Source organism: Mesorhizobium sp. M0761, assembly GCF_040320205.1.
Taxonomy (GTDB): Bacteria; Pseudomonadota; Alphaproteobacteria; order Rhizobiales; family Rhizobiaceae; genus Mesorhizobium.
The window spans coordinates 55,885-110,776 of the sequence record NZ_JAMYPF010000019.1 but is presented as its reverse complement, the minus strand read 5'-3'; the positions used below and the strand labels follow the sequence as shown (position 1 = coordinate 110,776).

56 protein-coding genes, 1 pseudogene and 1 riboswitch (2 of these 58 running past the window's edge) are annotated in these 54,892 nt (G+C 63.9%); of the genes and pseudogenes, 27 read left to right on the top strand and 30 right to left on the bottom strand.

Going from position 1 to position 54,892, the window contains the following annotated elements:
* Positions 1-461, top strand: the final stretch of a protein-coding gene (locus NKI32_RS25490; protein ID WP_353004150.1) for an esterase-like activity of phytase family protein. It extends 565 nt beyond the left edge of the window; the window shows 461 of its 1,026 coding nt (coding positions 566-1,026); its start codon lies beyond the left edge, outside the window; its stop codon occupies positions 459-461.
* 5 nt (positions 462-466) lie between these two features.
* Here the strand turns inward: NKI32_RS25490 and NKI32_RS25485 are convergent, their stop codons facing one another.
* From NKI32_RS25485 to rpmB, 3 genes are all read right to left on the bottom strand, one after another.
* Complete coding sequence (locus NKI32_RS25485; protein WP_023714983.1) at positions 467-1,138, bottom strand: polyamine aminopropyltransferase; 672 nt, start codon at positions 1,136-1,138, stop codon at positions 467-469.
* A gap of 3 nt (positions 1,139-1,141) precedes the next feature.
* A complete protein-coding gene (locus NKI32_RS25480; RefSeq protein WP_023714982.1) occupies positions 1,142-1,822 on the bottom strand; it encodes a queuosine precursor transporter in 681 nt (226 codons plus the stop codon).
* A gap of 162 nt (positions 1,823-1,984) precedes the next feature.
* Complete coding sequence (rpmB, locus tag NKI32_RS25475) at positions 1,985-2,281, bottom strand: 50S ribosomal protein L28 (protein ID WP_023670682.1); 297 nt, start codon at positions 2,279-2,281, stop codon at positions 1,985-1,987.
* Positions 2,282-2,540: 259 nt separating this feature from the next.
* Between rpmB and NKI32_RS25470 the strand changes: the two genes are divergently transcribed.
* Genes NKI32_RS25470 through NKI32_RS25460 form a run of 3 tightly spaced genes read left to right on the top strand, consistent with a single transcriptional unit; the run spans position 2,541 to position 4,945 of the window.
* The gene (locus tag NKI32_RS25470) at positions 2,541-3,341 is read left to right on the top strand and encodes a DUF3108 domain-containing protein (protein ID WP_023711708.1); all 801 of its coding nucleotides are present in this window, start codon (positions 2,541-2,543) and stop codon (positions 3,339-3,341) included.
* A gap of 45 nt (positions 3,342-3,386) precedes the next feature.
* Positions 3,387-4,274, top strand: coding sequence for an aromatic amino acid exporter YddG (gene yddG, locus NKI32_RS25465; RefSeq protein ID WP_023670684.1), 888 nt, complete (start codon positions 3,387-3,389; stop codon positions 4,272-4,274).
* Positions 4,271-4,945 carry a lysoplasmalogenase family protein gene (locus NKI32_RS25460; protein WP_023742898.1) on the top strand — a complete coding sequence of 225 codons (675 nt, stop codon included), beginning with the start codon at positions 4,271-4,273 and terminating at the stop codon, positions 4,943-4,945. Before yddG ends, NKI32_RS25460 begins: the two co-directional genes overlap by 4 nt.
* Here NKI32_RS25460 and NKI32_RS25455 read toward each other — a convergent pair.
* A complete protein-coding gene (locus tag NKI32_RS25455; protein ID WP_023706325.1) occupies positions 4,942-5,367 on the bottom strand; it encodes a cupin domain-containing protein in 426 nt (141 codons plus the stop codon). The genes NKI32_RS25460 and NKI32_RS25455 overlap by 4 nt on opposite strands.
* A 20-nt stretch (positions 5,368-5,387) precedes the next feature.
* A complete protein-coding gene (gene gloB / locus NKI32_RS25450; protein WP_023706326.1) occupies positions 5,388-6,155 on the bottom strand; it encodes a hydroxyacylglutathione hydrolase in 768 nt (255 codons plus the stop codon).
* Between the two features lie 117 nt (positions 6,156-6,272).
* Between gloB and NKI32_RS25445 the strand changes: the two genes are divergently transcribed.
* The 3 genes from NKI32_RS25445 to NKI32_RS25435 all read left to right on the top strand — a co-directional run bounded on the left by NKI32_RS25445 (position 6,273) and on the right by NKI32_RS25435 (position 9,865).
* Entirely contained in the window at positions 6,273-7,055 is a 783-nt protein-coding gene (locus NKI32_RS25445; RefSeq protein ID WP_023670688.1) for a class I SAM-dependent methyltransferase, read from the top strand.
* A 137-nt stretch (positions 7,056-7,192) separates the two neighbouring features.
* Positions 7,193-9,013, top strand: coding sequence for an ABC transporter ATP-binding protein/permease (locus NKI32_RS25440; RefSeq protein WP_352674259.1), 1,821 nt, complete (start codon positions 7,193-7,195; stop codon positions 9,011-9,013).
* A 63-nt stretch (positions 9,014-9,076) separates the two neighbouring features.
* Complete coding sequence (locus NKI32_RS25435) at positions 9,077-9,865, top strand: DUF1194 domain-containing protein (protein ID WP_353004147.1); 789 nt, start codon at positions 9,077-9,079, stop codon at positions 9,863-9,865.
* Between the two features lie 51 nt (positions 9,866-9,916).
* Here the strand turns inward: NKI32_RS25435 and NKI32_RS25430 are convergent, their stop codons facing one another.
* A complete protein-coding gene (locus tag NKI32_RS25430) occupies positions 9,917-10,852 on the bottom strand; it encodes a glycosyltransferase family 2 protein (RefSeq protein ID WP_023673297.1) in 936 nt (311 codons plus the stop codon).
* Positions 10,853-11,100: 248 nt separating this feature from the next.
* Between NKI32_RS25430 and NKI32_RS25425 the strand changes: the two genes are divergently transcribed.
* Positions 11,101-11,421, top strand: coding sequence for a DUF1330 domain-containing protein (locus NKI32_RS25425; RefSeq protein WP_023673298.1), 321 nt, complete (start codon positions 11,101-11,103; stop codon positions 11,419-11,421).
* A gap of 7 nt (positions 11,422-11,428) precedes the next feature.
* On the opposite strand, the gene metW is transcribed toward NKI32_RS25425, so the two are convergent.
* Together metW and metX are read right to left on the bottom strand one after the other, a co-directional pair.
* Positions 11,429-12,043 (bottom strand): methionine biosynthesis protein MetW, encoded by a 615-nt coding sequence (gene metW / locus NKI32_RS25420; protein WP_023673299.1) that lies wholly within the window; start codon positions 12,041-12,043, stop codon positions 11,429-11,431.
* Positions 12,040-13,209, bottom strand: a complete 1,170-nt coding sequence (gene metX, locus NKI32_RS25415) for a homoserine O-acetyltransferase MetX (protein ID WP_023685352.1) — start codon at positions 13,207-13,209, stop codon at positions 12,040-12,042. Before metX ends, metW begins: the two co-directional genes overlap by 4 nt.
* Before the next feature lie 60 nt (positions 13,210-13,269).
* Positions 13,270-13,347, bottom strand: a riboswitch (SAM riboswitch).
* A gap of 126 nt (positions 13,348-13,473) precedes the next feature.
* Here metX and hisC point away from each other — a divergent pair.
* Together hisC and NKI32_RS25405 are read left to right on the top strand one after the other, a co-directional pair.
* Positions 13,474-14,583 (top strand): histidinol-phosphate transaminase, encoded by a 1,110-nt coding sequence (hisC, locus tag NKI32_RS25410; RefSeq protein WP_023704330.1) that lies wholly within the window; start codon positions 13,474-13,476, stop codon positions 14,581-14,583.
* A gap of 4 nt (positions 14,584-14,587) precedes the next feature.
* Complete coding sequence (locus tag NKI32_RS25405; RefSeq protein WP_023686715.1) at positions 14,588-15,523, top strand: prephenate/arogenate dehydrogenase family protein; 936 nt, start codon at positions 14,588-14,590, stop codon at positions 15,521-15,523.
* Between the two features lie 6 nt (positions 15,524-15,529).
* Here the strand turns inward: NKI32_RS25405 and NKI32_RS25400 are convergent.
* Positions 15,530-16,452 (bottom strand): annotated as a pseudogene (locus NKI32_RS25400) (sugar kinase).
* 124 nt (positions 16,453-16,576) lie between these two features.
* A complete protein-coding gene (locus NKI32_RS25395) occupies positions 16,577-17,575 on the bottom strand; it encodes a DUF2125 domain-containing protein (RefSeq protein ID WP_353004145.1) in 999 nt (332 codons plus the stop codon).
* A gap of 122 nt (positions 17,576-17,697) precedes the next feature.
* Here NKI32_RS25395 and NKI32_RS25390 point away from each other — a divergent pair, with 122 nt between their 5' ends.
* The 3 genes from NKI32_RS25390 to NKI32_RS25380 all read left to right on the top strand — a co-directional run bounded on the left by NKI32_RS25390 (position 17,698) and on the right by NKI32_RS25380 (position 20,052).
* The gene (locus NKI32_RS25390) at positions 17,698-18,231 is read left to right on the top strand and encodes a gamma-glutamylcyclotransferase (protein ID WP_353004143.1); all 534 of its coding nucleotides are present in this window, start codon (positions 17,698-17,700) and stop codon (positions 18,229-18,231) included.
* 164 nt (positions 18,232-18,395) lie between these two features.
* Positions 18,396-19,343, top strand: coding sequence for an aldo/keto reductase (locus tag NKI32_RS25385; protein ID WP_023711717.1), 948 nt, complete (start codon positions 18,396-18,398; stop codon positions 19,341-19,343).
* An 82-nt stretch (positions 19,344-19,425) separates the two neighbouring features.
* Positions 19,426-20,052, top strand: a complete 627-nt coding sequence (locus NKI32_RS25380; protein ID WP_023698717.1) for a LysE family translocator — start codon at positions 19,426-19,428, stop codon at positions 20,050-20,052.
* A gap of 69 nt (positions 20,053-20,121) precedes the next feature.
* Here the strand turns inward: NKI32_RS25380 and NKI32_RS25375 are convergent, their stop codons facing one another.
* Together NKI32_RS25375 and NKI32_RS25370 are read right to left on the bottom strand one after the other, a co-directional pair.
* Positions 20,122-20,931, bottom strand: a complete 810-nt coding sequence (locus NKI32_RS25375; RefSeq protein WP_023673308.1) for a lysophospholipid acyltransferase family protein — start codon at positions 20,929-20,931, stop codon at positions 20,122-20,124.
* 115 nt (positions 20,932-21,046) lie between these two features.
* Entirely contained in the window at positions 21,047-21,952 is a 906-nt protein-coding gene (locus NKI32_RS25370; protein WP_023826251.1) for a LysR family transcriptional regulator, read from the bottom strand.
* 114 nt (positions 21,953-22,066) lie between these two features.
* Here NKI32_RS25370 and NKI32_RS25365 point away from each other — a divergent pair, with 114 nt between their 5' ends.
* On the top strand, positions 22,067-22,699 hold the full coding sequence (locus tag NKI32_RS25365; RefSeq protein WP_023826252.1) for a pyridoxamine 5'-phosphate oxidase family protein: 633 nt from the start codon (positions 22,067-22,069) through the stop codon (positions 22,697-22,699).
* A 98-nt stretch (positions 22,700-22,797) separates the two neighbouring features.
* Here NKI32_RS25365 and NKI32_RS25360 read toward each other — a convergent pair whose 3' ends face one another.
* The 3 genes from NKI32_RS25360 to ftsE all read right to left on the bottom strand — a co-directional run bounded on the left by NKI32_RS25360 (position 22,798) and on the right by ftsE (position 25,292).
* On the bottom strand, positions 22,798-23,517 hold the full coding sequence (locus NKI32_RS25360) for a YdcF family protein (RefSeq protein ID WP_023673311.1): 720 nt from the start codon (positions 23,515-23,517) through the stop codon (positions 22,798-22,800).
* Between the two features lie 133 nt (positions 23,518-23,650).
* Positions 23,651-24,640, bottom strand: coding sequence for a cell division protein FtsX (locus tag NKI32_RS25355; protein ID WP_353004140.1), 990 nt, complete (start codon positions 24,638-24,640; stop codon positions 23,651-23,653).
* Complete coding sequence (gene ftsE / locus NKI32_RS25350; RefSeq protein ID WP_023685344.1) at positions 24,633-25,292, bottom strand: cell division ATP-binding protein FtsE; 660 nt, start codon at positions 25,290-25,292, stop codon at positions 24,633-24,635. The genes NKI32_RS25355 and ftsE overlap by 8 nt, the downstream gene beginning before the upstream one ends.
* Positions 25,293-25,472: 180 nt before the next feature.
* Between ftsE and NKI32_RS25345 the strand changes: the two genes are divergently transcribed.
* From NKI32_RS25345 to NKI32_RS25335, 3 genes are all read left to right on the top strand, one after another.
* The gene (locus NKI32_RS25345; protein WP_023711720.1) at positions 25,473-26,108 is read left to right on the top strand and encodes a hypothetical protein; all 636 of its coding nucleotides are present in this window, start codon (positions 25,473-25,475) and stop codon (positions 26,106-26,108) included.
* Positions 26,109-26,131: 23 nt separating this feature from the next.
* Positions 26,132-26,674 carry a hypoxanthine phosphoribosyltransferase gene (hpt, locus tag NKI32_RS25340; RefSeq protein WP_023673315.1) on the top strand — a complete coding sequence of 181 codons (543 nt, stop codon included), beginning with the start codon at positions 26,132-26,134 and terminating at the stop codon, positions 26,672-26,674.
* A gap of 64 nt (positions 26,675-26,738) precedes the next feature.
* Complete coding sequence (locus NKI32_RS25335; protein ID WP_023673316.1) at positions 26,739-27,110, top strand: response regulator; 372 nt, start codon at positions 26,739-26,741, stop codon at positions 27,108-27,110.
* Between the two features lie 6 nt (positions 27,111-27,116).
* Here the strand turns inward: NKI32_RS25335 and NKI32_RS25330 are convergent, their stop codons facing one another.
* The gene (locus NKI32_RS25330) at positions 27,117-28,067 is read right to left on the bottom strand and encodes a DMT family transporter (protein WP_023694029.1); all 951 of its coding nucleotides are present in this window, start codon (positions 28,065-28,067) and stop codon (positions 27,117-27,119) included.
* Positions 28,068-28,293: 226 nt separating this feature from the next.
* Between NKI32_RS25330 and NKI32_RS25325 the strand changes: the two genes are divergently transcribed.
* Positions 28,294-29,157, top strand: coding sequence for a LysR family transcriptional regulator (locus NKI32_RS25325; protein ID WP_023698713.1), 864 nt, complete (start codon positions 28,294-28,296; stop codon positions 29,155-29,157).
* Here the strand turns inward: NKI32_RS25325 and NKI32_RS25320 are convergent.
* The 3 genes from NKI32_RS25320 to NKI32_RS25310 form a co-directional block, all read right to left on the bottom strand.
* Positions 29,154-29,525, bottom strand: coding sequence for a glyoxalase superfamily protein (locus NKI32_RS25320; RefSeq protein WP_023685340.1), 372 nt, complete (start codon positions 29,523-29,525; stop codon positions 29,154-29,156). The genes NKI32_RS25325 and NKI32_RS25320 overlap by 4 nt on opposite strands.
* Before the next feature lie 41 nt (positions 29,526-29,566).
* On the bottom strand, positions 29,567-32,173 hold the full coding sequence (locus NKI32_RS25315) for a TIGR02302 family protein (protein ID WP_353004137.1): 2,607 nt from the start codon (positions 32,171-32,173) through the stop codon (positions 29,567-29,569).
* Positions 32,174-32,311: 138 nt separating this feature from the next.
* A complete protein-coding gene (locus NKI32_RS25310; RefSeq protein WP_353004135.1) occupies positions 32,312-33,253 on the bottom strand; it encodes a threonine/serine dehydratase in 942 nt (313 codons plus the stop codon).
* 50 nt (positions 33,254-33,303) lie between these two features.
* On the opposite strand from NKI32_RS25310, the gene NKI32_RS25305 reads away from it, so the two are divergent.
* Positions 33,304-33,606: an ArsR/SmtB family transcription factor gene (locus tag NKI32_RS25305; RefSeq protein ID WP_023694025.1), complete on the top strand. Its 303-nt coding sequence runs from the start codon at positions 33,304-33,306 to the stop codon at positions 33,604-33,606.
* 20 nt (positions 33,607-33,626) lie between these two features.
* Here the strand turns inward: NKI32_RS25305 and lysA are convergent, their stop codons facing one another.
* From lysA to argH, 3 genes are all read right to left on the bottom strand, one after another.
* Positions 33,627-34,895, bottom strand: a complete 1,269-nt coding sequence (gene lysA / locus NKI32_RS25300) for a diaminopimelate decarboxylase (RefSeq protein WP_353004133.1) — start codon at positions 34,893-34,895, stop codon at positions 33,627-33,629.
* Positions 34,896-34,975: 80 nt separating this feature from the next.
* Entirely contained in the window at positions 34,976-35,182 is a 207-nt protein-coding gene (locus tag NKI32_RS25295; RefSeq protein WP_023673325.1) for a hypothetical protein, read from the bottom strand.
* Between the two features lie 68 nt (positions 35,183-35,250).
* Positions 35,251-36,651: an argininosuccinate lyase gene (gene argH / locus NKI32_RS25290; protein WP_353004130.1), complete on the bottom strand. Its 1,401-nt coding sequence runs from the start codon at positions 36,649-36,651 to the stop codon at positions 35,251-35,253.
* 34 nt (positions 36,652-36,685) lie between these two features.
* Between argH and tlpA the strand changes: the two genes are divergently transcribed.
* Positions 36,686-37,378: a thiol:disulfide interchange protein TlpA gene (gene tlpA, locus NKI32_RS25285; RefSeq protein WP_353004128.1), complete on the top strand. Its 693-nt coding sequence runs from the start codon at positions 36,686-36,688 to the stop codon at positions 37,376-37,378.
* Positions 37,379-37,392: 14 nt separating this feature from the next.
* Here tlpA and NKI32_RS25280 read toward each other — a convergent pair whose 3' ends face one another.
* A complete protein-coding gene (locus tag NKI32_RS25280; protein ID WP_353004125.1) occupies positions 37,393-39,840 on the bottom strand; it encodes a bifunctional diguanylate cyclase/phosphodiesterase in 2,448 nt (815 codons plus the stop codon).
* 479 nt (positions 39,841-40,319) lie between these two features.
* Between NKI32_RS25280 and ugpB the strand changes: the two genes are divergently transcribed.
* The 4 genes from ugpB (at position 40,320) to NKI32_RS25260 (ending at position 44,513) form a co-directional block, all read left to right on the top strand.
* The gene (ugpB, locus tag NKI32_RS25275) at positions 40,320-41,630 is read left to right on the top strand and encodes a sn-glycerol-3-phosphate ABC transporter substrate-binding protein UgpB (RefSeq protein WP_023685331.1); all 1,311 of its coding nucleotides are present in this window, start codon (positions 40,320-40,322) and stop codon (positions 41,628-41,630) included.
* 71 nt (positions 41,631-41,701) lie between these two features.
* The gene (ugpA, locus tag NKI32_RS25270; protein ID WP_353004168.1) at positions 41,702-42,586 is read left to right on the top strand and encodes a sn-glycerol-3-phosphate ABC transporter permease UgpA; all 885 of its coding nucleotides are present in this window, start codon (positions 41,702-41,704) and stop codon (positions 42,584-42,586) included.
* Positions 42,587-42,595: 9 nt separating this feature from the next.
* Complete coding sequence (gene ugpE, locus NKI32_RS25265) at positions 42,596-43,444, top strand: sn-glycerol-3-phosphate ABC transporter permease UgpE (RefSeq protein ID WP_023737453.1); 849 nt, start codon at positions 42,596-42,598, stop codon at positions 43,442-43,444.
* A 7-nt stretch (positions 43,445-43,451) separates the two neighbouring features.
* Entirely contained in the window at positions 43,452-44,513 is a 1,062-nt protein-coding gene (locus NKI32_RS25260) for a sn-glycerol-3-phosphate import ATP-binding protein UgpC (RefSeq protein ID WP_353004123.1), read from the top strand.
* A 35-nt stretch (positions 44,514-44,548) separates the two neighbouring features.
* Here NKI32_RS25260 and NKI32_RS25255 read toward each other — a convergent pair whose 3' ends face one another.
* The 3 genes from NKI32_RS25255 to NKI32_RS25245 form a co-directional block, all read right to left on the bottom strand.
* Positions 44,549-45,631 carry an ABC transporter ATP-binding protein gene (locus NKI32_RS25255; RefSeq protein ID WP_352910763.1) on the bottom strand — a complete coding sequence of 361 codons (1,083 nt, stop codon included), beginning with the start codon at positions 45,629-45,631 and terminating at the stop codon, positions 44,549-44,551.
* Positions 45,628-47,199: an ABC transporter permease gene (locus NKI32_RS25250; protein WP_353004120.1), complete on the bottom strand. Its 1,572-nt coding sequence runs from the start codon at positions 47,197-47,199 to the stop codon at positions 45,628-45,630. Before NKI32_RS25250 ends, NKI32_RS25255 begins: the two co-directional genes overlap by 4 nt.
* A gap of 154 nt (positions 47,200-47,353) precedes the next feature.
* A complete protein-coding gene (locus tag NKI32_RS25245; RefSeq protein WP_352443944.1) occupies positions 47,354-48,361 on the bottom strand; it encodes an iron ABC transporter substrate-binding protein in 1,008 nt (335 codons plus the stop codon).
* A gap of 203 nt (positions 48,362-48,564) precedes the next feature.
* Here NKI32_RS25245 and NKI32_RS25240 point away from each other — a divergent pair, with 203 nt between their 5' ends.
* The 3 genes from NKI32_RS25240 to NKI32_RS25230 all read left to right on the top strand — a co-directional run bounded on the left by NKI32_RS25240 (position 48,565) and on the right by NKI32_RS25230 (position 51,893).
* Positions 48,565-49,116, top strand: a complete 552-nt coding sequence (locus NKI32_RS25240; protein WP_023671665.1) for a sigma-70 family RNA polymerase sigma factor — start codon at positions 48,565-48,567, stop codon at positions 49,114-49,116.
* A 1-nt stretch (position 49,117) separates the two neighbouring features.
* On the top strand, positions 49,118-49,756 hold the full coding sequence (locus NKI32_RS25235; RefSeq protein WP_352650896.1) for an NrsF family protein: 639 nt from the start codon (positions 49,118-49,120) through the stop codon (positions 49,754-49,756).
* A 202-nt stretch (positions 49,757-49,958) separates the two neighbouring features.
* A complete protein-coding gene (locus NKI32_RS25230) occupies positions 49,959-51,893 on the top strand; it encodes a PAS domain S-box protein (RefSeq protein ID WP_353004117.1) in 1,935 nt (644 codons plus the stop codon).
* 27 nt (positions 51,894-51,920) lie between these two features.
* Here NKI32_RS25230 and NKI32_RS25225 read toward each other — a convergent pair whose 3' ends face one another.
* From NKI32_RS25225 to NKI32_RS25210, 4 genes are all read right to left on the bottom strand, one after another.
* Positions 51,921-52,799: a 3-hydroxybutyryl-CoA dehydrogenase gene (locus tag NKI32_RS25225; RefSeq protein WP_023671668.1), complete on the bottom strand. Its 879-nt coding sequence runs from the start codon at positions 52,797-52,799 to the stop codon at positions 51,921-51,923.
* A gap of 120 nt (positions 52,800-52,919) precedes the next feature.
* Complete coding sequence (locus NKI32_RS25220; RefSeq protein WP_353004113.1) at positions 52,920-53,849, bottom strand: electron transfer flavoprotein subunit alpha/FixB family protein; 930 nt, start codon at positions 53,847-53,849, stop codon at positions 52,920-52,922.
* Between the two features lie 20 nt (positions 53,850-53,869).
* Complete coding sequence (locus NKI32_RS25215; RefSeq protein ID WP_023686691.1) at positions 53,870-54,619, bottom strand: electron transfer flavoprotein subunit beta/FixA family protein; 750 nt, start codon at positions 54,617-54,619, stop codon at positions 53,870-53,872.
* A gap of 214 nt (positions 54,620-54,833) precedes the next feature.
* Positions 54,834-54,892 carry the final stretch of a rhomboid family intramembrane serine protease gene (locus tag NKI32_RS25210; protein ID WP_352459754.1) on the bottom strand. Its footprint extends 742 nt past the window's final position, so 59 of the gene's 801 nt are visible here — the last part of the coding sequence; the start codon falls outside the window, past its right edge; the stop codon is at positions 54,834-54,836.

Genomic DNA, 54,892 nt, shown 5'->3' with positions numbered 1-54,892 from the left:
GTTTCGAGACCGTCACCCACGCCAATCCCAACGGCCAGCACGCGGGCGGCCTCGTCGTGGTCTCGGAAAAGAGCTTGGACCAGGCTGGCAACATCTATGCCGCCATCATCGAAGGGCCGCACAAGGGCGTCTTCACGGTCAAGCGCAACGGTGATTTCGACATCACTGACGGCGCCTTCCTGCCGGATGGCGACCTGCTGCTTTTGGAGCGCAGTTTCTCGATGGCCGGCGGTGTCAGGATGCGGCTAAGGCGCATCTATGGCGAAAGCGTCGAGAAGGGCGCGGTTGCCGACGGGCCGGTGCTGATGGAAGCCGACATGGGCTACCAGATCGACAATATGGAAGGACTCGACGTCTGGACCCGCGATGACGGAGCGCTGATGGTGTCGCTGATCTCGGACGACAACCATTCGATCCTGCAGCGCAACCTCTATCTGGAATTCATCCTGCACCAGGATTGAGAGCCCTAAGGCTTGGTGGCGATCCAGATGACGTGGCGCGCGCCGCGCTTGCCATTGGCGCGCGTCTTCACCTCGTCCACGACAAAGCCCGCCTGCTTGAGCCTAAGTGTGAAGCCGGCATCGGGGCCTTGCGACCAAACAGCCAGCACGCCCCCGGGCCTGAGCGCTGCACGCGCCGCGCCGAGGCCGGCAGCGCCATAGAGGGCGTCGTTGCCCCTGTAGACGATGCCTTCGGGGCCATTGTCGACATCGAGCAGGATGGCGTCCCAGGCTGCCTTGTCGGATCTTATGATGTGCCCGACGTCGGCTTCGCGAACCGTCACACGGGGATCGTCGAGACAGCCGGCGAAGACCGCCTCCATGGGGCCGCGCGCCCAGGCGATGACGGCGGGGACAAGCTCGGCAACCGTGATGCCTGCGTCGGCGCCCAATTGGGCAAGCGCAGCGCGCAGCGTAAAACCCATGCCGAGGCCGCCGATCAGGATTTTCGGTTGGGCGCGGCCGCCGATCTTTTCACAGGAGAGCTTGGCCAGCGCTTCTTCGGAGCCGCTGAGGCGGCTGTTCATCAGCTCATTGGTGCCGAGCATGATCGAGAATTCGCTGCCGCGCTGCTTGAGGCGCAGTTCCTGTCCGCCGTCAGGCGTTTTGGCCGAGCCGAGCTGGACCCAAGGGATCACGGCCTAGACAGCCACGGTCGGCTGGCTCCAGTGGGCGGCGAGCAGCCGGTAGGGGATCAGGGCCACAACAGCGATGATCAGCTTCACCGAGAGGTCGCCCAGCGCCCAGGAGACCCAGCGCATGGTCTCGACCGGCAGCACGCCCATCAGCGGCGCCGTCTCCAGCGCAAAGCTGTCGTTCGGGCCGGCAAAAGCGAAGGCGGCCGAAAAGGCGATGCTGAAGAATACCAGGGTGTCGAACACCGAGCCGACCAGCGTGCCGACGATCGGCGCGCGCCACCAGCTCTGCCGGCGCAACCGGTTGAACACGGTGACGTCGAGCAATTGCGCGCAAAGGAAAGCCGCGCCGGAAGCTGCGGCGATGCGCACCAGCCGGTCGGCTGATGTCTCGAACTCGATCAGGCCGTGGCGAAACAGGAAGGGCGGGACGAGGATCGAGCAGACCACAGCGGTCATGAAGCCGACAAGGACGATGCGGCGCGCCACGGTCGGCCCGTAGCGGCGGTTGGCAAGGTCGGTGACCAGGAAGGAGAAGGGATAGGTGAAGGCGCCCCAGGTCAAGATGTCGCCCAGCGACAGACCGCCGGCCTGGCCCTGCATCGGGAACTGCACGAGGATGTTCGATGCCACGACGACAAGCGCCATGGCGGCCACAAAGGGCAGATATCGCGAGAAGGAAGTCATTTTTTTATCCTGGGTAATGGAACCAGCCAGGCGCTAGCCGAAATCCGGATCGCGCTGCCTTGCAAGTTTTGAGCATCGGATTGCTCCGATGCTGCTGCCTTAGAAGTTTTGAGCATCGGATTGCTCCGATGCTCAGGGCGGTCGTCCCCCGCCTTGATATCGTTAAGCGGCGGGCTGGTCGGCCAGCTTCTTGGCGATCTGCTTCTTCAGCAGCCGCGCGCGCTGCGACAATTCCTTGGCGTCGGCCTTGGCCAGGAAGGCGTCGAGGCCGCCGCGATGCTCGACCGAACGCAGCGCGTTGGCCGAAATGCGCAGGCGCACATTCTGGTTCAGCGCTTCCGAAATCAGCGTCACATTGACGAGGTTCGGCAGGAAGCGGCGCTTGGTCTTGTTGTTGGCGTGGCTCACATTGTTGCCGGTCTGGACTGCCTTGGCAGTGAGTTCGCAGGTGCGGGACATGGTTCTAACCTTCAGTTCTGTCTAGCCTGCCAAACCTTGTTCGCCCGCGCCGGGTGGCGCGCGGTTTCAGTCAGGCGGCCTTATGGAAAAGTTGGCGTTCCATAGTTGCATTTCGCCAATGCGTCAAGCTCCGGCTTGCCCACGACTGTGACGAGCGTTTCACATAAAGGCCGGAATTCAGCCTATAAGCGGTCGGACAGGGACATCTCAAGCCGGAGTCGCCCGCCTCCGGTTAAAAAAATCAAGGACCGAGCCCGCCATGCTTCGCCCGTCACATGCCGTTGTCGCCATACTTGTCGCCGCCTTGCCGACATCAACCCTTGCCGCCGCGCCCGCAGCCACCGCACAGTCCTTCAAGGGCGAATACACGGTGTCGTTCCTCGGCCTTTCCGTGGCCAAGGCGACATTTTCCAGCCACTACGAAGGCGATAGCTATTCCATAGACGGCACCGTCTCCAGCGCGGGTCTCGCCACCTTGTTCGACGACACGAGCGGCACGATCTCGTCAAAGGGCAAGATTCTGGGCAAGCAGATGCAGCCGCAGGTATTTCGCGCCGATTATAAGTCCGGCAAGAAGGCTTCCATGGTCGATATCCGCTTTGCCAATGGCGCGGTGACCGCCACCCAGGTCATTCCCGAACCGAAAAAGCGCAATCCCAAAAACTGGATACCGCTGGGCAGCAACGATCTGGCATCTGTGCTCGATCCCATGGCGGCTACCGTCATCCATGCCGACAGCCTCGACCAGGTCTGCGGGCGCAAGGTGAAATTCTATGACGGCGAGATGCGCGCCGACCTGACGCTGACCTACGCCTCGAAAGGATCGATCTCGGTCAAGGGCTACAAGGGCGACACCGTTACCTGCAAGATGAGCTTCGAGCCGGTGGCAGGCTACCGCAAGGGCCGCAAGGCGCTGAATTACCTGAAGAAGAAGAGCCAGATGATGGTGACGTTTGCACCGCTCGGCCAAACCGGCATATATGCGCCGATCCACGCCACGGTCGGGACGCAGATCGGCACCTTGACTGTCAGCGCGGGGCGGTTCGAAGCTACTGAATAGACGCGCCCACCCGAATAGAAATGGGGCGAGTCGCCGGAGACGGGCATGGGGCGCGCAACACTGATCGGTTTCTCGGCGGTCGCCATGTGGGCGCTGCTGGCGTTGCTCACCGATGCGTCGGGCGCCGTGCCGCCATTCTTGCTCTCGGCCATCACCTTCACCATCGGCACCGCGGTCGGGCTGGTTGCCCGGCTGTTCATGCCGGCGACCGATAAAAGCCTGAAGATCCCACGCCAGGTCTGGGTGATCGGCATTGCCGGACTGTTCGGATACCATTTCTTCTATTTCACCGCGCTGCGCAACGCGCCGGCGGTGGAGGCAAGCCTGATCGCCTATCTGTGGCCGCTGCTGATCGTGCTGGGATCAGCGCTGATGCCGGGCGAGAAGCTGGCCTGGAACCATGTCGTCGGCGCGCTGCTCGGGCTCGCCGGGACCGTGCTGATCGTCACCAAGGGTGGCGGCCTCGCCTTCGATGCTCGCTACACCTTCGGCTATGCGATGGCGGCCGTCTGTGCGCTGCTGTGGTCGTCCTATTCGCTGCTGTCGCGGCGCTTTCCGGCGGTGCCGACCTCGATCGTCACCTGGTTCTGCGCCGCCACGGCAGCCCTGTCCCTCATCTGCCATCTTCTGCTGGAAAAGACGGTGCTGCCCGATGGCCCCGGCCAGTGGCTGGCGGTGGTTGGTTTGGGGTTGATGCCGGTGGGTGCCGCCTTCTACGCCTGGGATATCGGCGTCAAACGAGGCAACATCCAGGTGCTCGGCGCGGCAAGCTATGCGGCGCCACTGCTGTCGACATTGGTGCTGATCGCGGCGGGCGTTGCCGAGCCGTCGCTGCGTATCCTGGCGGCCTGCGTACTGATCACCGGCGGCGCGGCGCTGGCGGCGAAATCGTTGTTCCTGCGCAAGGCGGCAACTGGCGGGGCAAGCGCATGACGATGCCGTTTGCCGGCGGCATCGACGCCAACGCAAATGCAACATTGATTTTTTCGCTGGTGGCGGCGGTGATCTACGCCTTCACCCTGGACATGCGGCCGACGCTGGCCCGCTCGGCGGCAAAGACGCTGGCCGTGGCCATGCTTGCGGCGCTGGCCTTCATGCAAGGTGGGCCGCTGTTGCTCGTCTCTGCGCTGGCGCTCAGCGCCGTCGGCGATGCCTTCCTGTCGCGTGACGGCGAAAAGGCCTTCCTCGGCGGGCTGGCCAGCTTCCTTGCGGCGCATGTCCTCTATGTGCCGCTCTTCCTGCTCGGCGGCGGCGGGCTGGATGTGCTCAGCACCGAGACATGGCGCGGCGCCATCGCGCTTGCCATGGCGGCCTTCGCAGTCGTCATGCTGGCGGCGCTCTGGCGCCGTGTCAGTCCCGGCCTGCGGGTGCCGATCGCCATCTATATCGCGGCCATTCTGGCGATGGGCATCTCGGCGTTGACGCTCGCCAATCCGTGGGTCATCGGCGGCGCTGTTATGTTCATGGCATCGGACGGGCTGCTTGCCGCGGAGAAATTCCTGGTTCCGGCAATAGCACCCTATCGCGCCGGCATCCGTTATGCGGTCTGGGTGCTCTACTATGCCGCCCAGCTCTGCATAACTCTTGGTTTTCTTCTGGCCTAAGGCTGCCAGCCCGGCTCGGCCATTTCAAACGCGGCGAAGTCGAAGCCCGGCGCCACGGTGCAGCCGACCAACGTCCATTCGCCGAGGCTGCGCGCCGATTGCCACCAGCCGGCCGGCACGACGATCTGCGGCCGCTCGCCCGCCGCAAGCTCAATGCCGAGCACCTGCTCGATCACCTGGTTAAGCATTGGACTACCTTCCTCGCACATCGACAGCGCCAGCGGCGCTCCGGCATGGAAGTGCCAGACCTCGGCCGCGTCCTTGACCCGGTGCCAGGCCGAAATCTGGTCCTGTTCAAGGAGGAAATAGATCGCCGTCGAATGGCCGCGCCCGGCGCCGTCGCGAAAGGTCTCGGCATACCAGCCGCCTTCCGGATGTGGCTTGAGGCCGAGCGTGGCGATGATTTCAGCGGCGCTGGTCATGGCTGATCCCGGAATGATGCTCAGAAATTGTCCTTGCGCTTGCGGATTTCCGCGAACACTTCGGCGTCGGAGGCCGCCTCCATACCGAGATGCTTGCGGATCGCCGGGTCGTGCCAGCGCAGGAACGGATTGGTCGACAATTCCTCGCCGATCGTGGTCGGCAGCGTCGCCTTGTTGTCGGCGCGCAGGGTCTCGATCTTGGCGGCGCGTTCTTTCAGCGCCGAATTGGTCGGGTCGACGGTCAACGCAAAGCGGGCGTTCGAAAGCGTATACTCATGGCCGCAATAGATGACCGTGTCGGCCGGGAGTGCGGCGAGCTTCTTCAGCGACTCATACATCACCGGCGGCTTGCATTCGAACAGCCGGCCGCAGCCGAGCGCGAACAAAGTGTCGGCGGTGAACGCCACTTTCGAGGCCGGAAAATGATAGGAGACATGGCCCGCAGTGTGGCCGGGCGTGGCGATGACATCGATCCGCTCACCGCCGAGATGGACGACCGAGCCTTGCCCGACGGTCTCGTCGATGCCGGGGATCTTTTCCTTTTCCGCCTCCGGTCCGACGATGCGCAGCTTGAAGCGCTCCTTCAGCGCCAGATTGGCCTCGACATGGTCGACATGGTGGTGGGTGGTCAGGATCATCGTCGGCTTCCAGCCGGTACGCTCGATAGCGGCAATGATCGGCGCTTCTTCGGGTGCGTCGATAATGGCGGTCTCGCCGCTTTTCGGGTCATGCACCAGCACGCCGAAATTGTCGCTGCGGCACATGAACTGTTCGATTTCGACGGGCATTGGCATCTCTCCATCTGTTGGCGCAGACATAGGGCGCTTGGCCGCTGATGTCATCTAGCTTTGCAGAACGTGCCGGCTTTGTTGAACTTGGGCGGCATCGCAGCTACCGTCCCGCGCATGCATTCCGATATCGTCGATCTCCGCTCCTTCTATTCGACCACGCTCGGCCGCCTGGCTGAACGCTCGATCACCATGGCGCTGTCCTCAATATGGGCAACAGTGCCCAATGAGCGGCTGGTCGGGCTCGGCTATACCTTGCCGTGGCTGGAGCGGTTCGGCACCGATGCCGAGCGGGTGTTTGCCTTCATGCCTGCTACGCAAGGCGCCGTCGTCTGGCCGGCGAACGGGCCGACGGCTACGGCGCTGGTCTTCGACGAGGAATTGCCGCTGGTCGATTCCTGCATCGACCGCATGCTGCTCGTGCATTCGCTCGAACATGTCGAAAACCCGCGCGAGACGCTGAACGAGATCTGGCGGGTGCTGTCGCCGGCAGGGCGCGTCGTCATCGTCGTGCCCAACCGGCGCGGTGTCTGGGCGCGGTTCGAGCACACGCCGTTCGGCAATGGCCGGCCGTTCTCGCGCGGCCAGCTGACAGAATTGCTGCGCGAGGCGAATTTCACACCGGCTTCCTGGTCCGACGCGCTGTTCTTCCCGCCATCGCCGCGGCGCTTCATGATGCGGTTCCACAATGTGCTGGAGCGCGCCGGCCGGCGGTTCTGGCCGATCTTTTCCGGCGTCATCGTGGTCGAGGCGCAGAAGCGGCTCTATCAGGGCGTGCCGGTCGCGCAGCGCGCCTCGCGCCGTGTCTTCGTGCCGGTACTGTCACCGCACGGTGCGACGCGGCTTGGCCGCCGGGCGGAAGGGGTGACATCGACGACGCGTCAGGTGACACCTTCGTGATCATCATGAAAACTGGTGTTGCGTGGGTTTTTCCCACCTATCTGTCGCAGATGCATTCGCGGTCCGTTTGAGCGGCGGATGCCTTCAAGTCTCTCCATCTGGTTTCAGCAACGCTTCTGAACGCAAGGACCTCGTGCATGGCTGATCAACCGGACAAGTCCGCCACCGTTCAGCCGGTAACCGTCGAAGCCAGCAGCCTGCGCGATCAGGTGGCGACGATCAAACGGGCGCTGATAGGCTCACCGGTGCGCAAGTGGCTGGTCTGGACGTCGGTCGGCATTATGGCGGTCATCGTCGCGACGTCGATCGGCCAGGTTCTGCTCAACCGCTGGAACCAGCCTTTCTACGATGCGCTGGCGCGTCGCGACATGGCGGCCTTCCTGCATCAGCTGATGATCTTTGCCGTGATTGCCGGCACGCTGCTGCTGCTCAACATCGCTCAGACCTGGCTCAACCAGATGATCCGGCTGAAGCTGCGCGAGGCGCTGACGCTCGACCTGATCGACCAATGGATGCGGCCGGCGCGGGCCTTCCGGCTCGCCAATGCCGGCGCCATCGGCGTCAATCCCGACCAGCGCATGCAGCAGGATGCCGCGCATCTGTCCGATCTGTCGACGGACCTCGGCGTCGGCCTGCTGCAATCCTTCATCCTGCTGGTGTCGTTCGTCGGCGTGCTTTGGCAACTCTCGTCGGGCTTCGTCTTCCACATCAACGGCTGGTCGCTGGCGATACCGGGCTACATGGTCTGGGCCGCGTTCCTCTATGCCGGCATCGCCTCCTGGCTGAGCTGGCTGGTCGGGCGGCCGCTGATCCGCCTCAACAGCGACCGCTACACCCGCGAGGCCGAGCTGCGCTCCTCGATGGTGCGCGTCAACGAGAATGTCGACGCCATCGCGCTCTATCACGGCGAAGCCGATGCCAAGAGACGGCTCGAAATCGACCTTGGCACGGTGCTGGGCGCGATGCGAAACATCTACAAAGCGCAGATCAACCTTTCCTGGGTGACCGATACCTATGGCTGGATCACCGTGGTGGCGCCGATCCTTGTGGCATCGCCGGTCTATTTTTCAGGCGATATCAGCTTTGGCGGGTTGATGATGGCGGTCGGCGCCTTCAACCAGGTGCACTCGTCGCTGCGCTGGTTCATCAACAATATCGGCGGCATCGCCGACTGGCGCGCCACGCTGATGCGCGTTGCCGACTTCCGCATTGCGCTCGATGAAACCGATGTGTTGCACGACAAGGAAAAGCGCATCGAATTCGGCGATAACGCCAATGGCAGCCTGACCTTCGAGAAGCTCCAAGTGGCCTCGCCGGAGGGCTGCACCAAACTTTCAGACAGCCATGTCGAGATCCATCCCGGTGAGCGCGTCATGATCACCGGCGACCCAGGCGCCGGCAAGACATTGTTCTTCCGCGCCATTGCCGGCCTTTGGCCCTGGGGCAGCGGGCGGATCGGCTTGCCGGCCGGAGAAACGCCGATTTTCGTGCCGCGTGTTCCGTATTTTCCTGCCGGCACGTTACGCGAAGTGCTGCATCCGAATGGCTCGGCGCCGGCTGGCGATGCTGATTTTGGGGCGGTGCTGGCCGAGGTCGGCCTCGAGCGGCTGTCATCCTCGCTCGACCGTTCCGCACGCTGGGAGCGTGAACTCAACGATGACGAACAGCGCTCGCTGGCCTTCGCCAGGCTCGCCTTGCGGCAGCCGAAATGGGTGATCATCGACGAAGCGATGGACGCGTTCGATGGTCCTTCGCTACGAAGGGTGCTGTCCATGCTGGAGAAACGCCTGCCGGAAACCGCGATCCTCAACATCGGGCGCGGACTGCACAATGATCATTTCTTTCCACGCGCATTGAACATCGTGAAGGATACGGGTGCTGCGCCACTGAAACCCGCCCGAGTCAGGACCGGCGCCATCGACCCGCCGCCGAAAGCGGCCGTGCGGCGAAAGAAGTAGAAGGGGCTTTATTTCGCCGCGATCGCGGCGAAGATCACGGATCGAAATATCGGTGGTGCGGCCATGCTCGACGCGTTCAGTCTGTTAGCTTGCCTTGCCTGCACCACGCCCGTGGCTGCCCCGGCCGTTGCCGTGGATGTCGAACTGGTGCTGGCCGTCGACATCTCACAGTCGATGGACGAGAGGGAGTTCGCGCTGCAGCGCGCTGGCTATGTCGAGGCCCTCAGGCATCCCGATTTCATCAAGGCCGTGCGCTCGGGAACCACCGGGCGCATCGCGCTTGCCTATTTCGAATGGGCGGGCGTCGTGCGCGAGGATGGCGTCATCGCCTGGCAGGTGATCGACAGCGCAGAGAGCGCCAACGCCTTCGCCGACAGAATAGAAGCGCGGCCGTTCCGCAGCTTTCGCGGCACCTCGATTTCCGGTGCGCTTGCCTTCGGCGCCGGGCTGTTCGAGGGCACGGGGTTCGATGCGCCACGCAGCGTCATCGACATTTCCGGCGACGGTCCCAACAACACCGGGCTGCCCGTCGCCACGACACGCGATGCGGCGGTGGCCAAGGGCATCGTCATCAACGGCCTGCCGATCCTGATCAGCCCGTCGCCGACCTTCAGCCATCTCGACCAGTATTATGACGAGTGCGTCACCGGTGGGCCCGGCTCCTTCGTGTTGCCGATCTATGCGGCCTCGGAGTTCGCCACCGCCATACGCCGCAAGCTGATCCTGGAGGTGAGCGGCATCGCCGATGCGACCGTGGTCCCGATCGATGCCGCCGCACCCATGGACTGCCTGCAGGGCGAACGCGACCGGCGGCTATATTCCGACCCATATCTGCCGGAACTCGACAAATGAGGTTTGAGGCAGTTCGGAGGGGAAAGCCGCTGCTCGGCTTGTCGGCAAACTTCAGGCCGGCCGTGCACCGTATTTGTCGCGAAATTCGGCATAGAGATCGCGGCGCCAGCGCCGGCCGCCGACATAGCCACGCAACAGCTGCGGCAGCGAATAGCCAAGCGCCTTCGACGACCGGTTGGCCATATAGCCGGAGAACGCCTGCGAAACCCTGCCCTTGAGTGCATCGGCGATGAGCTGCCGGGCGATCATGTAAGGCGGAATGTAGGGGTAGCGGTCGGCGATATAGGGGTGCTTGTCGATCAAGCTCGCATAGGCTTCGACATAGCCGTCCCGGCGACCGGAGATCGAATTCTCCGAGTTGTACTTTTTCCAGTCGATCACTTCGGACAGCTGCGCGCCGCTGCGACGGGCAAAGCGCAGCAACAATTCGCGATCCTGCATGCGCGTGACGTCACTGTCGTAGCCGCCGATGGCCAGCAGCGACTCGCGCCGGGCGGTGATTGCCGACCCGGCAATGAAGATGGTCTGCGCGACAAGGGCCCGCTCCAGCGAGTCGCGGCTCAGCAGCGCCTCGCGGTTGACGCAGTTGGTGCGGCGATTGCCCTTCAGCGACACGAAGGAACTGATCAGCACTTCGAGCGAGGGATTGTTGTCGAACTGCTCCAGCGTCCGCGCCAGGCGATCCGGCAAATAGACGTCGTCGGAATCGAGGAATGTCACCACCGGCGCCTGCGCCCGCTCGATGCCGGCATTGCGGGCGGCATTGGCGCCGCGCCATTTCGAGCCAACATAGATCAGCCGTGGATCGCGGATTTCGGCAAGTGCGGCTGCCGTACCGTCGGTCGAGCCGTCATCGACGACAATGTGTTCGAACCGGGGAAAATTCTGCGCCAGCACGCTCTCCACGGCGCGCACCACCTTGCTGCGGCGATTGTGCGTCGGTGTGATCACCGAGATCAGCGGAGCGAGGTCGGTTGCCTTGGACATGTTGCTTCGATTGTGCCCCGAAATGCCTGGAGGCCGGAGGTTTTGATGGTCGCCGTCCAAGCCTTACCCCGGGATGGCATTCGCTTCGACGCTACAAAAAACCAGCGGCAATGTCATCACAAACTGTTGAGCCAGGACGCCGGTAAGCCGGCCGATTACCCCAGACGTAATCGACCGATGGCCATCATGTCTGCAGATTGCGCCAACGAAGCCGGTCGTCGGGCTTCGATCTCACAGGGAGTTCAGCCATGGCCGCCTACGCCGTCGCCCATATGCGTCAAGTCACAATGGGCCCGCAGATTGTCGAGTATCTGCAGAGGATCGACGCCACATTGGAGCCTTTCGGCGGCCGCTTCCTTGTCCACGGCGGCGACATGGAGGTGGTCGAAAACGAATGGCCCGGGCATCTGATCGTCATCGAATTTCCGGACAGGGCGCATGCGTGGGGCTGGTACGATTCATCAGCCTATCGCGAGATTCTGGCCTTGCGCACCCACAACTCCCACGCCGATGTGATCATCGCCGATGGCGTTCAGCACCCGCACAAGGCGACGGACGTGCTGGAATAGGGGCAAACTACCGCTTCAGCAAGAACACCGCTTGCTGGCCGAAGAAATTCCAGAACCACCATGGCATCGACAGGCCGATCTTCTGGCCGTTGCCGTCGAGCGCGGTGGCTTTCTCGACCGAAGCGCCGAGTTCCTCGACCAGATTGACGAAGTCGCGGATGGTGCAGAAATGGATGTTGGGCGTGTCGTACCAGGAATAGGGCAGGTCCGCGGTCACCGGCATCCGGCCATTGACGAACAGCGACAGCCGCACCCGCCAGTGGCCGAAATTGGGGAAGGAGACGATGGCGCGGTTGCCGATTCGCAGCAGCTCGTCGAGCACCAGCTTCGGGTTGCGGGTCGCCTGCAGCGTCTGAGACAGGACGACGAAGTCAAAACCCTTGTCCGGATAGAATTCGAGGTCGGTATCGGCATCGCCCTGGATGACCGAGAGACCGCGCGCCACGCATTCATTGACGCCGCGCTGTGACAGCTCCAGCCCGCGGCCGTCGACCTGCTTGGTCTCCTGCAGGAGTTCGAGCAGCAGGCCGTCGCCGGAGCCGACATCGAGCACCCGCGACTGCGGCGGTATCAGGTTGGCCACGACTTCGAGGTCGACGCGCTGGCTGCCATTGACGCTCATGAGGCGAGCCCCCTTGCGCGGGCCGCCGAGCCGATGAAGCCCTTGATGGCGGCAAACAGTTCGGGTTCATCGAGCAGGAAGGCATCATGGCCGCGGTCGGTGTCGATCTCGACGAAGGAGACGGAGGCGCCGGCGGCGTTGAGCGCATGCACGATCGAGCGGCTCTCCTCGGTCGGGAACAGCCAGTCCGAGGTGAAGGACACCAGGCAGAAGCGGGTCTTGGTCCCGGCAAAGGCATCTGCCAACCGGCCGCCATGGTCGGCGGCGAGGTCGAAATAATCCATCGAACGGGTCATGTAGAGGTAGGAGTTGGCGTCGAAGCGGTCGACGAATGTCATGCCCTGGTGGCGCAGATAGCTTTCGATCTGGAAATCTGCGTCGAAACCGAAGGTCAGCGCTTCGCGGTCCTGCAGATTGCGGCCGAATTTCCGATGCAGGGCGGCTTCCGACAGATAGGTGATGTGGGCGGCCATGCGCGCCACGGCGAGCCCCTTTTCCGGGCGCTTGCCGTGCTCGAAATATTTGCCGCCATGCCAGTCCGGATCAGCCATGACAGCCTGGCGGCCGACCTCGTGGAAGGCGATGTTCTGCGAGGAATGGCGTGCGCCTGTGGCGATCGGCAGGGCCGAGAAGACGCGCTCGGAATAGCATGACGCCCATTCCAGCACCTGCATGCCGCCCATCGAGCCGCCGAGCACGCAAAACAGCTTTTCGATGCCGAAATGGTCGACCAGCATCAGTTGCGCCCGCACCATGTCGCGGATGGTGATGATTGGCAGGTCGAGGCCGTAGGGCTTGCCGGTGGCGGGATTGGTCGAGGCCGGACCGGTGGAGCCGAGGCAGCCGCCGATGACGTTGGAGCAAATGACGAAGAAGCGGTTGGTGTCGATGATCTTGCCGGGACCGATCAGCACTTCCCACCAGCCGGGCTTGCCGGTCACCGGATTGGTGCTGGCGACATGCTGGTCGCCGGTCAGCGCGTGGCAGACCAGGATGGCGTTGGTGCGGGCATCGTTGAGGGCGCCATATGTCTGGTAGGCGATCTGGAACGGCGACAAAAGCGTGCCGGCGTCAAGCTTCAGCGGCTTGTCAGGGCCAAAACGCAACACAGGGCTCGACGGGTTGTCGGCCTCGTTGTTGGTTTTTGTAGCGCGGAGCGCGGCCATGTGACTCTCCTTGCCCGCAGTCAGGCAATAAAAAACCGGCAATGCGATCGCAAAGCCGGTTACGTCACGCAAACGGCCCTTTAGCGAGTTGTTTAACGTGGCTGCAAGCCGACCGGCCAAATCACCACGGAACTGTTGCGTTCTTCTAGAACTCGTGCGGCCCGGCGTCAACGGCCAGCTATTGCCCGCCTCTCGACATTCGCGGCTACGGCTTGTATTTCCGCTGCGGCCTCCGGACGGAGGCATTCTCGATGGATTTGCGACATGGACAAGACAGCGGACAAGGCACGACCGACGCCCCGCGCGGGCATTATGGACATCGACGCCTATGTGCCGGGCAAGAGCACAGCACCGGCCGGCGTCGCCAAGGTCCATAAACTATCGTCGAACGAGAACCCGCTCGGCCCGTCGCCGAAGGCGATCGAGGCCGCGCGTGAAGTGGCTGCCAAGCTCGATGTCTATCCCGATGGCACCGCCCGCCGGCTGCGCGAGGCGATCGCCGAGGTGCATGGCCTCAACCCGGCAAACATCATCTGCTCCAACGGTTCTGACGAGATACTTGGCCTGCTGGCGCAGACCTATCTTGCGCCAGGCGATGAGGCGATTTTTACCGAACATGCCTTCATGGTCTACAAGATCTACATTCAGTCGGCGGGGGCCAAGCCGGTTGCTGTGAAGGAAACCGAGGAACGCGCCGACGTCGACGCGATCCTGGCCGCGGTGACGCCGCGGACCAAAATCATCTTCCTCGCCAATCCCAACAATCCGACCGGAACCTATCTGCCGTTCCAGGAGGTCCGCCGCCTGCATTCCGCGCTCCCGGGCAACGTGCTTCTGGTGCTGGACGCGGCCTATGCCGAATATGTCAGGCGCAATGACTATGAGGCCGGCATCGAGCTGGCGGGCAGCGCACAGAATGTGGTCATGACCCGCACCTTCTCCAAGCTTGGCCTTGGCGGCGCGCGCATCGGCTGGATGTATGGCCCACTGCACATCGTCGATGCCATCAACCGCATCCGCGGCCCTTTCAACGTTAACGCAACAGCGATCGAGGCCGGCATTGCCGCCATCCGCGACCGCGCCCATGTCGAGCGCAGTTCGTTGCACAACGAGACCTGGCTTACCTGGCTGAATGAAGAACTGACGAAGCTTGGGCTGCGCGTGACGCCCAGCGTCGGCAATTTCGTCCTCATCCACTTTCCCGACGACAAGAGGCATTCGGCTGAGGCGGCGGACGATTACCTCACCCAGCGCGGCTATATATTGCGGCGCGTTACCGGCTATGGCTTTCCCAATGCGCTGCGCATGAGCGTCGGCACCGAAGAAGCAAATCGCGGCGTCATCGATGCCCTCACGACATTCCTGAAAAGCTGAAACAATGACAGCACCGATGTTTGAAAAGATCGCGCTGGTCGGCATCGGCCTGATCGGCTCGTCGCTGGCCCGCATCATCCGCCGCGAGGGCCTGGCCCGCCATGTCGCCATCGCGACGCGCAGCCCGGCCACGCTGGCGCGGGCGAAGGAGCTCGGTCTTGGCGAGAGCTACACCACCGACGCCAGGGAAGCGGTCCGCGACGCCGACCTGATCATCGTCTCGGTGCCAGTGGGGTCGTCGGGCGAGGTGGCGCAAGAGATCGCAGCGGCGCTGAAAAAAGGCGCCATCCTCACCGATGTCGGTTCGACCAAGGCCTCCGTCATTGCGCAAATGCAGCCCTATGTGCCGGACGGCGTGCACTTCATTCCGGGACATCCACTGGCGGGTACGGAGAAATCGGGCCCGGATGCGGGTTTCGCCGAGCTGTTCGAAAACCGTTGGTGCATCTTCACGCCGCTGCCCGGCACCGATCCGGCGGCGCTGGAAAAGCTTTCGGAGTTCTGGCGGCGCTGCGGCTCCAACATCGACACGATGGACCCGCAGCATCATGATATGACGCTGGCCATCGTTTCGCATCTTCCGCATATCATCGCCTACAACATCGTCGGCACCGCCGACGATCTGGAATCGGTGACCAAGTCGGAAGTGATCAAATATTCGGCTTCCGGTTTCCGCGACTTCACCCGTCTGGCCGCCTCCGACCCGACCATGTGGCGCGACGTGTGCCTGCACAACAAGGATGCCATCCTGGAAATGCTGGCGCGCTTTTCAGAGGACCTCGCCTCGCTGCAGCGGGCGATCCGCTGGGGCGACGGCGACAAGCTGTTCGACCTGTTCACCCGCACCCGGGCCGTTCGCCGTTCGATCATCGAGGCCGGCCAGGACATCGACGTGCCGGATTTTGGCCGCCAGGCGGTGGAACATCCGGCGAAGAGCTAAGTCTCCTCAAGCGGGCCATGTCGCCGCGACCATGGCCATTCCTCGTCCCTGTTTGGCGCCCCCAGCCGGCCGCCGAAGCGCTGGCATTTGAGCGCGGCCGCCGCGCTGGCAAAGCGCAACGCCTGCTCGATCGGCATGGTTTCCGCCAACGCGACAGCAAAGGCGCCGTGGAAGACGTCGCCGGCGGCAAGCGTGTCGACCGCCTTGATCTTCGGCGCCGCGATGTGGCGCACGCATCCGGCGGACCGGTCATGCCACCAGCTTCCCGCGGCGCCGCCGGTCACCGCCACGAAGGCATCGGTGCGGCTGGCGAGGTCGGCACAGGCGGTTTCGGGGTCCAGCGCATGGCCGCAGACGATGCGTGCCGCCGACTCCGAAGCGACGATGTGCGATGCCAGCGGCAGCAGGTGCTCCAGCACCTCAACCGGCGCCGTGTCGGCGTCGAGGATGGCGGGACGGCCGGCGCTGCGCGCGGCGGTCAAGGCAAGAGCGGCGGCGCCCGGCCAGCGCACATCGACCAGCACGGCATCGAAGCCGGAAAGATCGGCGACAGGCACCGCCTCGGGGTCGGCCTGCGCCTTTGGGTCGTAGAAGGGCACGATGATGCGCTCGCCATGAGCGTCGACCAGGATCGCGGCCAGCGCCGAGCGGGCGCCTTCGACGCGGCGGACAAAGCCGCAATCGACGCCCTCGGCCTCGATGCCGGCCAGCAATTGGTCGCCGACGGCATCGTCACCTGCACTTGCCCACAGGAACACCTCGGCGCCGAGACGGCGGGCGGCGCAGGCAGCACTTGTCGCCATGCCCGAGGCGATCTGGATGCCGTCCGAGGCGATGAACTTGCCCTGATGCGTGGGCAGGGTTTCGACGCGCAGGATGGTATCCAGCGTCAGCGCGCCAACGCTCAGCAGTTTCACCGGTCGGTTCATGCGTCGGCTTGCTCGAACATGATCTCTCCCCAAAAGCCATTCCCGCTCTTTGCGATCATGCTCTATCTCTTTGTTTTAACGCAATTCCGGACGGAAAACCGCTCACACTTTTCCTGGAATTGCTCTAATCGAGCGGCTTGATCTTGCCCAGCGGAATGAAGCCGAGCGAGACCTTGCCCTTCACCACCTTGAGCGGCATCGACGGTTCGTTGCCGAGCAGCGCCAGACCGGCAAAGCCTTGCTCGATCTGGCTCTTCTGCTCGGGGATTGCGGTGGCGAGGATTGCCGCCACGGCTTTGGGATCCTGCAGCTTGATCGTCAGGTCGGCATTGACCTGGCCGTTGGCGTCGACCGACACCGGGCCGGAGACGGTGATGCGCGCGGTTCCCGACGACAGATCGAGCTTGTGGATGCCGACCGCCTGGCCGCGCAGGCTCCTGGCCTGCGTCTTCATCAGCGCGACCCCGTTCTTAACCGTCGCCTCGCCGCTGCCGTCGAGCGGCGGCAGCACGCGCCCGCCGATCGCGTCGGCGTCGATCTCGAGATCGGTGAAGCTGCCGACGTAGCCGATGTCCTGGCCGTCGGGTCGCAACTCGCCCGCCGCCGTTCCGGCGCTGAACAGTGAAACCGGGTCGGTGTCGTCGGCCGGATCGGTCTGGCCGGACAAGCTCTCGGCCTGCAGCGAAATGCTGCGTGGCAAGGGCCAGGAGAGCTTGGCATTGGCCTGCAGATTGTCCCAATCGATCCATAGCGGCGCCATCCCGGGCACCGAGGTCCGCAGTGGCCCACGCAACTCGGCGGCAGGCGACAAAGGCCGGATGAGTTCTGCAACGAAGTTGAAGCTGCCTGCCGAGGCGGCAACGTTCCTGGCGTCGTCCTCGTAAGCCAGATTGTCACAGGAGATGGCAAAACGCAGGGGGTAGCCGCTGACGGTGAGGTTGGCGCAGCCGGCCTCGATGCCTTTGTCCTTGAGCGAGGCCACCGCCTTGTCGGCTTCGCTGCTGACGCGACCGGCGACATAGAACCAGACCGCGCTGTAGGCGCCGAACAGCATAACGACCAAGGCAGCGAGCCACATCAGCCGGTGGCGAAACTTCGACGGACGCTCGTCACTTGACGTCATGCTGCGGCTTTCATTAACGCGGGCGTGTTGCGGGTGGACTGTGGTTACCCAACAAGCAAAAAGACAGAAGAGCACCGATTCCGATGCGGCGGCGTCACTCTCGTGCAATCAGGCTTGGCGATATGGGCGATTTTTGGGTTTTTGGCTATGGCTCGCTGATCTGGCGGCCGGGATTTGCGCATGTGGAGACCCGCCGCGCGCGGCTTTACGGCTACCGCCGGTCGCTCTGCGTCTATTCCTTCGTGCATCGCGGCACGCGCCAGCGGCCGGGCCTGGTGCTAGGCCTCGACCGTGGCGGCTCCTGCATCGGGCTGGCCTTTCGCGTGCCCGGCGAGCTGCGCGATGAGGTGCTGACCTATCTGCGCGAGCGCGAATTGGTGACCAGCGTCTACCTCGAGCGTGTGCTCGATATCAGCCTCGACGGGAATGGGGCGGCCGCGGGAGAGAGAGTGAAAGCGGTCGCCTATATCGTCGACCGCCAGCATGAGCAGTATGCCGGCGGGCTCGATGCCGCGCATGCGGCAGGTGTTATCCGTGGCGCCGTCGGCCAGTCCGGAAACAACGAGGACTATGTGCTCAACACGCTGCAGCATCTCGCGGCGCTGGGTATCAGCGCCCACTGGCTGGAAGAGGTGGCGAAGCGGATCGCCTCGTGAGCCGGTAGACCACGGCGAGCCTGCAGGCGAAGCGCTCGCGCCTTTGTGAAGCGCTGGCCCGCTGGAAAAATTGGCTGAGGCCTTTGACCTCGGCGCGGCGAGACCTAGCTTAGCTGCGGCCCGAAGCATTCGGGTCGCCCGCCGCCAGTCCACGGAGCCCCGTCTTGCAAAAACGCCGTCTCGGCCAAACCGACCTTTCCATCGCGCCGCTGGTCCTGGGCGGCAATGTCTTCGGCTGGACCGCGGACGAGAAGACCTCCTTCGACCTGCTCGACCGGTTCGGCGACGCCGGCCTCAACGCTATCGATACGGCCGATGCCTATTCGCGCTGGGTGCCGGGCCACGCGGGCGGCGAGTCCGAGGCCATCATCGGCAAATGGATGAAAAGCCGCGGCAACCGTGACAAGATCATCGTCATCACCAAAGTCGGCTCGGATATGGGACAAGGCAAGAAGGATCTGTCCGCTGCCCATATCGAAAGGGCGGTCGAGGCGTCGCTTGAGCGGCTGCAGACCGATGTGATCGACCTCTATTTGTCGCACTGGCCGGACCCGACCACGCCGTACGAAGAGACGCTCGGCGCCTACCAGAAGCTGCTCGCTGCCGGCAAGGTCCGCCATATCGGCGCCTCGAATCTTGACGCCGGCCAGCTGCGCGCCGCGCTCGATGTTGCCAGCCTGCGCGGGCTGCCGCGCTACAGCGTGCTGCAGCCGGAATACAATCTCTACGACCGCTCATCCTTCGACGGGCCGCTGCATGATCTGTGCGTGGCCGAGGATATCGGCGTCATCACCTATTTCAGCCTCGCCAAGGGGTTTTTGAGCGGCAAATACCGTAGCGAGGCCGATCTCGGCAAAAGTGAACGCGGCGGCGGCGTGAAGGCTTATCTCAATGCGCGCGGCATGCGCATTCTGGCCGCACTCGACACTGTGGCGGCGCGCCATTCGGCCAAGCAGGCGGAAGTAGCACTCGCCTGGGTGATGGCGCAGCCCGGCATCACCGCGCCGATCGCCAGCGCCACGACGCTGGACCAGGTCGACAGCCTGGTGCGCGCCGCATCGCTGAAGCTCAGCGCGGAGGATCTCGTGGCGCTGGACAAGGCCAGCGCCTAGCCGCGCAGGTTCGGCACGATCGTCCAAGACGACGGCTGTCCGCCTTGCCACACTGTTCTCCATTATTGGGAGAAGAGGCAGCATGGCCGCAGACATTCTTTCGCAGGCGCAGCCCTGGCAGCAATTGCTGGCGCTGGTGCTGGCGGCAACCGTCGTAATGGGCAGTCCTGGCCCGGCGACGATCAGCGTCACGGCGATAGGGGCCGCCTTCGGCCTGCGCAATTCGCTTCACTACACATCGGGGATCATTTTAGGCACTGTCGCGGTGCTGCTGGTGGTGGCCACCGGCATCAAGGCTATCCTCACCTCGATGCCGGGCGTAGCGCCAGTGCTGGCGGTCGCTTCCGCCGCCTATATTCTCTACCTCGCCTACAGAATAGCGACAGCGCCGCCGCTGGCCGCGCGTGACAGCAGCGCGGTTCTGCCGACCTTCCTCGGCGGCTTCCTGCTCGCCGTTGCCAACCCGAAAGCCTATGTGGCGATTGCTGCGGTCCTTGCTGGCTCCGCGACCGCAGCCGGCGCCGATGCTCTCGGCATCCCGGCCAGGCTGGCGGTTCTCACCCTGATGATCGTAGCCATCCATGTGCTGTGGCTGCTGGCCGGCGCGGCCTTCGCCCGCACCCTGCGCCAGCCGCTGGCGTCGCGGATCATCAATCTGGCCTTCGCGGCGACGCTGGTGCTGACAACGGCGCTGGCGGCGTGGCCTTGAGCCGGCCCGCAGAAGAGATCAAGCTTTGGTCTTTTTTGTTTTGGCGCGATTCAGGACGGAAAAAACCGCTCACACTTTTCCTGGAATTGCTTTGGCGGCCGCGGCGAGTTCGGCCAGCCGCTTGACCGCCGTCGGCGGCATTTGCGGCGGGTTAGGAGCCTGCGATGCCTCGATCAGCAGCTGGTCGCAGGCGGCTTCCGTATCGCCGATCAGCCGGTCCATGAATTCGTCCTTGCCGAGCCCGGGCGGAATCGGCGGCAGGAAGCGGGCCTTGATGGTGCCGGGAAAGCGCAAGAATTTGCGGCGAGGCCAATAGAGGCCGGCGACATGGGCGACCGGTACCACCGGGACGCCAAGCTGCGTATAGAGCTCGACAATGCCGTATTTGTAAGCCGGCTCGTCGCCTGGCGCTCGGCGCGTGCCTTCGGGGTAGATAATCAGCTGGCGCGGATTGCGCCCCATCTCCTGCTTTGTCGATGCAACGACCTGCTTCAACGCCTTGGAGCGGCTGCCGCGGTGAACCGGGATCATCCGCATCTTCAGGATGTACCAGCCGAAGAAGGGGATCCAGGTCAGCTCGCGCTTCAGGATATAAAGCGGATCGTGGAGGAAGGGAAAGAAAGCGATCGCGTCCCAAAACGACTGGTGTTTCGGCGCCAGGATGAAAGAGCCCTCCGGCAGGTTCTCGACGCCGGTGATGTCGCTCCTGGTGCCGGCGATCTTGTCGTAGAGCCACAGGCTGGTGCGCGACCAGAATTTCGGCACGAACCAGGCGCGATGGCGTGGCGAGAGGAAGTAGTAAGGGGTCCAGAGGACCATCTGGACGATCAGATTGACATAGAAGACGAAGTTGAACGCCAGCGAGCGGATATAGAGCATGCGGGGAAGGGCCCGTTGAGGAGGTGTGCGTTGGTTACACCAAGCGCGGGCAAAAAGGAAACGCCGCAATGGCCTGACATAGGCCGGCTCGCCACTGACTCAAGCCAGTCTCAACTCACCACGTCGCCTGCAATAGCCGCTGCTTCAGCCGCGGAGCGGCGAAATCGAGGAACGCCCTGAGTTTCACCGCCAGCAGGCCTTGGCCGGCATGGACGAGGCTCACCGGCCACGGCTGCGGCTCGAAGGGTCGCAAGACCGGGACGAGTACGCCGGAACGTACTGCGTCCGCGATCTGGTAGGAGAGCACCCGCGTCATCCCGGCGCCTGCAATCGCGGCATCGATTGCAGCTTCCGCCGTGTTGACGCGCAGCCGTGAGCGGATCGGCACGATCAGTTCGCCCTTGTCGCCGGCAAAGCTCCAGCTGGCGAGCGCTGCAGGCCCTTCGAAACTGATGCATTCATGCGCGGCCAGATCGTCCGGCGTCCGCGGCATGCCATGCGCGGCGACATAGGCGGGGCTGGCGCACACGACGCGACGGATCGCGCCGACGCGGATGGCAATGAGGCTCGAAGGCGCAAGCTCGCCGATGCGGATGGCAAGGTCGAGATGTTCCTCCGCCAGTTGGGTTATCCGGTCAGCCAGCGTCAGGCGAATGTTGACTTGAGGATAAGCCGCCAGGAATTCGGTGACGACAGGCAGCACGTGCAGGCGACCAAAGACGACCGGCGCGGTGATGAACAGGTCGCCGGTCGGCGTGCTGTATTCGCCGGCAGCGGTGCGTTCGGCTTCGCCGACCTCGCCGAGGATGCGGCGGCAGGCGGCGAGATAGACCTGGCCGGCATCGGTCAGCGTGAGCTGCCGGGTCGAACGGTTCAGCAGGCGCGCCTGAAGGTGCTTTTCGAGGTCGGAAACCTTGCGGCTGACCGTTGCCAGTGGAATGCCGAAATGGCGGCCGGCAGCGGAAAGGCTGCCCGCTTCCACCGCGGCGACGAACAGCGACATGGCTTCGAGACGATCCATACTTTCTTCCGGAAATTGGAAGGATAGCTTGCAACTATGCCATCTACATCCAAAACATGGAAGGATCTACCTCTTCGCGTACAATGGCCGTGTTTCGGCCTCGCGGAGGCTTCCATGAATGCTCATACTTTCACCAGCGATGTCGCCTTCACGCCGACCGTCAAGGCGATCCAGACCCGCAAAGGTTCGCGCAAGGGCTATGCCAGCGCCGAGGAGCGCGGCGGATGGCGCGCCCATATCACGCCCGACCTCGCCGACTTCATCGCGGCGCAGACCAGCGTCTTCCTGTCGACCGCAAATGGCGAGGGTCAGCCCTATATCCAGCATCGCGGCGGGCCAGCCGGCTTCCTCAAGGTGCTGGACGAAAAGACCATCGGCTTCGCCGATTTCTCCGGGAACAGGCAGTTCATCACGCAAGGGAATCTCGCCGACAACAACCAGGCATTCCTGTTCCTGATCGACTATGCGCATCGCCAGCGCGTCAAGATCTGGGGCACGGCGCGCGTCGTCGAGGACGATGCCGATCTTCTGGCAAGGCTGATGCCGCAGGACTACAAGGCGCGCCCCGAGCAGGTCATCTTGTTCACCGTCTCGGCCTGGGATGCCAATTGCCCGCAACACATTCCGCAGCGATTCGAGGCCGCCGATGTCGCGGCCGCACTCGCCGAACGCGACAAGCGGATTGAAAGCCTCGAACAGGAGATTACGCGGCTGCGTGGCGCGGAAGACGGCACGGCCAAGGGGTAATCGAGCGCCGTCAGAGTCGTCTGTCTGGACGCAATTCCCAAGGGAAAGCGTACGTGCTTTTCCCGGGAAAACCGCTACACACTTTTCCTGGAATTGCTTTAGTCCTTGGCGGTCGAAACCTCGGCCAGTGCGACGCTGTCGGCGGTCTGGCGGACCGGGACGACGCCGCGCGCAAGCGCCAGCAGGTATTTGCTGTATTCGGTCAGAAGCACGCGTAGCGCTTCCGGCTTGGTCAGCCAGTCGCCATTGTCCAGATTGGTGTTGACCACCGGATAGGGTTCAAGCCTGGCGCCATGCAGCAGGCGGCCCATCTCGAGCAGGCTGCGCGGCATGTGGTAATTGTTGGTGACGAGGATGACGCTGCCATAGGCGTGGCTCTCCACCCATTTAGCGCTTTCCTCGGCATTGCCGATCGTGTCGAGCGCGGCGCGGTCGATGTCGACACAGCAGGAAAACAGCGCCTTGTCGCCGCCGGTAGCAGCCTGCAATTGGCGGCGGCTGGCAGAGGGATGCACGCCTGAGATCAGCAGCCGCTCGCCCTTGCCGGAGGCAAGCAGATCGAGTGCTGCGTCGAGGCGGGCCTGACCGCCGGTCAAGACGATGATCGCATCGGCCTTGGCCGGGTTGGTCGGGGTCGTCATGTGGCTGACCTTGCTGGCGAACCAGCCGAAGCCACCGGCAAACAGGGCCACCAGCAGCAGTAGACAGAGGGAGGCGAGACGCAGGGCGGTGCGCAAACGGCCCAGCCCGGTACGCACACGCAAACGCACCACTGGCATCTGTCCAGCCGTTCCGGTCGACTCCCGCGCGTTCATCATCCTATGGTTAATCCTGAAATGCCTTTTTGGTAAGGAAAAAAGCGCACATTGCGTTACGTCGGTTTTCGATCCGTGATCGTCCCTTCCATTCCTGTCCTTGCCCCCGAACTGTTTTCGCTTCTGCCCTCACGGGTCACCCCGCATCCGGCTGGCGGACATCGATGTCGCTGAGATACGCGACGACGGTGGCGTGCGAGGTCGCCGCCGTCAGTCCGCCGATCACCAGCACCATCAGGCCGACGCCGAGATAGCCTGCCGATCCGATGGCGAAATTGCCGAACAAAGCGGTGGCCTGGTCGGCCTGCGGCGTTGCCATGTTGCGCGACGACCACCAGGAAAAGACGATGAAAACCAGGATCGCGGCTGCGCCGCCGGCGGCCGCGCCCTTCATCCCGGTGACCAGGAAATGCCAGCGGAATTCGCGCGCGATGAAGCGCGCCTCGGCGCCGACGAAATGCAGCACTTCGATGATATGGCCGTTACCCGCCATGGCGCCGCGCGTCGCAAACACTACGGTCAGCACCGTCGCCGACAGCATCAGGACCAGCACGGCGATGCCGATGGTGACCGTGGTGCGGGCCATGGCGACCAGCCGGTCGACCCATGTACGGTGATCGTCGAGCGAAGCACTCGGCAGCTTGGGCGTGAGCGCCGCACGGATGGCGCTGAAGTCGGGCGGGCTGGTCTCGTCGATGGTGACGATGATCAGGCGCGGCACCGGCAATTCGTCGATATTCAGGCCCGAGCCCAGCCATGGCTCCAAAAGGCGCGCGGTGGCGTCGCGATCGATGATCCGGGTTTCCTTCACGCCGGGGAATTCGCCGACGATCTGCGAGGCCTGGGCAAGGGCTGCCTCCATGTCGAGGCCGTCGACCAGCTTGATCTGAATCGTCGCCTCGCGCGAGATCTGGTTTTCCCAGACCGAGGCAGTGTCGCGCACCAGCGTGACGGCGCCGAAAGTCAGGCAGGACAGGAAGGTCATGATGGCGATGACCAGCACCAAGGCGCGGCCGGCAATATTCTGCGCCGGCACGATCGGCGCCATGCGGCGCTGGACGCGCTGCGTCGTCGTTGCGGGCTCGGCGGCGTCTTCATGCAGCTGTTCGGCCGATAGCTCAGTCATAAATATCCAGCCTTCCGCCGGCCAGGATCATGCGGCGCGCGTCGACCTGCTCCATCAGGCCGAGATCGTGAGTGGCGATCACCACCGCGGTGCCGAGCCGGTTGAGCTCAATGAACAGCCTGAGCAACCGGCGCGCCAGCGGCGGGTCGACATTGCCGGTCGGCTCGTCGGCAAGCAGGATTTCGGGCTGTTCGATCAAGGCCCGAGCGATTGCCGCGCGCTGCTTTTCGCCGCCCGAAAGGACCGGCGGCAGCACATGCATGCGCTCGCCCAGGCCGACCCATTTCAAAAGTTCGGTGACGTCGGTGCGGTAGCTCGCTTCCTCGCGGCCGCGCACGCGCAGCGGCAGAGCGACATTCTCATAGGTGGTCATGTGGTCGAGCAGGCGGAAATCCTGGAACACCACGCCGATGCGGCGCCTGAGATGCGGCAGTTCAGCGCGCGAGATGCGCGAGCGGTCCTTGCCGAAGATGGTGATCAGCCCGCGTGTCGGCTTCAGCGACATGAACAGAAGGCGCAGCAGCGTCGTCTTGCCGGCGCCCGAGGGCCCGCTCAGGAACTGGAAGGAGCTCTCCGGAATGTGCAGGGAGATGTCGCGGAGGATTTCCGGACCCATGCCATAGCGAAGGCCGACATTTTCGAAGCGGATCACGTGCGACGACCTGAGGTGTGTGGCGGCGGCGTGCCAACCCTTTCTGTCCAACGACCATCGGCCGCCATGGTTAACCGTCGGTTAATTTTCGCTGTTTTTGAATGCGTCACAAGGGTTCCGGTGGGGAAGCGTTAACCATTTCCATTTACGCAAAAGAAACGAAGAGGCAACAGCGGGGCCATGATGGCTGAGCAACGAACCGCGCGCCCGGTTTCCGGCGAAATCATGACCGGGACAAGTGTCGCACCGGAATCGCGTCCTGTGGCGACCGACATCGTCGATGCGGATTATGAGGTGCTGCCGCAGCTGATCCCACTGATAGAAGCCATGCCGACGCCGGCGCGCGACGTCGCGACGCCGTCGATGGAAGGCATGGAGATGCTGCGCAAATCAGATGCGTCAGCCGGGGGGCCGGCATCGCGTGGCGGGCCGATCTTCTGGATTGCCGGCATCGGTGCGGCGCTTGCCGCCTTCTGGGTCTCGGGTGGCCATGCGCTGGTGCGCCAGACGCCGTTCTGGTCAGTCGAACAGCCGGAGGGCGCCGTACTCAGCATTGCCGGCGTCACGTCGCGTGTCGACGCCTCAGGACCCGCCCCGGTGCTGTTCGTGGATGGCGAGGCCGTCAATGACGGTTTGAAGGCGGGACAATTGCCGCCGCTGGAGATACGTGTCACCGGCAATGACAGCCGCATCACCCGTTATACTCTGGGGACATCCAACCGTTCTCTGGCGCCCGGCGAAAGATTCGGCTTTTCCAGCCGCCTCGATGTGCCTAGAAACGGCGTCAAGGCCGTGGCGGTCACCTTCGCCGGCTAGTCGGTTCTCTGGAAAGGTTGTTGATGCCAGTTGTGCGCGGCAAGGACATCGAGGTCCTGTTTTCGGCGTCCGCGATCGCGCGGCGCAATCTCGAACTCGCCAAGGAGATCGCCGAGCACGACTATCACGACCTGCTGGTGATTTCGGTGCTGAAGGGCTCGTTCATCTTCGCCGCCGATTTGATCCGCGCCATGCACGATGTCGGGCTGTCGCCCGAGGTCGAGTTCATCTTCATTTCCAGCTATGGCGCCGGCACCACCAGCGGCGAGGTGAGGGTGCTGCGCGACATCGACAATGAGGTCGCCGGCCGCGACGTGCTGCTGATCGACGATATCCTGGAGTCGGGCAAGACGCTCTCCTTCACCCGCAACCTGATGCTGTCGCGCGGCGCCAAAAGCTGCGCCATCGCGGTGCTGTTGGACAAGCGCATGCGCCGCCAGACCGAGCTGAACGCCGACTATGTCGGCTTCGACTGTCCCGATTACTTCGTCGTCGGCTACGGCATGGACGTCGCTCACGCTTTTCGCGAACTGCCGTTTGTCGGTGTCGTCAAAGGCGATGCCTGAGAAAAGGCCCCCGACGCTTCAAATTTTCAGAAAAAGTCAACTTTTGCCCGCCAAATTCCGGCCCATGGCAAAGCTTCTGATCGTCGAGGACGATGAGTCCGTCCGCACCCTCGCCGCCCGCGCGCTCGAACGCGCCGGGCACTCGATCGATATCGCCGCCGACGGCGCGCAGGGGCTGGCGATGGTCAGTGCTGCAGGCGGCGGTTACGACCTCGTCGTCTCCGATATCCGCATGCCGGAAATGGATGGCATCGAGATGGCGATCGCCGCAGCCAGGCTTTTCCCTGACATGAAGATCCTGCTGATGACCGGCTATGCCGACCAGCGCGAGCGCGCCGAGGAATTGAACGGCATCATTATCGACGTCGTGCAAAAGCCTTTCACGCTGGCCGAAATCCGCTCGCGGGTCGACCAGGCGCTCGCCTGCTTCGCCTGACACGCTTCAGGCGGCATCCTGAGACGCGGCGAGGACAGGCGCAGCGCTCCGGCGCCGTTCGGTGTTGAGCGCCAGCAGACCGGCGCCGATGATCAGCGCCGCACCGATGGCGGTGGTCGAGCGCGGCACCTCGTCGAAGAACAGGAAGCCCCACAGCGGCGACCAGATAATCCCGGTGTATTCGAAGGTGGCGACGCGGTTGGCGGGCGCCAGCCTGTAGGCCTGCGACAGCAGAATCATGCCGGCCGAAGCGACGAAGCCGCAGGCCGCCATCTTGAGGAAATCCGGGGTCGTCGGCCAGACCCACGGCCGCACCAGGAATTCGAGGCTGGGGTGGACAGCATGGGTTATGCCGGCAAGCCAGAATGTGCCGGCAACCGCAGCGGCGCCGACCAGATAGGCGCCGTTCTGGTAGAAGGCCATGACGGTGGAGGATTCGGTGTCGCCGATCTTGCGCGCCATCAGCTGTGAAAAGCCGTAGAGCAAAGCCGAGCCCAACGAAAGCAGCGCCGCCCAGTCGAACAGGCCGGCGCCCGGGCGCAGCATCACGACCACGCCCAGCATGCCGATCAGCACGGTGGCGAGAGCCTGCCAGGATACCCGCTCGCCGAGATAGGGCCCGGCTATCGCCATGATGAACAGGGGCGCCATGAAATAGAGCGCCACCGCGTCGGCGAGCGGCAAGGCAGCGATCGCCAGATAGTAAACCGTATAGGAGGAGAACTGGATGAAGGCGCGTATCGTCAGCAGGCCGAACCGCTTCGAGGCGATGGCCCGCAGGCCGACGTCGGCGCGAACGAGAAAGATCAGGATCGGCAAAGCGACGATCGAGCGGATCCACATCACCTCGGTCACGGGATAGCCGGCCGACACCGCCTTGACCAGCGGGTCCTGGAGCGAGAACACCAGCACGCCAAGGCACAGGCTGATGATGCCGAGAACGATCCGGTTGCGCATGTTGTTCTGCCGGCCCTTGCCTTAACTGCCCGCAGCCGCCCGGCCATGGGGTAAAAAGAACCCGCTACCGTTTCGGGCAGCGGGTATGAGTGAGGACTCTTTGATTGGTCCGCAGCCGATTTCGCGGCGGCATATCCAATGGGCGAGCGGACTATGCTGCGGCGTTTGACATGTTGCAAACGAATTGGAATGATACCAGCGATCAAATTTGCTTATGACGGATTCGATGCGGCCACCCCTCGACAGCGATCTCCTGCGCACCTTCGTCGCCATTGCCGAAGCGGGCAATTTCACCCGGGCGGCGGAGCAGGCCGGGCGCACCCAGTCGGCGGTGTCGATGCAGATGAAGAAGCTCGAGGAGCTGGTCGGCGACAGCCTGTTCGAACGCGGCTCGCGCGGCGTGGCGCTGACGCGCCGTGGCGGCGAGCTGATCGTCAATGCCCGCCGCATCGTCTCTCTGCTCGACGAGACGGCGGCATCGATGGCGGCGGCACCGCTTGGCGGGCCTGTGCGCATCGGCATTCCCGAGGAATATGGTCACGCCATCCTGTCGCGCGCGCTCGGCGCCTTCTCGAAGCGTCACACCAAGGTCGAGGTCACCGTGCGCTATGCACATTCGGGCGCCCAGCTGGCAGCGTTGGCGGCCGGTGAACTCGACCTCGCCGTGGTGTTCGAATGGCAGGATCCTTCCGGCGGCGAGGTGCTGATGCACGATCCGACCGTGTGGGTGACATCGAGCCTGCATCACATGCATGAGGAGCGGCCGGTGCCGATCGCGCTCTACAACCGGGCCGGCTGGTGCAAGGACTTTGCCATCAAATCGCTTGAGCAGCGTGGGCTGGCCTACCGTGTCGCCTATACCAGCGACACCACCGGCGGCCTGAAGCTCGCCGTCACCTCTGGCCTGGCGATCGCGCCGATCTCGCACAGCAATATTCCGGATGGCTGTCGTGAACTCACCGCCGCTGACGGGTTCGGCCATATCGATTCCTCGAATGTGGTGATGCACCGCAGCCCAAATGCCTCAGGCGAAGCTATCGACGGCATGCAGGAGGCGATCCGCGAGGCGTTCGTCAACCGGCCGGCTTAGTCTGTTGCATCCTCGTAGAAATGCAGGCGATTGCCGAAGGGGTCGCCGACCGACACTTCACGGGTCTGCCACGACGTGGTTTCGAGGCCCGGCCGGGCGTAGCGGTATCTCTTGCCGATCAGTTCGCGGTGCAATGCCGCGATGTCCTCGACCTTGATGCGCATGGCTATACCCGGCGCGCCGTCGCCATGATGTTCGCTCAGATGCAGGACACAGCCGTCGCGGATTACACCCATGTAGAGCGGCGCATTGTCGTCGAAGCGGTGCTCGAACTCGACCTTGAAGCCGAGAAAGTCGACATAGAATTCGCGTGCCTTGGCGATGTCGAAGATGCGCAGGATGGGCGTGACGGCACCGAGTTTCGGCATGGCGCTGATACCATTCAGTTCGACGGATGTTGCCTTGGAGGCTACTTCAGCTCCAGCAGCCGCTCGAGGTAGCTGCGCTCGATGTCGGGGCTGAGCGCGTTGCCGAGCCGCTTGCGAATCGCCTCGAGAATCTGGCGGGCGCGCTGCACGTCGATCTCGTCGGGCACCTTCACCGAATCGCCGAAATCGGGTCCGCGGCTGGCGCGCGGTCGGCCCAGCGGATCGCGGCCGGCGTCCTGTTGGCGGCCGCCTTCCTGGCTGCCGCCCTGGTCGCCCTGCATCGCCTGCAGCTGCTTCATCATCTCCTTGGCGCCCTTGCGCAGCGCTTCCAGCGCACGACCCTGATGGCCGACGGCCTGGTCGCCTTCGCCTTCGCCAAGCGACTTTTCGGCATTGCCCATGGATTTGCCGGCGTCGCCAAATCCCTCATTGGGCTGCATGCCCATGCCTTCCAGGCCCTTCTTCAACTGGTCGAGCTCGCGTTGCAACTGGCCCTGGCCTTCCTGCAGCTGCTTCATCGCATCGGCGAATTCCTGCGGCGTCATCCCATTCGGGCGGGCGAGCGGATCGCGGTCCTTGCTGACACCGGGCTTGTCGGGGTCATCGCCATTGCCTTGCTGGCCGGGCTGCTCATCGCCATCCATCTGACCGTTGCCGCGCTGCGTCCGATCCATACGATACGTGTCGTTCATCATCTCCTGCTGGCGACGCATGATCTCGCCCAGCTTGTCCATCTGCTGGCGCATCTCGCTGTCCTGCTCGCCGCCCTGCTGCTGACGGCCTGCCTGCAGGTTGTTCATCATGTTTTCCAGCTGCGACAGCAGCTCCTGCGCCTTGTCGCGGTCGCCTGATTTCGCCAGGTTCTCGATCTGGTCCATCATGCGGTCGATGTCGCTCTGGCGCAGCTCGCGGCCGTTCTGCTGCATCTGCGGCGCATTCGGGTTCTGCTTGGCGCGCTCGGCGAATTCCTGCAGGAATTCGTTCATCGCCTCGCGCAGTTCCTTCATCGCCTTTTCGATCTCTTCGTCGCTGGCGCCGCGCTTGATGGCGTCCTGCAGCGCCTGCTGGGCCTGGCGCAGCCGCTTTTCGGCGGCCGAGAGATTGCCTTCCTCGATGCCCAGCGCGATTTCCCAGAGATAGGCAACCTCGTTGCGCAACTGGTCGTCGCTGTCCGACATCTTCAGCCGGCTGCGGGCGCTCATGATGGCGAGGTAATGCGACATGTTGTCGAACGTGTCTTCGGGCCGCAGCGTGATGGCGTCCATCAGGTCGAGCACGCGCGGCTTGGCGTTGGCGTCGAGCGCCATCAGGCGGCGCTGCTCGATCACCGCACGCGCCAGCGGGTTGGCGAAGGGTCGCTCCGGCATCACAATAGTCTTGGTTTCGCTGGTCGCGGTATGTCCGGCATCGTCGGTGGCGACGAGCGACAGTTTTATGCTGGCGCCGGCCCAGACGTGCTCGGTGAGGTCCTTGGTGGTCTTGGCGGCATTCGCCTTGCCGCCGCGGCGCGGCAACGCCAGCGGCAATTCAGGCGGACCGTAGAGCGGATGCGCATCGGGCGCCGCCGGATCGGCCAGCGCGAAAACCGCCTTGGCGGTGGCCGCGCCATAGTCGTCGTCGATTTGGTAGTTGAGCTCGAAGGCGCCGTTGACGGCGCGCTTGGGCTCGCCGACGAAGCGGATCGTCGGCGGCTTGTCGGGGATCACCGCGAAGGCCCAGCGACCGAGATCGGCTTCGCCCGACTTCAGCGTCAGCGTGCCGTCGGCGGTCAGCTTGCCGGTGAACTGGCGCAGCTTGGGGGTCGCGGGGTTGACCGCCGCTGCCTTGACGGCCGCCACCTGTGGTCCCGACGGGTCGATGGCGCGAGCATTGCCGCCCTTGTCGGCAAAGCTTAGCGTTTCCTCGCCGGAGCCGCCGGTCACGCGCAGCGAGACGTCGCTGCCTTGCGGCACGGTGAAGGTGGCAACCGCCTGCTTGGCGTTGCCATCGATGACTGGCGCGGTCAAGAAGATGGGCGGCTTGCCGGTATAGGCCGGCGGGGTCACCCAGGCATCGACGCGCGGCGGTACGATGTCGCGCGCCGCATAGGCACTGAAACCATCGGACAGCCTGCCGCCGGACGGTCCGAAGGAGAAAGCAAAAGCGGTGACCAACAGCAGCGCCGCCACGGCACGCAATGCCCACGGATCGCGCTCCGGCACGCGGGTACGCGGCAGGTCGGCGCCAAGGCTGCCGAGCTTGTCGGCCATGCGCTTTTGGTGTTCGCGCCACAACGCCTGGGAAAAGATGCTTTCCTTGCCGCTGGGACGGTCGGTCTGCACCAGCACTGGGCTGTGCTGCAACTGGTTGGCGGCCTCGATACGGCGGTCGATTTCAGCGGCGGATGGAAGCTTGAAGAAACGCAGCGGATAGAGCGCCGCCAGCGTGGCAATACCGAACGCAGTGACCAGGATAATGCGCGCAATGTCAGGCAGCCGGGGGAAAAGGCCGAGCCAGGAGAGGCTGAGAAACAGGCTGGCGACGATGAGCAGCGGCAGAAGCAGCGGCCAGCCGCGCTCGACCGTGATCGAGATCCGTGTCGCCAGCCGGCTCAGGGCAAGCCGCCCGGCCAGGCTGCGATCGCCACTGGAAATGGGGCGTTCCGTCATCGGCCCTTCCTGCCCGGGCGGGATAGCCCGGACTCAACAAGCAGAAGTTTACCAGCAAACACGGCAAAGGCGAGGCGGTTCCGGAAAACTTGAAAAGCTTTGGCGGGTTTGCGTCTGCACTTCAGCCAAAGCAAGGCTTTAGAATTTCGTGGGATCGGTGTTCGAGCCGCAGACCAGGACCGCGATCCGTTCGCCCGGCGCCGGGGTGTAGCGGCCGGACAAGAGAGCCGCAAAGGCTGCGGCGCCACCCGGCTCGGCGATGATACGCACCCGCTCCCACAGCGCCTTCTGCGCGGCAATGATGGCGTCGTCGGTGACCAGGATGGAGCGTTCGACGAAGGCCTCGGCGATCGGGAACATCATCTCGCCGACGCGTTTGGGCGCCAGCGAATCGGCGGCGACGCCTTCGGCCGGCGCATCGACGGGGTGGCCGGCCTCGAAGGCGCGATGCAGCGTCGGCGCGCCTTCGGGCTCGATGGCGATGATCCTGATGCGGCCGGCAAACCAGGCGGCGATGCCGCCGATCAGGCCGCCGCCGCCGACAGCGATCAGCAGCGTGTCGATGTCTGGCAGATCGGTTTCGATTTCGAGGCCGAGCGTGCCCTGGCCGACCAATGTTTCCTCCTGGTTGAAGGCATGGATCTGCAGCGCGCCGGTCTTTTCGGCAAAAGCCTCGCTGGCGGCCAGCGCCTCGGCATAGCGGGCGCCGCCGACCATCAGTTCGGCGCCGTAGCCGCGGATGCGCTGCAGCTTGGCCGGTGGGCTGACTTCGGGAACGAAGATCGTCGCCTTGTGGCCAAGCCGCATGGCGGCATAGGCGACCGCGGCGCCATGATTGCCGCCCGAAGCCGCAACCACGCCGGCCGCAGGCACCGGCCGTTCGAGCAGATTGGTGAAGGCGCCGCGCGCTTTGAACGAACCGGAATGCTGCAGGCATTCGAGCTTGAGGTCGACCGCCAGCGGCGGCCGGTCGAAATCGGCCATGTCGACGCGCAGCACCGGCGTGTGCCTGATATAGCGGCGGATGCGCGGTTCCATCGCGGCAATGCGTTCGCGCGTGACGGTGTTGCCGTTCGTCATGACCATCTCCTTGGGATTGACAGCAATTAGTAACTTGGCAAAATGGCTAAATGCAAGAGGTTGATGTCTTCAAGGCGATCGCCAATGAACGCAGGCTGCAGATCCTCGACTGGCTGAAGGATCCGCAGGCGCATTTCCCGGCCCAGGCAGACGGCGATCTGGTCGAGGATGGCGTTTGCGCGCTGCTGATCGCGGAGAAGCTCGGCATTACGCAGGCGACGCTCTCCGAACATATGCGCGTGCTTACCCAGGCCGGCCTGCTGCGGCCCAAGCGCATCAAGCAATGGACGTTTTACCGCCGCGACGAGGACAGGATCGCCGACACAAGGATGCTCATCCAAAACCGGCTGTAGCGCAGCCGGCGCTGCGGCTCCTATGCAAGCCAGTCGGGCACCGAATCCAGGCCGATCAACTCGTCATAGGTCTGGCGCCGGCGCACGACGTGGAAACGGTCGCCGTCGACCAGAACCTCAGGCACAAGTAGGCGGGTGTTGTAGGTGCCGGATTGCACCGCGCCATAGGCGCCGGCGGTGGTGACGGCAATGAGGTCGCCAGACTTGAGCCGGTGCAGGTCACGGTCGAGGCCGAGATAGTCGCCGGTCTCGCAGACCGGGCCGACGACGTCGACCGCCATGCGCGGCGTGTCGGCCGGCGGCTGCACCACCGGCTTGATGTCGTGGAAGGCATCGTAGAGCGTCGGCCGGATCAGATCGTTCATGGCGGCGTCGACGACGAGGAAGTTCTTGGCGTCGCCTTCCTTCACGAAGATCACTTCCGAGACCAGGATGCCGGCATTGCCGACGATCAGCCGGCCCGGCTCGAACATCACCTTCACTCCAAGCTTTGTCAGATGCTTCCTGACGATCTCGGCATAGGCATCGGGCAAAGGCGGCGGGCTGTTGTCGGTGCGGTAGGGGATGCCGAGGCCGCCGCCGAGATCGACATGCTCGACGGCGTGGCCATCGGCGCGCAGCGCGCCGACCAGTTCCGCCAGAAGCGCGAAAGCATCGTCAAAGGGCTGCAACTCGGTGATCTGGCTGCCGATATGGGTATCGATGCCGATGGGCTTGGTGCCCGGCAGCCCGGCCGCGCGGGCATAGACCTGGCGCGCCCGTTGCCAGGGAATGCCGAACTTGTTCTCGGCCTTGCCGGTGGAGATCTTCCTGTGCGTCCTGGCGTCGACATCCGGGTTGATGCGCAGCGACACCGGCGCCACCTTGCCGAGCGCGGTGGCGCGGGCCGACAGCAACTCCAGCTCCGGCTCGGATTCGACATTGAAGCAGAGAATGCCGGCCTCGAGCGCGAAATCCATCTCGCGCGCGGTCTTGCCGACACCGGAAAACACGATCTTGTTGGCCGGGATTCCGGCGGCGAGCGCGCGGCGCATTTCGCCTTCCGAGACGGTATCGGCGCCGGCGCCGAGCTTTGCCAGCGTCCGCAGCACCGCCTGGTTGGAATTCGCCTTCAAGGCGTAACAGACCAGCGTGTCGAGCCCGGCAAAGGCCCCGGCGAACACCCGGTAGTGTCTGGTCAAGGTTGCCGTCGAATAACAATAGAACGGCGTGCCGACGCTTGCGGCGATGTCTGGTATCGCCACGTCCTCGGCATGGAGCACGCCGTCGCGGTAATCGAAATGGTTCACGAGAGTGTTTCCGGAAGTTGGAGCACGAGACCTGGTTAGCACGAGACCTGGCCAGAAAGACCAAGCCGGTCTCATCGGCTCTAGATCAGCGGGTCGAGGATGAACTTCTTGTCCACGACCGGTTTTTCCGGCTCCGGCGGCACCGGCTGTTTGGCGCGCTCGGCGTCCTTGCGGGCCTGGACGGCCGCTTCATAGGGCGTGTCGAGACCGGCCTTACGGCCGCAAGCGGTCACGGCAGCCATCGCCGTCAGCAGCGTCAGCGTCACCAAAATCCTGCTTGCGGTCATCGATCCATCCGTCCGAAACTTTATGTGCTGCGCTTTTAACCGAGTTTTAGGCGCATTGCACCCCGGCATCATGCCTTGGCGATGCGCTTTTTCCAGCTGCGGATCTGCTTCCTGACCTCCGACGGCGCCGTGCCGCCGAAACTGGTGCGGCTCTTCACCGAATTCTGCACCGCCAGAACCGAGAAGATGTCTGCCGTGATGCCGGGGTTGATCGACTGCAGATCTTCCAGCGACAGCTTTTCAAGGCTCACCTTCTTCTCTTCGGCCACCGCCACCGCGCGACCGGTGACATGGTGTGCCTCACGGAAGGGCAGGCCCAGCGTGCGCACCAGCCAGTCGGCGAGGTCGGTCGCGGTCGCGTGGCCCGAGCCGGCGGCCTTCTTCATGGCGGCGGCATTGACCGTCATGTCGCGCACCATGCCGGTCATCGCCGCCAGCATCAAATCGAGCGTCTCGGCGGCGTCGAAGACCGATTCCTTGTCTTCCTGCATGTCCTTGCCGTAGGTCAGCGGCATGCCCTTCATCACCGTCAGCAGCCCGACGAGATGGCCGGTGACGCGGCCGGTCTTGCCGCGCACCAGTTCGGCGGCGTCCGGGTTCTTCTTCTGCGGCATGATTGAGGAGCCGGTGGAGAAACTGTCCGACAGCCTTACGAAGCCGAATTGCGGCGTCGACCAGATGATGATTTCTTCGGCGAGCCGCGATAGATGCGTGGCGCAGATCGCCGCCAGGCTCAAAAACTCCAGCGCGAAATCGCGGTCGGAGACGCTGTCCAGGGAATTGCGCATCGGCTCGCGGAAGCCGAGCGCCTTGGCGGTCTTGTGGCGATCTATCGGAAAACTGGTGCCGGCAAGCGCTGCCGCGCCGAGCGGGCTTTCATCCATCCGCTCGATGGCGTCGCGGACGCGCGACAGGTCGCGCGAAAACATCTCGACATAGGCCATGCAATGGTGGCCGAAGGTCACCGGCTGCGCCGCCTGCATGTGGGTGAAGCCGGGCATCACGGTCGCCGCATGCTCCTCGGCGCGGTCGAGCAAGGCTGAGATCAGCCCCTTCAGCGCCTCGGCAACGCGGAAACATTCGTCCTTGACCCAGAGCCGGAGATCCACCGCCACCTGGTCGTTGCGTGACCGCGCCGTGTGCAGGCGGCCGGCGGCCGGGCCGATCAGATCGGCGAGGCGGGCCTCGATGTTCATGTGAATGTCTTCCAGCCGGGTCGAGAACTCGAACGTGCCGGCCTCGATCTCTTTCAGGATCGTGTTCAGCCCGTGAGCGATCTTTTCTTGATCGGCCGCCGAAATAATGCCCGTTTCAGCCAGCATCTCGCTGTGGGCGACCGAACCTCTTATGTCTTGCGCATAAAGTTTGCGGTCGAACGAGATCGACGCGTTGATCGCTTCCATGATCGCGGCCGGACCCGAGGCAAAACGTCCGCCCCACATCTGGTTGCTGGCCTTCTTGTCGCTCATCGCTATAACCCGTGCTCCGGAGCAGTCTTAGAAAATGGCAGACGGTAACAGATACTTCCCGGCCCCGCGCCTGATCCTCGCCGCTTTGCTGGCGGGCGTGCTGGCCGGCGCGGTCGCGGTATATGTCAGCGAGAGCGGGTCTGGCAACAACGCAGCCACCGGCAGCGCACCTGCGGCCGGCGCGGGCAACAGCAAGGACGATGTCGCCTGCGCCGCCAAGAGCGACCGCGCCAAAAAGGTTGCCGCCGCGGCCACCGGCCAGGTGGCGGCATTGCTGCCCGCCGATCCGCCGCAATCGCTGAAAAGCCTCGCCTTCAACGGCCCAGACGGCAAGCCGATGACGATCGCCGATCATGTCGGCAAGACCGTGCTGCTCAACCTGTGGGCGACGTGGTGCGCGCCCTGCCGCGCCGAAATGCCGGCGCTCGATACGCTGCAGAAGGAAAAGGGCAGCGATGCCTTCGAAGTGGTCGCGGTCAATGTCGATGCCGGCGACGATGCGAAGCCGAAGAAGTTCCTAGCCGATATCGGCATCGGGTCGCTCGGCTACTACCGCGATTCGACGCTGGCGCTGTTCAACGACGTCAAGACGCGTGGCTTGGCGCTAGGCCTCCCCGTCACCATGCTGATCGACGGCGAAGGCTGCCTGGTCGCGCATATGAACGGACCGGCCGAATGGTCGGGACCGGATGCCAAGCGCCTGGTCGAGGCCGCACTCGCCCCTTAGGCCGCACTCGCCCCTTAGGATGAGCGCAGGGCCGCCGCCGGCGGCAGCATCAAAATGCTGCCGACGCGTTGTTTGACGCTGGCGTCCTCTTGTGCCGCCGGCGCCGCGACGCCGGTCAGTTCGCTGAACGCCTCGATCGGGCTCGGCCGGCCTAGATAGTAGCCCTGGCCGATCTCGCAGGCCTCGGCGTCGAGGAATTTCAGCTCGCCCAGCGTCTCGACGCCCTCGGCCAAAACCGGCAGGCCGAGACCGCGGCCAAGCCCCAGAACGGCGCGCACGATGGCTGCCACCTGGCCGTTGCTGTCGACTGATTTGATGAATGAGCCGTCGATCTTGATCTTGTCGAAGGGGAAGGCGCGGAGATTGGACAGCGAGGAGTAGCCGGTTCCGAAATCGTCCATCGCCACACGCACGCCAAGCGCCTTCACCTGGCGCAAGGTCGCCAGCGCGCGCGGCATGTCCTTGACCAGCGCCGTTTCGGTGATCTCGAGTTCGAGCCTGCCGGGCGTCAGGCCGGAGCCGAGCAGGACTTCATGCACCTTGCGGCTGAAATTCGGATTGTGGAGCTGCACCGCCGAGACATTGACCGCGACGGTGAGAGGGTTCTTCCAGCGCGCTGCCTCGGCGCAGGCCGTCGCCAGCACCCATTCGCCGATCTGGATGATGACGCCGCTGTCTTCGGCCACCGGGATGAAGGTCGCCGGCGACACGTCGCCGCGCTGCGGATGGCGCCAGCGGATCAGCGCTTCGAACCCGACCATCCGCCCGCTGCTGATCTCCTTTTGTGGCTGGTAGACGAGGCGAAACTCATCGCGCGCCATGGCCTGGCGCAGTTCGTGCTCCATCACGCGCCGGTCTCGCGCCTCGGCGCCCATCGAGGCCTCGAAGTAACGGTAGGTGTCCTTGCCCTCGGCCTTGGCTCGGTAGAGCGCGGTGTCGGCGTGGCTGACCAGGATTGTCGGCTCATCGGCGTCGAGCGGATAAAGTGCAATGCCGATGCTGGCCGACACCAGCCCGCCACCGACCGACAGCCGGTTTTCCTCGCGCATGGCCGCCAGCACCGCCTCGGCGATGCGGCCGGCCGCCTGCGGGCCGGGAAGGTTCGGGGCGATGATGGCGAACTCGTCGCCGCCAAGACGCGCCAGCATCTGTCCGTGGCGGAGCACGGCGGAGGCGCACAGCGCCACCTTCTGCAGCATGGCATCGCCGGCGCCGTGCCCGAACAGGTCGTTCACTTCCTTGAAGCGGTCGAGGTCGAGCAGCAGCAGCGCAAGATGCCCACCCTTGCCGCCGCGGTCCATTGCGGCAATTTCGGCCTCGAGCCGGCCGGAGAAACTGCGGCGGTTGGGGAGCCCGGTCAGCGGGTCGAAATGGGCGAGGCGCAGGATCTCCTGCTCGGCCTTCCTGCGTTCGCGGATGTCGCGCACGGCGACCACGCTGTGCCGCTTGCCGCAATAGTCGATGCTTCTGGCGATAAGTTCGACGGGGATGGTGGCGCCGTCATGGGCTCTGAGCTCCGCTTCCTGTCCCTGTCCGCTGCAGTCGGACATGCCGGCCGCGGTGCGTTCGCCGAAGAGATCGCCAAGCAGCATCGCGTTCAGCACTTCCGGCGCAATGCCGGTGAGTGCCGCGATGCTGTCATTGGCGCTGACGATGCGGGCGCCGTCGCAGACGATCAGGCCCTCGACGGCGGCGTTGGCGAGGCCGTGCATGCGCTCTGCCTCGAGCTTGTGACGCCGGAAGCGAAGGTCGATCCACAATGCTGCGGCTGAAAGCACCAGGATAGCCATGCTGACTGCAGCGGCGGCGAAGGCCTGCGACACCGGTTCGACCGTGAACTGCGATATCTCGATGGAGGAGTCCGGGAAGATCGACACCGCGCCCATGGCGATGAAGTGCAGGCTGCAGATCGCCAGCGTCAACAGGATGGCGGCGGCGATTGTGGCCTGCATGGACGGCCGTCGCAACACGACCAGCAGCGCCAGCGCGGCGAGGGTGACGCCTGTCAGCACCGAGACGCCGACCAGCAGCGGGTTCCAGACGATGCGCCCTTCGACCTCGAAGGCGGCCATGCCGATATAGTGCATGGCGGCGATACCAGCGCCGAGGACCGCGCCGCCGACCAGAGGGTAGTCGATGCCCCGGCGCAAGGTGGCGATCCACATGCCCGCGGCGGTCAGGGCGACGGAACCGGCGAGCGAAAGCGCCGACATTTCCGTATTGTAGGCGTTGGGGATTCCGGGAGAAAAGGCAAGCATTGCGATGAAATGCGTCGCCCAGATGCCGAAGCCGGTGGAAGTGGCTGCTATCATCAGCCAGGTATAGCGGTTGCGCTCGCTCGAGCGGTCGACATGGCGAAGCAGGTTGACCGCCGAGAAGGAAGAAATACCGCAAATGAGCGCTGCCAGTGCGACCAGTCTCAGATCGTGCTCATGCACGATACAATTATAGACCGTCAGCATCTCGCCCCACCTGCTCTCCCACAGCAATCAAGCCGTCCACTTGATTAGTATGTCGCGCTTGACGAAGAATCGGTTATGCGAACTACAACTACAGCGGGTTTTTCGGGTTGTACCTTGCGGCGATCCTGTCTCATTCCAGACGCACGGCTACAGCAGTGCCTGGCGCGATGCCGCTCGGCCGATCTCGATCTGGCCGAGCGCCGGTTTGGCGGCCGCACGGTGCAGGTGCGTGGCGCTGTCACGCGGGCCCTTCACGCATCGCTGGGCGGTCGGCGATCCTTGCAGGCCCACCATGCCCCATTCTATCGCTGAGCCGGCTTGGCATTTCTCTCTGTCCTCGTTGCAAGGCGAGGGGGCGCGAAGTTAGCCGGGTATGAAATTCACGAAACAGCAACAAATCCGTTGTCCGATTGTCATCAGAGACACATATTGCGTTCGCGGGAGCGCCCCTTTCGCCAATGACAAACGGGAGATGAAACATGAAGTTGTTCGGCTTTGCGGCCGGTGTTGCCGCCACCTTGACCCTGCTTTCCACCACCTCCGCCTTCGCCGCCACCCAGATCAGTTGGTGGCATGCAATGACCGGCGCCAATGCCGAGGTGGTCGACAAGATCGCCAAGGATTTCAATGCCAGCCAGAGCGACTATGAAATTCTCCCTGTTTTCAAGGGCACCTATCCCGAAACGCTGAATGCCGGCATCGCTGCCTTTCGTGCGGGGCAAGCGCCCGACATCATCCAGGTGTTCGACGTGGGTACCGGCGTCATGATGGCCGCCGAAGGTGCGATCAAGCCGGTGGCCGATGTGCTGACCAGCGCCGGCGTGACCTTCGACAAGAGCCAGTATTTGCCCGGCATCGTCGGCTACTATTCGAAGCCGGACGGGACCATGCTGTCCTTCCCCTATAATTCCTCGTCGCCTATCCTCTACTACAACAAGGATATCTTCCAGAAGGCCGGGCTTGATGTGAACAATCCGCCAAAGACCTGGAACGAGGTGTGGGAAGCCGCCAAGAAGATCAAAGCGAGCGGCGCCGCTTCCTGCGGCTATACCTCGACGTGGTTGACCTGGATCCACCTTGAGGCCTTCGCTGCCTGGAATGACGTTTCCTATGGCACCAACCAGAACGGACTTGCCGGAACCGACGTCGAGCTCAAGATCAATGCGCCGATCTTCGTCAATCATTTCCAGGCGCTCGCCGACCTGGCCAAGGACGGCACCTTCAAATATGGCGGCCGTACCTCCGAAGCCAAGCAGATCTTCCTTGCCGGAGAATGCGGCATCTTCACCGAATCGTCGGGGGGGCTCGGTGACATCGTCAAGTCGGGCATGAACTACGGCATCGGCCAGCTTCCCTATGATAGTGACGCCAAGGGCGCGCCCCAGAACACCACGCCGGGCGGCGCCAGCCTGTGGGTGTTCGGCAACAAATCGGACGAGGAATACAAGGGCGTCGCGGCGTTCTTCTCCTACCTGTCCAAGACCGAAGTGCAGGAGTATCTGCACCAGAAGTCGGGTTATCTGCCGGTGACGCTCGCTGCCTATGAGGCGACCAAGAAGTCCGGCTTCTATGACAAGAACCCGGGCCGTGAGACGCCGATCCTGCAGATGCTGGGCAAGGCGCCGACCGAGAACTCGAAGGGCGTGCGCCTCGTCAACCTGCCGCAGGTGCGCGACATCGAGAACGAGGAGTTCGAGAAGATGCTGGCCGGCCAGCAGACTGCGCAGCAGGCGCTCGACAACGCGGTCGCACGCGGCAACAAGGCGATTCAGGAAGCGATCGGAAACTGAAGCGATTTGTCAGTTGAACCTCGTCCACGCGGACCCGCGTGGACGATTTCCTGCATAGCGAGGGAATCACCCTGTCTCCACGCGTCGTCTTTCCCAACAAGACCCTGCCTTACCTGTTGGTGGCGCCGCAACTCGCCATTACGCTGATCTTTTTCTACTGGCCGACGGGGCAGGCGCTCTACCAGTCGATGCTCAGGGAAGACCCGTTCGGGCTGAAGAGCAAGTTCGTCGGGCTCGCCAATTTTCGCAAGGTGCTGGCCGACCCGGCCTACCTCAACTCGATCAAAGTTACGCTGGTGTTCTCTCTGGCGACCGCGATCGTCGCCATGGGTGTGGCCCTGTTGCTTGCCGTCATGGCCGAGAAGGTGGTGCGAGGCAAAGGCCTTTATCGCACGCTGCTGATCTGGCCGTATGCGGTGGCGCCCGCGATTGCCGGCATGTTGTGGCTGTTTCTGTTCAACCCCTCGATCGGTTCGCTGGCCTACGCCTTGAGAGGTCTCGGCATTGCCTGGGATCCCTTGCTCAACGGAAACCAGGCCATGATCCTGCTGGTGTCTGCGGCTGCCTGGAAGCAGATCAGCTACAATTTCCTGTTCTTCGTCGCCGGGCTGCAGGCGGTGCCGAAGACGTTGATAGAGGCGGCGGCCATTGACGGCGCCGGGGAGACGAAGCGCTTCTGGACCATCGTCTTCCCGCTGCTCGCACCGACGACCTTCTTCCTGCTGGTCGTCAACACTGTCTATGCGCTGTTCGACACTTTCGGTATCGTCCATGCGGTCACCGGCGGCGGGCCGGGCAAGGCCACCGAGACGCTGGTCTACAAGGTCTACAATGACGGTTTCGTCAATTTGATCCTCGGCGATTCGGCCGCGCAGTCGGTCATCCTGATGGTCATCGTCATCTCACTCACGGCCATCCAGTTCCGCTATGTGGAACGCAAAGTCCACTACGGTTGAGCGCGAGCGATGATTGGTCAGTCCCCGCTTCGCGCCCTCATCGCCCACGCCGTGCTCATCCTGGGCATCCTGATCGTCGCTTTCCCGATCTACTACACCTTCGTTGCCTCCACGCAGACGCTGCAGACCATCCTCAAGCCGCCATTGCCTCTTTTGCCCGGCGACCAGGTCTGGAACAATTACAGCGAGGCGCTGTTCGGCGGTGTCGGCCGCATCGGCGGCGTCAGTGTCGGCCGATTGCTGCTCAACACCACGATCATGGCGCTCGGCATCGCGGTGGGGAAGATTTTCATCTCGATCCTTTCGGCCTATGCGATCGTGTTCTTCCGTTTTCCGCTTCGGATGGTCTTCTTCTGGCTGATCTTCATCACGCTGATGCTTCCCGTCGAGGTGCGCATCCTGCCGACCTACAAGGTGATGGTCGATCTCGGCATGATCGACACCTATGCCGGCCTGATCATTCCGCTGATCGCCTCGGCCACCGCCACGCTTCTGTTTCGCCAGTTCTTCATGACCATCCCAGGTGAGTTGGTGGAAGCGGCGCGTGTCGACGGCGCCGGACCATGGCGCTTCTTTTTCGACATCCTGCTGCCGCTGTCGCGCACCAACATCGCGGCGCTGTTCGTCATCCTCTTCATTTATGGATGGACGCAGTACCTGTGGCCGCTGCTCGTCACCAACAGCAATGACATGAACACCATCGTCATCGCACTTAGAAAGATGGTCTCCTTCGCCGATGCCGATACCCAATGGCATCTGGTCATGGTCACCGCGATGATGGCCATACTGCCGCCGATCCTGATCGTGGTGCTGATGCAACGCTGGTTCGTGCGCGGACTGGTCGATACCGAAAAGTGAGAAGCTGATGGCGACCATCGATCTGAAGGATGTGAAGAAAGTCTATCCCGGCGGCGTCGAGGCGGTGAGGGGTGTCTCGATCGCCATTCCCGACAAGGAGCTTTGCGTGCTGGTTGGGCCGTCCGGCTGCGGCAAGTCCACGCTGCTGCGGATGATCGCCGGGCTTGAGACCATTTCTTCCGGCACCGTCGCCATCGACGGCAAGATCGTCAACACGATCGGTCCGACCGAGCGCGACATCGCCATGGTGTTCCAGAACTATGCGCTCTATCCACATATGAAGGTCTACGACAACATGGCCTACGGGTTGCGCAACCGGGGTACTCCCAAGGACGAGATCGACAGCAGGGTTCGCTCGACCGCCAAGGTGCTGGAGCTCACGGCGCTGCTCGACCGGCGCCCGCGCGAGCTTTCCGGCGGCCAGCGCCAGCGCGTGGCCATGGGTCGCGCAATCGTGCGCAATCCAAAAGTCTTCCTGTTCGACGAACCGCTTTCCAACCTGGACGCCAAACTGCGCGGCCAGATGCGGGTCGAAATCAAGAATTTGCAGCGCTCGCTCGGTGTCACCTCGGTCTACGTCACCCACGACCAGCTTGAGGCGATGACGCTGGCCGATATTCTCGTCGTCATGAATGGCGGGTTGGTCGAGCAGACGGGCGCGCCGCTCGACATCTACGAGAAGCCGGCATCGACCTTCGTCGCCTCCTTCATCGGAGCGCCGCCGATGAACCTTCTGCCTCTTTCGCAAGGACCGGCTGGTCCGGCGCTGAGTGATGGCAAGGCGATTGACTTTGCACCTGCGAAGGCTGCCACGCTTGGCTTCCGTCCCGAGGATGCCGACGTCACCTTCGGTGCCGAGGCACCGTCCGGCGCGCTTATTCTGCCTGCGGCGGTCGAGGCGGTCGAACCTGTGGGAGCCGAAAGCTTTCTTCACTGTGCCGCCGGCGGCAACCGCATCGTCGTGCGTGTGGCCGGCCGCGCCACGGCCAAACCCGGCGATCAACTGCGCGTCGTGGCCAGGGCCGAGAAGCTGCATTGGTTCGACAATGCTGGGAAACGAGTCGATTGACGCAGCCGCTCGCGCCAATCCGACGCATCGGCAGTTCAGGCGAAGACATGCGCTTTGCCGGAAACTGTCAGACGCACGATCTCGCCGACGGCAGGTGCGTCGATTCCCGGCTTGCGTAAGGTCAGCGGTGTGCTGCCGATCGCCGCGGCGTCCGGCGGATCGGGGTTGTTCAACAGCCGCACGGCAATGGTGCACATCGAGCCTGCGAATTCCGAGTCCGTCACCTCGGCGAATATCGTGCCCGCAGGACCCGACATGCCTTCGCGCGACGTGCGCTTTACCTGCACCTGCTCCGGTCGCAGCATGATGCGGGCGATGTCGCGCCGCTCCTTCGAGTCGACGGCTATGCGACCAAGCGAGGAGGTGGCGAAGCCGCCTGAAATCTTTGCCGGCAAGATGATGGCGTCGCCAAGAAACTCGGCAACCATGCGGTCTTTCGGCTGCAGATAGAGTTCTCGCGGTGTGCCGATCTGAGAGAACTTTCCGTCGCGCATGACCGCCACCTGGCTGGCGAAGGACAGCGCCTCGGCCTGGTCGTGGGTGACCAGGATGGTGGTGATGCCGGCGGCTTCGAGTAGTTCGGCGACCGCCTTGCGCATCGAGGCGCGCAGACCGGTGTCGAGCGCCGAGAACGGTTCGTCGAGAAGCATCAGCCTGGGCTTCATCGCCATGGCGCGGGCCAGCGCCACGCGCTGCTGCTGGCCGCCGGAGAGCTGGTGCGGGCGGCGCTTGAGGATCGCCTTGTCGAGCCCGACGGTATAGGCGAGCTCGGCGATGCGCTCGGCGCGCTGGTCCTCGCCGCGGGCCATGCCAAAGCCGATATTGTCGCCGATGCTGAGATGCGGGAACAGGGCGCCGTCCTGCGCCACCAGGCCAATGCCGCGGCGGTGCGCCGGCACCGCATGGCCGCCATTGGCCAGCACCTCGCCGTCGAGCACGACGCGGCCCTGGTCGGGCGCCTCGAAGCCGGCGATCAGCCGCAGCAACGTCGTCTTGCCGCAGCCGGACGGGCCGACGATCGCGGTGCGACTGCCGCTTGCGGCGCTGAGCTCGATGCCGGCAAGGGCTGCGACCGGGCCGTAGTGCTTGGTGAGGCCATTGATTTCGAGAAAGCTCATCGCCCGGCCATCCGTTTCGACTGGACATAGAGCAGCCAGGTCAGCGGCAGCGACATCGCCACCATGATGAAGGCGTAAGGGGCGGCGGAGGCATAGTCGATCTCGCCGCTATAGGACCAGAACGCCATGGCCAGCGTGCGCGTGCCGTTGGGCGCCAGCATCTGGGTGGCGGTCAGCTCGTTCATGATGCCGAGCGCGACCAGCGCCATGCCGGCCGCAGCCCCCGGCGCCGACAGGCGAATCGTTGTCGACCAAAGCGCCTTCAGCGGCGGCCGGCCAAGGCTGGCGGCGGCGCGTTCGAGCTCGACCGGCGCCTGTGCGATCGAGGCTCTGAGGCTGATCAAGGCGCGCGGCAGGAACATCAGGGCATAGGCGACCAGGATTGTGAACAGCGTCTGGTAGAGCGGCATGGCGATGCGCACGGTAATGGTGACCAAGGCCAGCGCGATGACCACGCCAGGCAGCGAACCGACAATGTAGTTGCAGCCTTCGAGCAGCCGCTGCAGCGGTCCCGGCGCGCGGATCGAGATCCAGGCCATCGGCATGGCGGCGATGGTCGCAAGCAAGGCGCCGGCCAGCGCCAGGAACAGCGTCTGGCCAAGCGCCAGGCCGATCTCGTCCAAACGCCAGACATCGGCGCCGCCGGCGACCAGCCAGCGGCCGATGGTGACGAAGGGCACGCCGATGGCGAGAAGCGTGGCGATGGCAGGCAGAGCCAGGCAGGGCAGGGTGGCGCGACCGAGCCTGGTGCGCTGCTGGCGGCGCGCGGCACCCGAGCCTACGCGGGCATAGCGTTCCTCGCCGCGCACCAGCACCTCCAGCGCGAGCAGCACGAAGCAGCAAGTCACCAGGACGCCGGCCAGCATGTTGGCGGCGGGACCGTTGAAGGTCGACTGGAACTGGTCGACGATCGCCGTGGTGAAAGTGTCGAAGCGGATGAAGACGTAGAGGCCGTATTCGGCCAGCAGATGCAGGCCGACCAGCAGCGCGCCGCCGCAAATGGCCAGTCTCAGCTGCGGCAGCACGACACGCCAAAACACCCGCCATGGTCCAAGGCCGAGTGCTGCGGCTGCGTCCTCCAAAGCAGGATCGAGCCGGCGCAGAGCCGCCGCCAGCGGCAGATAGAGGAACGGGAAATAGGCGAGAACCGAGACCAGCACGCCGGCCCACAGGCCGTGCAAGGTCGGCACCATGGTGATCCAGGCGTAGGAATGCACGAAGGCGGGGATGGCGAGCGGCGCCACCGACAGCCAAGCCCACAGGCGGGCGCCGGGCAGGTCGCTGCGCTCGGTCAGCCATGCCAGCATCACCGACAGCACGGTGGCGATCGGCACGGTGAGCGCCACCAGAAGCACGGTGTTGACCAGAAGTTCGCCGACGCGCGGCCGGAAGACCAGGGCCGAAGCAGTGTCCCAGCCGATCTGCACACCGATCCAGATGATGAACGCCAGCGGCAGCAGCGACAGCAGCGAGACAATTATGGCGGCAAGCGCGATCCAGGACATGGGCTTCCGGCGGGACCGCCCGACTGTCTGGCCTGAACGTGCGAGATCGACCGCAGTTTGCATCAGCTCGACCGCGCCACTGCCGCCGAGGCGGGGGCGCCGCAGGCGCGGCCGGAAACGCAATGTGTTGTCATGGACAATGCCATCTCGAAAACAGAGCGCTCCTGCGGAAAGTCCGGCAGGAGCGCAATCGTTGCCCTTTTAGGACGAACCCAGCCTAAAGCAAGCCGGCTGCCGTCATCAGGTCCGTCACCTTTTTGGAGTTCAGTGTCGCCGGATCGACCTTCGGCGCCTGCAGGTCGGCCAGCGGCACCAGCCTGGGATTGGACTGCGCGTCCTTGCCGATAGCGTATTCGAAGGACGTGCCGGTCTTCAGCACGTCCTGGCCGCCTTTCCCGGTCACCCATTTGAGGAACGCCTGGGCTTCCTTCGGGTGTTTGCTCGAGGCGAGCACGCCGCCGCCGGAGATCGAGACGAAAGCGCCGGGATCCTGGTTCTTGAAATAATGCAGTTCGACGTTCTTGCTGTTTTCGCCGGTCTTTGCCTGATCGCCGAAATAGTAATAGTGGTAGATGATTCCGCCTTCGATCTCGCCGGCATTGACCGCCTTCATCACCGTGCCGTTGCCCTTGTAGGCGGTGAAATTCTCCTTCATGGCCTTCAGCCAGTCGGCGGTTGCGGCTTCGCCCTTGAGCTCGAGCAGCGCGCTGACGATGGCCTGAAAATCGGCGCCGGAAGGCGAGGCTGCCCAGCGGCCTTTCCAAGCGGGATCGGCGAGATCGAGCATCGATTTGGGCAGCTTTTCGGCCGTGAGCTTGGTCTTGTTGTAGGCAAAGACGGTGCTGCGCGCCGCGACACCCACCCATTTGCCGCTGCTCGGCTGGAATTCGGCCGGGACTTGCGCCAGCGTGTCGGCGTCGACCGGCGCGAAAAGGCCCGCCGCTTCGACCAGAGTCATGGCCGGCGAGTTCTCGGTCAGGAACACGTCGGCCGGCGAAGAAGCGCCCTCGGCGACGATCTGGTTGGAGAAATCGCTGTCGCCGCCATTGCGCAGCGTGACCTTGATGCCGGTTTCCTTGGTGAAACCTTCGACCCATTCCTTGGCCAGGCTCTCATGCTGGGCGTTGTAGACGATGATGCCGGCATCCGCGGCCATCGCCGGCCCGGCGATCATGCTCACGGCCAGCGCTGTGGCCCCCGCTAGGGTGGAGAGCGTGTATCTCATGGCGTCATCCTCAATCTCGGTGGTTCTGGTTTCGCAGGCTGCACCTATCGATACCTGACAGCAGTAGTCAACATTGCTCGGCTGCTTCAATCGGTCGCCGCTCCCGCAAACTTTCGTGATTTTGCGGCACTTTGGCTTGGACATCATTTCGCCGGACACGTAACAAATCGGTGCCGAGGCGCGAAGATCGGGAGTGAACTCTTGTGAGCGGCAAGGATGAGGCCGAGCTTTCCCGGCTGATGCGGGCCGCGATCGCGGGAGATGAAAGGGCCTACGCCGACTTTTTGCACCGGATCGCCGCGCTGGTTCGCGGCTTTGCGAGGCGCAAGATCGTACAGGGCGGGGTCGATCCCGAGGATGTCGTGCAGGAAACCTTGCTGGCCATTCATGTGAAACGGCATACCTGGCGCCAGGACGCGCCGGTGTTGCCATGGATCTATGCGATAGCCCGCTTCAAGCTGATCGATGCTTTCCGGCGGCGCGGACGGCGCATCGAAATCGAGATCGACGAGATCGCCGAGACCTTTGCCGAGCCGGAAACCGAGACCGTCAGCGAACGCGACATCAACCGGGCGCTGGACGGACTGCCGGCTGCGCAGCGTTCCGTCGTTTCTTCGATCTCGGTCGACGGCCGCTCCATCGGCGAGACGGCGGCCAGGCTCGGCGTCAGCGAGACGGCGGTGCGGGTGTCGCTGCATCGCGGGCTTGCCGCGATCGCCAAGCGATTTGGGCAGGGGCGCTTCGGGCGGCAGTGACATGAGGACGGAGGATCTCATCAAGGCACTCGACGCCGACACAAGCAGCAAGGCGATGCCGCTGCGCTCGGCCTGGTTGATGGCGGCGGCAGCCGCGGCGGTGATCGCGGCTCTGGTCTTCTTTCTCACCATCGGCCCGCGTCCCGACATCATGACCGCCATGCACACGATGCGGTTCCTGGCGAAGTTCGTGTTCACCATCGTGCTCGTCGTCACCGCCTTTGGCCTGGTCCGGGCGTTGTCGACGCCGGGCGCTTCGACGGCGAGAGCCGCGGCCTGGATGCTGGCGGCGCCGCTGCTGGTGGCCGTGGCGGTGGCTCTCGAACTGTTCATGGTGCCGGAGCCGATGTGGAGCACGCGCATGGTCGGCTCCAACATGATGATCTGCATGGGCTTCATCCCGCTGATCGGCATCGGCCCGCTTGCCGTCTTCCTGTGGATGCTGCGCTATGGCGCGCCGACGCGGCCGGTGTTGGCCGGGGCGGTCGCGGGACTGCTCGCCGGCGGCCTGGCGGCGACCTTCTACGCCGCGCACTGCTTCGACGATTCGCCGCTTTTCGTCGCCACCTGGTACACGCTCGCCATCGCCGTCCTCGCCGGTCTGGGCGCGCTCGGGGGACGGTTCTTCGTGCGCTGGTGACCGGGCCGTTCAAGATCGCCCAATAATCACCGATCCTTAATCATGCCGGGAATTGTTTGCGGGTTCACCGTGTTGCCGGTGGCTCCGGCGCAACCTTTCCTTAAAATCGATCATCCAGTGTTTTTTGCAGAAATGTGTTGCGCATGGGGTGGCATGCACAGTGATGCGGCGAGAGCGAAAAAGCCTGCGGGCTGACAGTCACGTGGCTTTGGTGCTTGCGGCCGGAGGGCTTTGCGCTGCCGTGGTCGCGCTCCTGCTGTCGCGGCTCGATGTCAGCGCCGAAGTGCTGAAGCTATGCTTGCAGATATCGGTGCCGGTCGCCGCCGTGGCGCTGATTCTCGCCGCCCTGTTCATTTACCGGATACTGGACGATCGCCGGCAGATCGCCGAAAGCGAGCAGCGTTTCCGCCGCGCCATGGAGGATTCGGCGATCGGCATCGCCATTGTCGGCCTCGACGGCCGCATCCACGAAACCAACCCGGCCTTCGCCGCCATGCTCGGCTACAGCAAGCAGGAGATCGAGGCGCTGACCTTCTTTCAGATCACCCATCCCGACGATGTGCAGATCGGCCGTGAGACGATGGACGGCATGCGGGCGGGCACCGTCAACGCTTTCCACTTCGAAAAGCGCTACCTCAGGAAGGACGGCACGCCGGTATGGGCCCATCTTGCGGGCTCCGTCATTCGTGACGAGAAGAGCGGCCGCCCGCTCTACCTGGTCTCGCAGATCGAGGATATCGACGCGGGCAAGCAATCCGAGGCGCGCATAGCCGAGGCCGAAACGCGCTGGAATTTTGCCCTGGCCAGCGCCGGACAAGGCGTCTGGGACCTCGACATGCGCAAGGGTGGCACCACCTACTCCGCCACCTGGGTGAAGATGCTGGGCTATGCCGATGGCGAGCTGGACGGCGACCCCGACCGCTGGCTGGCGATGATCCACCCCGACGATCGCGAAAACGTCGCCGAAGCCGATCGTGCCCATCTGGAGGGCAGGACACCGTTCTTCGAAGCCGAGTTCCGGATGCGCCACAAGGATGGCCACTGGGTCTGGATCCTCGACCGCGGCAAGACGCTCGAACGCGACAAGGACGGACGGCTGGTCAGGGCCATCGGCAGCCTGACCGACATCACCCAGCGCAAGCAAACCGAGGAAAGCCTCATCGTATCGGCGGCAATGCTGGCCGACGAGAAGGAGCGGCTGAGGGTGACGCTGCAGTCGATCGGCGACGCCGTCATCTGCACCGATGCCGCCAACCGCATCACCTTCATGAACCCGGTCGCCGAAAAGCTCACCGGCGTTGTTGGCGCGGAGGCGCTCGGCAAGACGCTTGGCCATGTCTACTGGGCGGTGGACGAAGAAACCGGGCAAAGGATCGGCATGACGCGGCCGGCGCTCGGCAGCGCCAGCCCTGTCGACCAGAACAGTCGCGCCGTCCTCATCCGTCGCGACGACACACGCTGCAGCATCCGCCAGGTGGTGTCGCCGATCATGAACGACCGCCAAGAGTTCTGCGGTCTTGTCATTGTCTTCCAGGACTTCACCGATGCGCGCGCCTTGCAGCGCCAGCTCGCCTATGCCGCCGCGCATGATGCGCTGACCGGCCTTGCCAACCGTTCGAGCTTTATCCGCACCATGGAGGAACTGGTCGACCGGAGCCGCAAGGCCGGCACAGCCAGGCCGGCGGGCGAACATCATTTCATGTTCATCGATCTAGACCATTTCAAGCTGGTCAACGACACTGGCGGGCACGCCGCCGGCGACGCCTTGCTGAAGCGGGTTGCCGAGGCCATTCGCGGTGCGCTTGGGCCGGAGGATATCGTGGCCCGCCTCGGCGGCGACGAATTCGCGGTCATCCTGAAAGCCGGGCCGAGCGCCGGCGCCAGGATTGCCGCACGCTCGGTCATCGACGCCATCCGCGGCCTGCAGTTCAGCTGGGACGGCCGGCCGCATGCGATCGATGCCAGCATCGGGCTGGCGCCAATCCACAGCAACAGCGGTGAAGTCGACGAGATCATCGCCCGGGCCGATGCTGCCTGCTATGCGGCCAAGGCCGCCGGCCGCGGCTGTGTTTCCGTGGCGCCTGACGATACCGGGTCAAGAGGCCAAGCAGAGCCGCCGCTTGCAGCGGCGTCCTGAGGGAGCACGGAACTTTCGTTCTGGTGGTTAGCGCGTCGGAACCGGATGCTCGCCGCGATAGTCGTAGAAGCCGCGCCCGGTCTTGCGGCCGAGCCAGCCGGCCTCGACATATTTCACCAGCAGCGGGCAGGGGCGATATTTCGAATCCGACAGGCCGTCATGCAGCACCTGCATAATCGACAGGCAGGTGTCGAGGCCGATGAAATCGGCGAGCTGCAGCGGTCCCATCGGATGGTTGGCGCCGAGCCGCATGGCGGTGTCGATGGCATCGACCGAGCCGACCCCCTCGTAGAGCGTGTAGATCGCCTCGTTGATCATCGGCAACAGAATGCGGTTGACGATGAAGGCCGGAAAATCTTCAGAGACGGTGATCGTCTTGTCGAGCTGTTTCACATAGGCCTTGGCCGCCTCGAAGGTCTGATCCTCGGTAGCGATGCCGCGCACCAGTTCGACCAGCTTCATCAGCGGCACGGGGTTCATGAAATGTATGCCGATAAAACGCTCGGGACGGTCGGTCTGCGCCGCAAGCCGGGTGATCGAAATCGACGAGGTGTTGGTCGCCAGAATGGCTTCCGGGTTGAGCTGGGGACAGAGCTGCGCGTAAATCTTGCGCTTGACCGTCTCGTCCTCGGTCGCCGCCTCGATAACCAGATCGGCACCGGCGAGATCAGCCATGGTGGGGGCTGCGGAAATGCGCGCCATCGCTTCGTTACGCAGCTTTTCCTCAAGCTTGCCGGAGCCGACCTGACGGGCCATGTTGCCGCTGACCGTGGCAATGCCCTTCTCGATACGGTCGGGCGAGACGTCGTAGATCAGCACCTTAAAACCCGAAAGTGCTGATACATGCGCGATGCCGCCGCCCATCTGGCCGGCGCCGATGATGCCGATCGTCTCGATCTTGGCCATTTGCAGCGATCCCGTCGAAAAGGCCTTTGCGGCCCGCTTTTTGTGCAGTGCAAACTAAAAGGGTGGGGCAGCTTCGTCTACCCCACCCTTTCACAATTTAATACGCTTTGGCAGAGAGCGTCAAAGCGCCTTTTGCAGTTCCGGCAGGATGACGAACAGGTCGCCGACCAGGCCGTAATCGGCAACCTGGAAGATCGGCGCCTCTTCGTCCTTGTTGATGGCGACGATGACCTTCGAATCCTTCATGCCGGCAAGGTGCTGGATGGCGCCGGAAATGCCGACGGCAATATAGAGGTCCGGCGCCACGACCTTGCCGGTCTGGCCGACCTGCCAGTCATTCGGGGCGTAGCCGGCGTCGACGGCAGCGCGCGAGGCGCCGACGGCTGCACCGAGCTTGTCGGCGACCGGCAGGATGACTTCCTGGAACTTTTCCGAGGAGCCGAGCGCGCGGCCGCCCGAAATGATGATCTTGGCCGAGGTCAGCTCCGGACGGTCGGTCTCCGACAGCCTGTTCTCGACGAAGGTGGACAGGCCCGGATTGGACGCTGCCTGGATCGTCTCGACCGCGGCCGAACCGCCTTCGGGCGCGCCCTGGAAGGAAGCGGTCCGCACGGTGATCACCTTCTTGGCGTCGCTCGACTGCACCGTCTGGATGGCGTTGCCGGCATAGATCGGCCGCTTGAACGTGTCTGGTGAAACCACTTCGATGATCTCGGAGACTTGCGCGACATCGAGCAGGGCCGCCACGCGCGGCGCGACATTCTTGCCCGAAGAGGTCGCCGGTGCGATTATGGTGTCGTAGGCGCCGGCCAGCGAGACAACGAGTGCCGCGGTCGGCTCGGCGAGGCGCTCGGCCAGTTCGTCGGCCTCGGCCAGCAGCACCTTGCTCACGCCCTCGAGCTTGGCAGCGGCGTCGGCCGCGCCCTTGGCGCCTTTGCCGGCGACCAGCACATGCACGTCCGAACCGATCTGCAGCGCCGCCGAGAGCGCCTTGGCGGTCTGGTCGGAAAGGCTGGCGTTGTCGTGTTCTGCGATGAGGAGAATGGTCATTTTATCTGTTCCTTCCAGTCTCAGAGCACGCCGGCTTCGTTCTTCAGCTTGTCGACCAGTTCGGCGACGCTCTTGACCTTCACGCCCGCCTTGCGGCCGCTGGGCTCCTCGGTCTTGAGCACCTTCAGGCGCGGCTTGACGTCGGCGCCGTAATCGGCCGGGCTCTTTTCGTCGAGCGGCTTCTTCTTGGCCTTCATGATGTTGGGCAGCGAGGCATAGCGCGGCTGGTTGAGGCGAAGATCGGCGGTGATGATCGCCGGCATCTTCAGTTCCACCGTCTGCAGGCCGCCGTCGACTTCGCGCGTCACCTTGGCCTTGTCGCCGTCGATCACGACCTTGGAGGCGAAAGTGCCCTGTGCCCAGCCGAGCAGGGCGGCCAGCATCTGGCCGGTCTGGTTCGAGTCATCATCGATCGCCTGCTTGCCGAGGATCACGAGACCGGGCTGTTCGGCGTCAACGACGCCCTTCAGCACCTTGGCGACGCCGAGCGGCTCGGTCTGCTCGTCGGTCTTGACCAGGATGGCGCGGTCGGCGCCCATGGCGAGCGCGGTGCGGAGCGTTTCCTGCGCCTGCTGCGGGCCGACCGAAACGACGATGATCTCTTCGGCCTTGCCGGCTTCCTTCAGCCGGAGCGCCTCTTCCACCGCGATCTCGTCGAACGGGTTCATCGCCATCTTGACGTTGGCGAGTTCCACCGCCGAACCATCGGCCTTGACGCGAACCTTGACGTTCGCATCCACAACCCGCTTCACGGGCACAAGGATCTTCATTGTCTGTCACCTCTCCTGAGATATCCGGGCGCGCTATAGCAGCGTGCGCCTCCGCAGAGTTGTCGAAAGCCGACATTCCTGACTGAATTCCGGCCAAACGGAATCCTGGCCGGACGAATTCTGGTCTTCTGCCGCCTAGCGGTGGCGCTCTCCGTAGTTGTGGCGACGCAACACGTCAATATGCCACGGCAGCGGCCAAACCACCCAAATCGGTTCACTTGTGACCGGAAGCGCCACCCCGGCCCCAACGCGTCTCAGGTTGCACGGGAGCGG

Coding starts and splice junctions, on each gene's coding strand:
- NKI32_RS25480 (WP_023714982.1), bottom strand. CDS start 1,822: ATGACTTCCTTCTCGCGATATCTGCCCTTTGTGGCCGCCATGGCGCTT.
- rpmB (WP_023670682.1), bottom strand. CDS start 2,281: ATGTCCCGCACCTGCGAACTCACTGCCAAGGCAGTCCAGACCGGCAAC.
- NKI32_RS25470 (WP_023711708.1), top strand. CDS start 2,541: ATGCTTCGCCCGTCACATGCCGTTGTCGCCATACTTGTCGCCGCCTTG.
- yddG (WP_023670684.1), top strand. CDS start 3,387: ATGGGGCGCGCAACACTGATCGGTTTCTCGGCGGTCGCCATGTGGGCG.
- NKI32_RS25460 (WP_023742898.1), top strand. CDS start 4,271: ATGACGATGCCGTTTGCCGGCGGCATCGACGCCAACGCAAATGCAACA.
- NKI32_RS25455 (WP_023706325.1), bottom strand. CDS start 5,367: ATGACCAGCGCCGCTGAAATCATCGCCACGCTCGGCCTCAAGCCACAT.
- gloB (WP_023706326.1), bottom strand. CDS start 6,155: ATGCCCGTCGAAATCGAACAGTTCATGTGCCGCAGCGACAATTTCGGC.
- NKI32_RS25445 (WP_023670688.1), top strand. CDS start 6,273: ATGCATTCCGATATCGTCGATCTCCGCTCCTTCTATTCGACCACGCTC.
- NKI32_RS25440 (WP_352674259.1), top strand. CDS start 7,193: ATGGCTGATCAACCGGACAAGTCCGCCACCGTTCAGCCGGTAACCGTC.
- NKI32_RS25435 (WP_353004147.1), top strand. CDS start 9,077: ATGCTCGACGCGTTCAGTCTGTTAGCTTGCCTTGCCTGCACCACGCCC.
- NKI32_RS25430 (WP_023673297.1), bottom strand. CDS start 10,852: ATGTCCAAGGCAACCGACCTCGCTCCGCTGATCTCGGTGATCACACCG.
- NKI32_RS25425 (WP_023673298.1), top strand. CDS start 11,101: ATGGCCGCCTACGCCGTCGCCCATATGCGTCAAGTCACAATGGGCCCG.
- metW (WP_023673299.1), bottom strand. CDS start 12,043: ATGAGCGTCAATGGCAGCCAGCGCGTCGACCTCGAAGTCGTGGCCAAC.
- metX (WP_023685352.1), bottom strand. CDS start 13,209: ATGGCCGCGCTCCGCGCTACAAAAACCAACAACGAGGCCGACAACCCG.
- hisC (WP_023704330.1), top strand. CDS start 13,474: ATGGACAAGACAGCGGACAAGGCACGACCGACGCCCCGCGCGGGCATT.
- NKI32_RS25405 (WP_023686715.1), top strand. CDS start 14,588: ATGACAGCACCGATGTTTGAAAAGATCGCGCTGGTCGGCATCGGCCTG.
- NKI32_RS25395 (WP_353004145.1), bottom strand. CDS start 17,575: ATGACGTCAAGTGACGAGCGTCCGTCGAAGTTTCGCCACCGGCTGATG.
- NKI32_RS25390 (WP_353004143.1), top strand. CDS start 17,698: ATGGGCGATTTTTGGGTTTTTGGCTATGGCTCGCTGATCTGGCGGCCG.
- NKI32_RS25380 (WP_023698717.1), top strand. CDS start 19,426: ATGGCCGCAGACATTCTTTCGCAGGCGCAGCCCTGGCAGCAATTGCTG.
- NKI32_RS25375 (WP_023673308.1), bottom strand. CDS start 20,931: ATGCTCTATATCCGCTCGCTGGCGTTCAACTTCGTCTTCTATGTCAAT.
- NKI32_RS25370 (WP_023826251.1), bottom strand. CDS start 21,952: ATGGATCGTCTCGAAGCCATGTCGCTGTTCGTCGCCGCGGTGGAAGCG.
- NKI32_RS25365 (WP_023826252.1), top strand. CDS start 22,067: ATGAATGCTCATACTTTCACCAGCGATGTCGCCTTCACGCCGACCGTC.
- NKI32_RS25360 (WP_023673311.1), bottom strand. CDS start 23,517: ATGATGAACGCGCGGGAGTCGACCGGAACGGCTGGACAGATGCCAGTG.
- NKI32_RS25355 (WP_353004140.1), bottom strand. CDS start 24,640: ATGACTGAGCTATCGGCCGAACAGCTGCATGAAGACGCCGCCGAGCCC.
- NKI32_RS25345 (WP_023711720.1), top strand. CDS start 25,473: ATGATGGCTGAGCAACGAACCGCGCGCCCGGTTTCCGGCGAAATCATG.
- hpt (WP_023673315.1), top strand. CDS start 26,132: ATGCCAGTTGTGCGCGGCAAGGACATCGAGGTCCTGTTTTCGGCGTCC.
- NKI32_RS25335 (WP_023673316.1), top strand. CDS start 26,739: ATGGCAAAGCTTCTGATCGTCGAGGACGATGAGTCCGTCCGCACCCTC.
- NKI32_RS25330 (WP_023694029.1), bottom strand. CDS start 28,067: ATGCGCAACCGGATCGTTCTCGGCATCATCAGCCTGTGCCTTGGCGTG.
- NKI32_RS25325 (WP_023698713.1), top strand. CDS start 28,294: ATGCGGCCACCCCTCGACAGCGATCTCCTGCGCACCTTCGTCGCCATT.
- NKI32_RS25320 (WP_023685340.1), bottom strand. CDS start 29,525: ATGCCGAAACTCGGTGCCGTCACGCCCATCCTGCGCATCTTCGACATC.
- NKI32_RS25315 (WP_353004137.1), bottom strand. CDS start 32,173: ATGACGGAACGCCCCATTTCCAGTGGCGATCGCAGCCTGGCCGGGCGG.
- NKI32_RS25310 (WP_353004135.1), bottom strand. CDS start 33,253: ATGACGAACGGCAACACCGTCACGCGCGAACGCATTGCCGCGATGGAA.
- NKI32_RS25305 (WP_023694025.1), top strand. CDS start 33,304: ATGCAAGAGGTTGATGTCTTCAAGGCGATCGCCAATGAACGCAGGCTG.
- NKI32_RS25295 (WP_023673325.1), bottom strand. CDS start 35,182: ATGACCGCAAGCAGGATTTTGGTGACGCTGACGCTGCTGACGGCGATG.
- argH (WP_353004130.1), bottom strand. CDS start 36,651: ATGAGCGACAAGAAGGCCAGCAACCAGATGTGGGGCGGACGTTTTGCC.
- tlpA (WP_353004128.1), top strand. CDS start 36,686: ATGGCAGACGGTAACAGATACTTCCCGGCCCCGCGCCTGATCCTCGCC.
- NKI32_RS25280 (WP_353004125.1), bottom strand. CDS start 39,840: ATGCTGACGGTCTATAATTGTATCGTGCATGAGCACGATCTGAGACTG.
- ugpB (WP_023685331.1), top strand. CDS start 40,320: ATGAAGTTGTTCGGCTTTGCGGCCGGTGTTGCCGCCACCTTGACCCTG.
- ugpE (WP_023737453.1), top strand. CDS start 42,596: ATGATTGGTCAGTCCCCGCTTCGCGCCCTCATCGCCCACGCCGTGCTC.
- NKI32_RS25260 (WP_353004123.1), top strand. CDS start 43,452: ATGGCGACCATCGATCTGAAGGATGTGAAGAAAGTCTATCCCGGCGGC.
- NKI32_RS25255 (WP_352910763.1), bottom strand. CDS start 45,631: ATGAGCTTTCTCGAAATCAATGGCCTCACCAAGCACTACGGCCCGGTC.
- NKI32_RS25250 (WP_353004120.1), bottom strand. CDS start 47,199: ATGCAAACTGCGGTCGATCTCGCACGTTCAGGCCAGACAGTCGGGCGG.
- NKI32_RS25245 (WP_352443944.1), bottom strand. CDS start 48,361: ATGAGATACACGCTCTCCACCCTAGCGGGGGCCACAGCGCTGGCCGTG.
- NKI32_RS25235 (WP_352650896.1), top strand. CDS start 49,118: ATGAGGACGGAGGATCTCATCAAGGCACTCGACGCCGACACAAGCAGC.
- NKI32_RS25225 (WP_023671668.1), bottom strand. CDS start 52,799: ATGGCCAAGATCGAGACGATCGGCATCATCGGCGCCGGCCAGATGGGC.
- NKI32_RS25220 (WP_353004113.1), bottom strand. CDS start 53,849: ATGACCATTCTCCTCATCGCAGAACACGACAACGCCAGCCTTTCCGAC.
- NKI32_RS25215 (WP_023686691.1), bottom strand. CDS start 54,619: ATGAAGATCCTTGTGCCCGTGAAGCGGGTTGTGGATGCGAACGTCAAG.